The sequence below is a fragment of the Nocardia sp. NPDC024068 genome, assembly GCF_040638875.1.
GTDB lineage: Bacteria > Actinomycetota > Actinomycetes > Mycobacteriales > Mycobacteriaceae > Nocardia.
In genome coordinates this window covers 1-55930 of the sequence record NZ_JBEZYU010000019.1, presented here as the reverse complement: position 1 = coordinate 55930, position 55930 = coordinate 1, and the positions used below count along the sequence as shown (strand labels likewise).

Annotated in this window: 56 protein-coding genes and 1 riboswitch (1 of these 57 cut by a window edge); of the genes, 35 read left to right on the top strand and 21 right to left on the bottom strand. The window is 67.7% G+C overall.

From position 1 onward, the window contains the following. The 10 genes from AB0F41_RS17095 to AB0F41_RS17050 all read left to right on the top strand — a co-directional run. Window positions 1–328 carry the 3' portion of a hypothetical protein gene (locus AB0F41_RS17095; protein WP_357424745.1) on the top strand. 998 nt of this gene lie to the left of the window's left edge, so only the last 328 of its 1326 coding nucleotides appear in the window; its start codon lies beyond the left edge, outside the window; the stop codon is at window positions 326–328. Window positions 329–483: 155 nt separating this feature from the next. Continuing rightward, on the top strand, window positions 484–801 hold the full coding sequence (locus tag AB0F41_RS17090; RefSeq protein WP_357424743.1) for a hypothetical protein: 318 nt from the start codon (window positions 484–486) through the stop codon (window positions 799–801). A 13-nt stretch (window positions 802–814) separates the two neighbouring features. Further along, window positions 815–1279: a hydrogenase maturation protease gene (locus AB0F41_RS17085; RefSeq protein ID WP_357424741.1), complete on the top strand. Its 465-nt coding sequence runs from the start codon at window positions 815–817 to the stop codon at window positions 1277–1279. A 2-nt stretch (window positions 1280–1281) separates the two neighbouring features. After that, window positions 1282–1524: a HypC/HybG/HupF family hydrogenase formation chaperone gene (locus tag AB0F41_RS17080; protein ID WP_357424739.1), complete on the top strand. Its 243-nt coding sequence runs from the start codon at window positions 1282–1284 to the stop codon at window positions 1522–1524. Beyond that, the gene (gene hypF / locus AB0F41_RS17075; protein ID WP_357424737.1) at window positions 1521–3791 is read left to right on the top strand and encodes a carbamoyltransferase HypF; all 2271 of its coding nucleotides are present in this window, start codon (window positions 1521–1523) and stop codon (window positions 3789–3791) included. The genes AB0F41_RS17080 and hypF overlap by 4 nt, the downstream gene beginning before the upstream one ends. Window positions 3792–3809: 18 nt before the next feature. Beyond that, complete coding sequence (locus AB0F41_RS17070; protein WP_357424735.1) at window positions 3810–4157, top strand: HypC/HybG/HupF family hydrogenase formation chaperone; 348 nt, start codon at window positions 3810–3812, stop codon at window positions 4155–4157. Beyond that, the gene (gene hypD, locus AB0F41_RS17065) at window positions 4154–5266 is read left to right on the top strand and encodes a hydrogenase formation protein HypD (protein WP_357424733.1); all 1113 of its coding nucleotides are present in this window, start codon (window positions 4154–4156) and stop codon (window positions 5264–5266) included. The genes AB0F41_RS17070 and hypD overlap by 4 nt, the downstream gene beginning before the upstream one ends. After that, window positions 5259–6341: a hydrogenase expression/formation protein HypE gene (gene hypE / locus AB0F41_RS17060; protein WP_357424731.1), complete on the top strand. Its 1083-nt coding sequence runs from the start codon at window positions 5259–5261 to the stop codon at window positions 6339–6341. The genes hypD and hypE overlap by 8 nt, the downstream gene beginning before the upstream one ends. Window positions 6342–6464: 123 nt before the next feature. Beyond that, on the top strand, window positions 6465–7493 hold the full coding sequence (locus AB0F41_RS17055) for a HoxN/HupN/NixA family nickel/cobalt transporter (RefSeq protein ID WP_357424817.1): 1029 nt from the start codon (window positions 6465–6467) through the stop codon (window positions 7491–7493). Further along, entirely contained in the window at window positions 7490–8251 is a 762-nt protein-coding gene (locus AB0F41_RS17050; protein WP_357424729.1) for a DUF6390 family protein, read from the top strand. Before AB0F41_RS17055 ends, AB0F41_RS17050 begins: the two co-directional genes overlap by 4 nt. Window positions 8252–8288: 37 nt before the next feature. On the opposite strand, the gene AB0F41_RS17045 is transcribed toward AB0F41_RS17050, so the two are convergent. Continuing rightward, a complete protein-coding gene (locus tag AB0F41_RS17045) occupies window positions 8289–8933 on the bottom strand; it encodes a hypothetical protein (protein ID WP_357424727.1) in 645 nt (214 codons plus the stop codon). A gap of 280 nt (window positions 8934–9213) precedes the next feature. Between AB0F41_RS17045 and AB0F41_RS17040 the strand changes: the two genes are divergently transcribed. From AB0F41_RS17040 to AB0F41_RS17010, 7 genes are all read left to right on the top strand, one after another. Further along, a complete protein-coding gene (locus AB0F41_RS17040) occupies window positions 9214–9675 on the top strand; it encodes a hypothetical protein (RefSeq protein ID WP_357424725.1) in 462 nt (153 codons plus the stop codon). A 62-nt stretch (window positions 9676–9737) separates the two neighbouring features. Then, window positions 9738–10382 carry a LysE family translocator gene (locus AB0F41_RS17035; RefSeq protein ID WP_357424723.1) on the top strand — a complete coding sequence of 215 codons (645 nt, stop codon included), beginning with the start codon at window positions 9738–9740 and terminating at the stop codon, window positions 10380–10382. 120 nt (window positions 10383–10502) lie between these two features. Further along, window positions 10503–10598: riboswitch (TPP riboswitch) on the top strand. Further along, on the top strand, window positions 10592–11296 hold the full coding sequence (locus tag AB0F41_RS17030; RefSeq protein WP_357424721.1) for a TenA family protein: 705 nt from the start codon (window positions 10592–10594) through the stop codon (window positions 11294–11296). It overlaps the preceding riboswitch by 7 nt. Then, on the top strand, window positions 11293–12315 hold the full coding sequence (locus AB0F41_RS17025) for an ABC transporter substrate-binding protein (protein WP_357424719.1): 1023 nt from the start codon (window positions 11293–11295) through the stop codon (window positions 12313–12315). Before AB0F41_RS17030 ends, AB0F41_RS17025 begins: the two co-directional genes overlap by 4 nt. 13 nt (window positions 12316–12328) lie before the next feature. Then, window positions 12329–13141, top strand: a complete 813-nt coding sequence (locus AB0F41_RS17020; RefSeq protein WP_357424815.1) for an ABC transporter permease — start codon at window positions 12329–12331, stop codon at window positions 13139–13141. Continuing rightward, entirely contained in the window at window positions 13138–13947 is an 810-nt protein-coding gene (locus AB0F41_RS17015; protein ID WP_357424717.1) for an ABC transporter ATP-binding protein, read from the top strand. The genes AB0F41_RS17020 and AB0F41_RS17015 overlap by 4 nt, the downstream gene beginning before the upstream one ends. Window positions 13948–14064: 117 nt before the next feature. Continuing rightward, window positions 14065–15618 (top strand): AMP-binding protein, encoded by a 1554-nt coding sequence (locus AB0F41_RS17010; RefSeq protein WP_357424715.1) that lies wholly within the window; start codon window positions 14065–14067, stop codon window positions 15616–15618. Between the two features lie 46 nt (window positions 15619–15664). On the opposite strand, the gene AB0F41_RS17005 is transcribed toward AB0F41_RS17010, so the two are convergent. The 5 genes from AB0F41_RS17005 to AB0F41_RS16985 all read right to left on the bottom strand — a co-directional run bounded on the left by AB0F41_RS17005 (window position 15665) and on the right by AB0F41_RS16985 (window position 20718). Continuing rightward, window positions 15665–16564, bottom strand: a complete 900-nt coding sequence (locus AB0F41_RS17005) for a hypothetical protein (RefSeq protein ID WP_357424713.1) — start codon at window positions 16562–16564, stop codon at window positions 15665–15667. Between the two features lie 124 nt (window positions 16565–16688). Next, window positions 16689–17951, bottom strand: coding sequence for an FAD-dependent oxidoreductase (locus AB0F41_RS17000; RefSeq protein ID WP_357424711.1), 1263 nt, complete (start codon window positions 17949–17951; stop codon window positions 16689–16691). A 12-nt stretch (window positions 17952–17963) separates the two neighbouring features. Then, complete coding sequence (locus AB0F41_RS16995) at window positions 17964–18590, bottom strand: maleylpyruvate isomerase family mycothiol-dependent enzyme (RefSeq protein WP_357424709.1); 627 nt, start codon at window positions 18588–18590, stop codon at window positions 17964–17966. A 146-nt stretch (window positions 18591–18736) separates the two neighbouring features. After that, a complete protein-coding gene (locus tag AB0F41_RS16990) occupies window positions 18737–19564 on the bottom strand; it encodes a fumarylacetoacetate hydrolase family protein (RefSeq protein ID WP_357424707.1) in 828 nt (275 codons plus the stop codon). Next, entirely contained in the window at window positions 19561–20718 is a 1158-nt protein-coding gene (locus AB0F41_RS16985) for a cupin domain-containing protein (RefSeq protein ID WP_357424705.1), read from the bottom strand. The genes AB0F41_RS16990 and AB0F41_RS16985 overlap by 4 nt, the downstream gene beginning before the upstream one ends. Window positions 20719–20783: 65 nt before the next feature. Here AB0F41_RS16985 and AB0F41_RS16980 point away from each other — a divergent pair, with 65 nt between their 5' ends. Further along, on the top strand, window positions 20784–21560 hold the full coding sequence (locus tag AB0F41_RS16980) for an IclR family transcriptional regulator (protein ID WP_357424703.1): 777 nt from the start codon (window positions 20784–20786) through the stop codon (window positions 21558–21560). Window positions 21561–21769: 209 nt separating this feature from the next. Here AB0F41_RS16980 and eat read toward each other — a convergent pair whose 3' ends face one another. Then, window positions 21770–23194 (bottom strand): ethanolamine permease, encoded by a 1425-nt coding sequence (gene eat / locus AB0F41_RS16975; RefSeq protein ID WP_357424701.1) that lies wholly within the window; start codon window positions 23192–23194, stop codon window positions 21770–21772. A 286-nt stretch (window positions 23195–23480) separates the two neighbouring features. Between eat and AB0F41_RS16970 the strand changes: the two genes are divergently transcribed. Together AB0F41_RS16970 and AB0F41_RS16965 are read left to right on the top strand one after the other, a co-directional pair. Beyond that, a complete protein-coding gene (locus tag AB0F41_RS16970; RefSeq protein WP_357424699.1) occupies window positions 23481–24137 on the top strand; it encodes a hypothetical protein in 657 nt (218 codons plus the stop codon). Window positions 24138–24410: 273 nt separating this feature from the next. After that, window positions 24411–24590, top strand: coding sequence for a hypothetical protein (locus tag AB0F41_RS16965; RefSeq protein ID WP_357424697.1), 180 nt, complete (start codon window positions 24411–24413; stop codon window positions 24588–24590). A 47-nt stretch (window positions 24591–24637) separates the two neighbouring features. Here AB0F41_RS16965 and AB0F41_RS16960 read toward each other — a convergent pair whose 3' ends face one another. From AB0F41_RS16960 to AB0F41_RS16945, 4 genes are all read right to left on the bottom strand, one after another. Beyond that, complete coding sequence (locus AB0F41_RS16960) at window positions 24638–25333, bottom strand: hypothetical protein (RefSeq protein WP_357424695.1); 696 nt, start codon at window positions 25331–25333, stop codon at window positions 24638–24640. A 276-nt stretch (window positions 25334–25609) separates the two neighbouring features. Next, window positions 25610–25819, bottom strand: coding sequence for a hypothetical protein (locus AB0F41_RS16955; protein WP_357424693.1), 210 nt, complete (start codon window positions 25817–25819; stop codon window positions 25610–25612). Continuing rightward, window positions 25816–26334 carry a DNA-directed RNA polymerase subunit beta gene (locus AB0F41_RS16950; RefSeq protein ID WP_357424691.1) on the bottom strand — a complete coding sequence of 173 codons (519 nt, stop codon included), beginning with the start codon at window positions 26332–26334 and terminating at the stop codon, window positions 25816–25818. Before AB0F41_RS16950 ends, AB0F41_RS16955 begins: the two co-directional genes overlap by 4 nt. Continuing rightward, window positions 26331–26624 (bottom strand): hypothetical protein, encoded by a 294-nt coding sequence (locus AB0F41_RS16945; protein WP_357424690.1) that lies wholly within the window; start codon window positions 26622–26624, stop codon window positions 26331–26333. Before AB0F41_RS16945 ends, AB0F41_RS16950 begins: the two co-directional genes overlap by 4 nt. Before the next feature lie 252 nt (window positions 26625–26876). On the opposite strand from AB0F41_RS16945, the gene AB0F41_RS16940 reads away from it, so the two are divergent. Both AB0F41_RS16940 and AB0F41_RS16935 read left to right on the top strand, forming a co-directional pair. Beyond that, entirely contained in the window at window positions 26877–27770 is an 894-nt protein-coding gene (locus tag AB0F41_RS16940; RefSeq protein ID WP_357424688.1) for a helix-turn-helix transcriptional regulator, read from the top strand. Continuing rightward, window positions 27758–27964 (top strand): DUF397 domain-containing protein, encoded by a 207-nt coding sequence (locus AB0F41_RS16935; protein WP_357424686.1) that lies wholly within the window; start codon window positions 27758–27760, stop codon window positions 27962–27964. The genes AB0F41_RS16940 and AB0F41_RS16935 overlap by 13 nt, the downstream gene beginning before the upstream one ends. 72 nt (window positions 27965–28036) lie before the next feature. Here AB0F41_RS16935 and AB0F41_RS16930 read toward each other — a convergent pair whose 3' ends face one another. Further along, window positions 28037–29047 carry an FtsK/SpoIIIE domain-containing protein gene (locus AB0F41_RS16930; protein WP_357424684.1) on the bottom strand — a complete coding sequence of 337 codons (1011 nt, stop codon included), beginning with the start codon at window positions 29045–29047 and terminating at the stop codon, window positions 28037–28039. Window positions 29048–29210: 163 nt separating this feature from the next. On the opposite strand from AB0F41_RS16930, the gene AB0F41_RS16925 reads away from it, so the two are divergent. Next, window positions 29211–30146 (top strand): phytanoyl-CoA dioxygenase family protein, encoded by a 936-nt coding sequence (locus AB0F41_RS16925; RefSeq protein ID WP_357424682.1) that lies wholly within the window; start codon window positions 29211–29213, stop codon window positions 30144–30146. A 19-nt stretch (window positions 30147–30165) separates the two neighbouring features. Here AB0F41_RS16925 and AB0F41_RS16920 read toward each other — a convergent pair whose 3' ends face one another. From AB0F41_RS16920 to AB0F41_RS16900, 5 genes are all read right to left on the bottom strand, one after another. Next, entirely contained in the window at window positions 30166–31041 is an 876-nt protein-coding gene (locus AB0F41_RS16920) for a class I SAM-dependent methyltransferase (RefSeq protein WP_357424680.1), read from the bottom strand. A 408-nt stretch (window positions 31042–31449) separates the two neighbouring features. Then, the gene (locus AB0F41_RS16915; RefSeq protein ID WP_357424678.1) at window positions 31450–32829 is read right to left on the bottom strand and encodes an alpha/beta hydrolase-fold protein; all 1380 of its coding nucleotides are present in this window, start codon (window positions 32827–32829) and stop codon (window positions 31450–31452) included. Window positions 32830–33031: 202 nt separating this feature from the next. Further along, a complete protein-coding gene (locus AB0F41_RS16910) occupies window positions 33032–34231 on the bottom strand; it encodes a cytochrome P450 (protein WP_357424676.1) in 1200 nt (399 codons plus the stop codon). A gap of 309 nt (window positions 34232–34540) precedes the next feature. Beyond that, the gene (locus AB0F41_RS16905) at window positions 34541–35896 is read right to left on the bottom strand and encodes an LLM class flavin-dependent oxidoreductase (protein ID WP_357424674.1); all 1356 of its coding nucleotides are present in this window, start codon (window positions 35894–35896) and stop codon (window positions 34541–34543) included. Continuing rightward, window positions 35893–37140, bottom strand: coding sequence for an MFS transporter (locus AB0F41_RS16900; protein ID WP_357424813.1), 1248 nt, complete (start codon window positions 37138–37140; stop codon window positions 35893–35895). Before AB0F41_RS16900 ends, AB0F41_RS16905 begins: the two co-directional genes overlap by 4 nt. Window positions 37141–37431: 291 nt before the next feature. On the opposite strand from AB0F41_RS16900, the gene AB0F41_RS16895 reads away from it, so the two are divergent. Both AB0F41_RS16895 and AB0F41_RS16890 read left to right on the top strand, forming a co-directional pair. After that, window positions 37432–38979 carry a serine hydrolase domain-containing protein gene (locus AB0F41_RS16895; RefSeq protein ID WP_357424672.1) on the top strand — a complete coding sequence of 516 codons (1548 nt, stop codon included), beginning with the start codon at window positions 37432–37434 and terminating at the stop codon, window positions 38977–38979. 112 nt (window positions 38980–39091) lie between these two features. Then, on the top strand, window positions 39092–40264 hold the full coding sequence (locus AB0F41_RS16890) for a damage-control phosphatase ARMT1 family protein (RefSeq protein ID WP_357424670.1): 1173 nt from the start codon (window positions 39092–39094) through the stop codon (window positions 40262–40264). Window positions 40265–40288: 24 nt separating this feature from the next. On the opposite strand, the gene AB0F41_RS16885 is transcribed toward AB0F41_RS16890, so the two are convergent. Beyond that, on the bottom strand, window positions 40289–41848 hold the full coding sequence (locus tag AB0F41_RS16885; RefSeq protein ID WP_357424668.1) for a hypothetical protein: 1560 nt from the start codon (window positions 41846–41848) through the stop codon (window positions 40289–40291). A gap of 499 nt (window positions 41849–42347) precedes the next feature. On the opposite strand from AB0F41_RS16885, the gene AB0F41_RS16880 reads away from it, so the two are divergent. Together AB0F41_RS16880 and AB0F41_RS16875 are read left to right on the top strand one after the other, a co-directional pair. Then, on the top strand, window positions 42348–43595 hold the full coding sequence (locus AB0F41_RS16880) for an oxygenase MpaB family protein (protein WP_357424666.1): 1248 nt from the start codon (window positions 42348–42350) through the stop codon (window positions 43593–43595). Between the two features lie 337 nt (window positions 43596–43932). Beyond that, the gene (locus AB0F41_RS16875; protein ID WP_357424664.1) at window positions 43933–44835 is read left to right on the top strand and encodes a cutinase family protein; all 903 of its coding nucleotides are present in this window, start codon (window positions 43933–43935) and stop codon (window positions 44833–44835) included. Between the two features lie 77 nt (window positions 44836–44912). Here AB0F41_RS16875 and AB0F41_RS16870 read toward each other — a convergent pair whose 3' ends face one another. Together AB0F41_RS16870 and AB0F41_RS16865 are read right to left on the bottom strand one after the other, a co-directional pair. Further along, window positions 44913–45962, bottom strand: a complete 1050-nt coding sequence (locus AB0F41_RS16870) for a zinc-binding dehydrogenase (RefSeq protein ID WP_357424662.1) — start codon at window positions 45960–45962, stop codon at window positions 44913–44915. Between the two features lie 39 nt (window positions 45963–46001). Next, on the bottom strand, window positions 46002–46880 hold the full coding sequence (locus AB0F41_RS16865) for a helix-turn-helix transcriptional regulator (protein ID WP_357424660.1): 879 nt from the start codon (window positions 46878–46880) through the stop codon (window positions 46002–46004). Between the two features lie 281 nt (window positions 46881–47161). On the opposite strand from AB0F41_RS16865, the gene AB0F41_RS16860 reads away from it, so the two are divergent. From AB0F41_RS16860 to AB0F41_RS16825, 8 genes are all read left to right on the top strand, one after another. After that, window positions 47162–48229 carry an ABC transporter substrate-binding protein gene (locus AB0F41_RS16860; protein WP_357424658.1) on the top strand — a complete coding sequence of 356 codons (1068 nt, stop codon included), beginning with the start codon at window positions 47162–47164 and terminating at the stop codon, window positions 48227–48229. Further along, window positions 48226–49092: an ABC transporter ATP-binding protein gene (locus AB0F41_RS16855; protein WP_357424656.1), complete on the top strand. Its 867-nt coding sequence runs from the start codon at window positions 48226–48228 to the stop codon at window positions 49090–49092. Before AB0F41_RS16860 ends, AB0F41_RS16855 begins: the two co-directional genes overlap by 4 nt. Continuing rightward, window positions 49082–49984, top strand: a complete 903-nt coding sequence (locus AB0F41_RS16850) for an ABC transporter permease (protein WP_357424654.1) — start codon at window positions 49082–49084, stop codon at window positions 49982–49984. The genes AB0F41_RS16855 and AB0F41_RS16850 overlap by 11 nt, the downstream gene beginning before the upstream one ends. Beyond that, window positions 49977–50678: a YcnI family protein gene (locus AB0F41_RS16845; protein WP_357424653.1), complete on the top strand. Its 702-nt coding sequence runs from the start codon at window positions 49977–49979 to the stop codon at window positions 50676–50678. The genes AB0F41_RS16850 and AB0F41_RS16845 overlap by 8 nt, the downstream gene beginning before the upstream one ends. Window positions 50679–50689: 11 nt before the next feature. After that, window positions 50690–52306, top strand: a complete 1617-nt coding sequence (locus tag AB0F41_RS16840; RefSeq protein ID WP_357424651.1) for a copper resistance protein CopC — start codon at window positions 50690–50692, stop codon at window positions 52304–52306. Further along, complete coding sequence (locus AB0F41_RS16835) at window positions 52300–53208, top strand: MetQ/NlpA family ABC transporter substrate-binding protein (protein WP_357424649.1); 909 nt, start codon at window positions 52300–52302, stop codon at window positions 53206–53208. The genes AB0F41_RS16840 and AB0F41_RS16835 overlap by 7 nt, the downstream gene beginning before the upstream one ends. A gap of 240 nt (window positions 53209–53448) precedes the next feature. After that, the gene (locus AB0F41_RS16830) at window positions 53449–54201 is read left to right on the top strand and encodes an SDR family oxidoreductase (RefSeq protein WP_357424647.1); all 753 of its coding nucleotides are present in this window, start codon (window positions 53449–53451) and stop codon (window positions 54199–54201) included. A 145-nt stretch (window positions 54202–54346) separates the two neighbouring features. After that, entirely contained in the window at window positions 54347–54700 is a 354-nt protein-coding gene (locus AB0F41_RS16825; protein ID WP_357424811.1) for a hypothetical protein, read from the top strand. Between the two features lie 77 nt (window positions 54701–54777). Here the strand turns inward: AB0F41_RS16825 and AB0F41_RS16820 are convergent. Beyond that, on the bottom strand, window positions 54778–55930 hold a 1153-nt coding region (locus AB0F41_RS16820; RefSeq protein WP_357424645.1), incomplete at its 5' end, for an MFS transporter.

The following is a 55930-nucleotide window of genomic DNA, read 5'->3' as shown; positions in this document are numbered from 1 at the left end:
ACCCGAGGTACCGGACGGATTCGACTGGTGGGACCCGGTGGCCGACGGCGCTGTCCGTCCGGATACCGACGCGGTCGCGGTGGCAGGCGTGCTGGTGCACCGGGGCAGCCGGGTCCGGCTGCATCCCGCCCGGCGGGCCGATGCCCAGGATCTGTTCGTCGACGGCGCCGCCGCCCGCGTTGTCTCGGTGCACCAGGACGTCGACGGGGAGTCGCACGTCGGAGTCGTGCTGGACGACGACCCGGCAGCCGAACTGCACGAATGGTTCGGCCGCTATCTCTATTTCGCGCCCGACGAACTGGAGCCGCTCGACGGTCCCGAGAAGTGAAAGGAAGTTCGTGATGGAGACAGTGGGAGTGATCGCGACCGCGGCGGTGGCGGTACTGGCGGCAGCCGGTGTCTACCTCGGCGTGCGGTCGGTACCGGATCTCCGGAGGTACCTGCGGATCCGGCATATGTAGCGGCGGATCGGAAGGAGACATGATGCAGGAACCCAGGGAAGAACCCCAGCAGGCACGCGGCGAGCCGGGCTCCCGCGATACCGGTGCGGATACCGCGGCGGCCGGAGCCACCGATCGCGAATCCGGTGATCTCGGGCACGAGGAGACGACCTCCGCGCACGACGAAGCCGCCGAGCGAGAGGCCGAGTTCACCTCGGAGCCGGCTCCCGGCAGCGAACCGCCCGTGCCGCCCTACGACGAGCGGAAGGCCACGGCGAACGAGCCGGGCGAGACGGCGACCGGGCAGGTCGACGACAAGAAAGTCGGCGGGGCGACAGCGCCGGCCGAAGGAGAGGGGTGAGCCGACGGATACCGTGCTGATCGCCGGGATCGGCAATATCTTCCTCGGCGACGACGGCTTCGGACCCGACGTGGTGCGACGGCTGCCGGCCCACCCGGACCCAGGTGTGCGGGTGGTGGACTACGGCATCCGCGGGATGCATCTGGCCTACGACCTGCTCGACGGCTGGGACGCGCTGGTCCTGGTCGACGCGGTACCCGATCGTGGCACACCCGGGCAGGTGGAGGTGTTGCGCGCCGAGACCGGCGGGGCCACCGCGATGGGGCTCGACGCGCACGCGATGAACCCGGACGCGGTGTTCGCCGGTGTCCGGGCGCTGGGCGGCACGGTACCGCCGACCGTGATCGTCGGATGTCAGGTCGAGTCGGTGGACGAGCGGATCGGCCTGTCCGCTCCGGTCGAGAACGCGGTGGACGCGGCAGTAGAAGCGGTACGCGGTGTGGTCGCCGAACTGCTCCGCCTACCTCAGGAGGTGTGATCATGTGCCTCGGAATCCCCGGCCGGGTGGTCGGGATACCCGACGGATACCACCGGCAGATCGCGCTGGTGGACGTGTCCGGCGAGGAACGCCGGGTGAATATCGGCCTGCTCGAGGACGATCCGGCGCGGCCCGGTGACTGGGTGATCATCCATATGGGATTCGCGGTCGACAAGACCGACGAGGCGGGGGCCGCCGAGGCCATGGCCGGGCTGCGTCTGCTCGGGAGCGGTGAGCAGCCGTGACGGCCGAGCGGGCCCGCCGCCGGTTCGTGGTGCGCGGCGTCGTGCAGGGCGTGGGCTTCCGGCCGTTCGTGTACACCACCGCGGCCGAATCGGCGTTGAGCGGACGGGTGTCCAACGACAGCAGTGGCGTTGTCATCGAGGTCGAGGGCGCACCGGCCGATCTCGACGAATTCGAGCGGCGGCTGCGATGCGCACCGCCGCCGCTGGCCGTGGTCGAATCGGTGGAGCGTGCCGAGATCCCGGTCCGGGGCGGTACCGGATTCGAGATCGCCGGGACCACTCGCGGTGGCGGCCGCACCCTCGCGTCCCCCGATATCGCGCTGTGCGCCGACTGCGAAGCGGAATTGCGCGACCCCGCCGACCGGCGTTATCGCCACCCGTTCGTGAACTGCACCAATTGCGGGCCCCGGTTCACCATCATCGCCGCGTTACCCTACGACCGGGCCCGCACCTCCATGGCCGACTTTCCGATGTGCGACCGCTGTGCCCGCGAATACCACGACCCCACCGACCGCCGTTTCCACGCACAACCCATCGCCTGCTCCGACTGCGGTCCCCGCCTGTTCTACGCGGGGCCGGGCGGTGGCGCACCGCTCGCCGCGGCCCGCGAACTGCTGCGCGCCGGCGGAATCCTGGCGGTGAAGGGCGTCGGCGGCTACCACCTGGCGTGCGATGCGGCCGATGCCGTGGCGGTCGCCGAACTGCGGCGCCGTAAACGCCGCGGCGACAAACCTTTCGCCGTGATGGCGCCGGACCTTGCGGCGGCGCGGGAGATCGCCAGCGTCGACGCAGCGGCCGCCGCGCTGCTCACCGGGCCGCAACGGCCCATCGTGCTGCTGCCGCGGGCGGGTCGTCCGCTGGCCGAAGCGGTCGCACCGCACAACCCCGATCTCGGTGTGCTGCTGGCCTATACCCCGCTGCATACGTTGCTGTTCGGCCTGCCCGGTGATCCGGTGGGCCCGAACGTGCTGGTGATGACCTCGGGCAATCGCAGCGGCGAACCGATCTGTTTCGACGACGCGGATGCCCGGGACCGCCTCGCCGAACTGGCCGACGGATGGCTGTGGCACGACCGCCGCATCCTGGTGCCCTGCGACGATTCGGTGATCCGTCTGGTCGACGGCGTCGAGTCGCCGGTGCGCCGCTCGCGCGGCTACGCGCCGATGCCGCTCGCGCTACCGGCGCCGATCCCGCCGACCCTGGCCGTGGGTGCCGATCTGAAGAACGTCTGCGCCGTCGCCGACGGTCGCTACGCCTGGCTGAGCCAGCACGTCGGAGATATGGACGATCTGGCGACGCTGCGCGCCTTCGGGGCCACGGAACGCCACCTCGAGGAGCTGACCGGGGTGTCACCCACCCAACTGGTCGCGGATACCCACCCCGGTTACCGCTCCACGGAGTGGGCTCGCCGGCACGCGGGGAACCGTCCCGTGCGTACGGTCCAGCACCACCACGCGCATATCGCCGCCGTGATGGGCGAGAACGGGCTGGGCGTCACCGATACCGTGCTGGGGATCGCGTTCGACGGCACCGGCTTCGGGCCCGACGGCGCGATCTGGGGCGGTGAGATCCTCGCCGCCGGTTACAAGGGTTACCGGCGCCTGGCCCATCTGGCGTATGTGCCACTGGCCGGTGGCGATGTCTCGGTGCACCGGCCCTACCGCATGGCGCTGGCGCATCTGTGGGCCGCCGGAATCGACTGGGCGCCGGATATCGCCGCGGTCGCCGCGTGCCCGGAGGCGGAGCGCGCGGTACTCGCGCACCAGTTCACCAGCGGACTGGGATGTGTTCCGACATCCAGCGTCGGCAGATTGTTCGACGCGGTGGCGTCGCTGGCCGGGGTGTGCCACATCGTCGACTACGAGGCGCAGGCCGCCATCGAATTCGAAGCGCTCTCCCGCGGCGCGGACCCCGGTGACACCACGTACCGGTTCGCGCTCGATACCGGCGTGGATCCGGCGCCGATCGATCCCGCTCCGGTGATCGCCGCGGTGGTCGCCGACGCGGCGACCGGGATACCGGCGGCGACGATCGGCGCCCGCTTCCACGCCGCCCTCGCCCGCTCGGTCCTCGAAACCGCGCTGGCCTTCGCGGCGCCGGACCGGATCGTCGCGCTGTCGGGCGGCGTCTTCCAGAACGCACTGTTGCTCTCCACGACCCGGCAACTGCTGCGGGATCACGGATTCACAGTGCTCACCCATCGCAGACTGCCGCCCAACGACGGCGGCCTCGCATTCGGGCAGGTGCTCGCGGCCGCCGCGGGCTGAGCGGAGAGGAGGAACACGATGTGCCTTGCAGTTCCCGGAAAGGTGCTCAGCCTCGAGGAGCGCGACGGCACCCTGATGTCGGTCGTCGACTTCGGCGGCGTGCACAAGGACGTCTGCCTGCAATACATCCCGGACGCGGCGATCGGCGACTACGTCGTCGTCCACGTCGGCTTCGCGATCCAGCGGCTGGACGAGAAGTCCGCGCTCGAGACCCTGGCCGAATTCGAACACCTCGGCGTCCTGAAAGAGGAGTTCGCGGACGGTTTCGCCCTCGCCGCCGCGCAGGCGGGCGAGGAGAACCCGGAGACGCGGCAGCGTGGCCCTGAGGCAGCGACGCGGCCGCGCGACCCCGAGGAGGAGTTATGAAATACCTGGACGAATTCAGCGATCCACAACTGGCCCGGCATCTCCTCGAGAGAATCCGGGCCACCACCGACCGCCGCTGGGCCATCATGGAAGTGTGTGGCGGGCAGACCCATTCGATCATCCGGCACGGGATCGACCAACTGCTGCCGGACCGGATCGAGATGATCCACGGCCCGGGCTGCCCGGTGTGCGTGACACCGCTCGAAGTGATCGACAAGGCGCTCGAGATCGCCGCCCGCCCAGGAGTCATCTTCTGCTCGTTCGGCGATATGCTCCGCGTCCCGGGCAGCAAGAAGGATCTGTTCCACGTCAAGAGCGAGGGCGGGGATGTCCGGGTGGTGTACTCGCCGCTGGACGCCCTGGAGTTGGCCAGAGCCAACCCGGATCGGCAGGTCGTCTTCTTCGGTATCGGTTTCGAGACCACCGCACCCGCCAACGCGATGACCGTCTATCAGGCCGAGCGGCTGGGGATCGAGAACTTCTCGCTCCTGGTCTCGCATGTGCTGGTACCCCCGGCGATCGCCGCGATCATGGAATCGCCGCAGTGCCGGGTGCAGGCCTTCCTGCTGGCCGGGCACGTGTGCACGGTGATGGGCACCCGGGAGTATCCGCCGCTGGCGCAGCGGTACGAGGTGCCGATGGTGGTCACCGGTTTCGAACCGCTGGACATCCTCGAAGGTATCCGCCGCACCGTGGCGCAACTGGAGTCGGGCCGGCACGAGGTCGAGAACGCCTATCCGCGTGCGGTGTCCGACGCGGGCAATCCGGCCGCCAAGGCCATGCTGGACGATGTCTTCGAGGTCACCGACCGGGCCTGGCGCGGTATCGGGATGATCCCCGGCAGCGGCTGGCGGCTGGCGCCCCGCTACCGCGACTTCGACGCCGAATACCGGTTCTCCGTCGGCGATCTGCGTACCGCGGAATCGTCGGTCTGCCGGTCGGGGGAGGTGCTGCAGGGCCTGATCAAACCCAACGAATGCGCGGCTTTCGGTACCCAGTGCACACCACGCAACCCGCTGGGCGCCACGATGGTGTCCTCCGAGGGCGCGTGCGCCGCCTACTACCTCTATCGGCGCCTGGACCAGCCCGCGGAGGTGGCCCATGCGTGAGGACCGGAACATGAGCGGGGCGGCCACCATCGACGCGGACGGGTGGGTCTGCCCGATACCGCTGCGTGATTCACCCACTATCGTGATGGGCCACGGCGGTGGCGGGGCGATGTCGGGCGAACTGATCGAGCATCTGTTCCTGCCGGCCTTCGGTCCCGCGGCCGACGCCGGGATGGGGGATTCGGCGGTGGTGACGGTCGGCGGGACCCGGCTGGCGTTCTCCACCGATTCCTTCGTCGTGAAGCCGCTCGTGTTCCCGGGTGGTTCGATCGGCGAGCTCGCGGTGAACGGAACGGTCAACGATCTGGCGATGGCCGGAGCCCGCCCGCTGGCCCTGTCCACCGCCTTCATTCTCGAAGAGGGCACCGCCCTGTCGGAGATCGCCGCGGTCGCCGAGGCGGTCGGCACGGCGGCGTCGGCGGCCGGCGTGAAGCTGGTGACCGGCGATACGAAGGTGGTCGACGCCGGTCACGGCGACGGTATCTTCGTCAACACCGCGGGTATCGGCGTGGTCGACGAGGGTGTCGATATCCGGCCCCAGCGTGCGCGGCCCGGCGATGTGGTGCTGATCAGCGGCGATATCGGCGTCCACGGGATCGCGGTGATGAGCTGCCGGGAGGGCCTCGAATTCGGGACCACCGTGCTCAGCGATACCGCGCCGCTGAACGGGCTGGTGGCCGCGATGCTGGCGACCGGGGCGGATGTGCACACTCTGCGTGATCCCACCCGCGGCGGAGTGGCCGCCACGGTGAACGAGATCGCTCGCGCCGCCGATATCGGGGTCGCACTGGACGAAACCGTGCTGCCGGTGCCCGCCGCGGTGCGTGATGCCTGCGGGCTTCTCGGGCTCGATCCCCTCTACGTCGCCAACGAGGGCAAACTGATCGCCTTCGTGCCGCCCGGTGACGCGGAGCGAGTGCTGGAGGCGATGCGTGCGCATCCGCTCGGGGCCCGTGCCGCGGTGATCGGCGTCTGCGTGGCGGAACATCCGGGAATGGTTGTCGCGCGGACCGCGCTGGGCGGCACCCGGGTGGTGGATCTTCCCGCAGGGGAGCAGTTACCGCGAATCTGTTGACACGGCGGACCGTCCGGTCCGTCGCCGGGATGGAAAAGAGGTGCCCACGTGGGGGTATCGGCGGCGGCCGTACGGGCCGGATGGTCGGATCTCGAGGCGGCGCAGCGGCGCAGCGTCGCGGGTATGGGCCTGGCCATCCTGGCGCTGCACCTGATCGGATTCGGCGCACTGCTGTTCTTGGTGGTGCCCGGCGGTTATATGGTCGACGGCGCGGTTTTCGGCGTCGGCCTCGGTATCACCGCCTACACCCTCGGCGTCCGGCACGCGTTCGATGCCGACCATATCGCCGCCATCGACAACACGACCCGCAAACTCGTCGCCGAGAACCAGAAACCCATGTCGGTCGGGTTCTGGTTCTCGCTCGGTCATTCCACCATCGTCTTCGCGCTCGTCGCCCTGCTGGCGGCCGGAGTGAAAGCGCTCGCCGCCAACCTCGAGAACGAGAATTCGCGGTTGCAGCAGTGGACCGGTGTGTTCGGCACCAGCGTCTCCGGTACCTTCCTGATTCTCATCGGGTTGCTGAATCTGGTCTCGCTGATCGGGATCTGGCGGGTTTTCCGCGGGATGCGGCAGGGCCGCTACGACGAGGCCGAACTCGAACGCCGCCTGGACGACCGGGGCGCGCTGAACCGGATGTTCGGCCCGCTGATGCGTGCCGTGCGCAAGCCGTGGCAGATGTATCCGGTCGGCCTGCTGTTCGGGCTCGGCTTCGATACCGTCACCGAGGTCGGGTTGCTGGTCATCGCGGGTGGCGCCGCCGCCACCGATCTGCCCTGGTACACGATTCTGGTACTGCCCGTGCTGTTCTCGGCGGGCATGTCGCTGTTCGACGCGCTGGACGGCACCTTCATGAACTACGCCTACGGCTGGGCGTTCGCCCGGCCAGTGCGCAAGATCTACTACAACATCGTGGTCACCGGACTGTCGGTCGCGGTGGCGCTGCTGATCGGCGCCCAGGAGATCATCTCGATCATGACCGAGAAACTGGACCTCACCACCGGCCCGCTGGCCTGGGTCGGTGCTCTCGACCTCGGTGCGATGGGCTTCATCATCGTCGGGCTGTTCGTGCTCACCTGGGCGGTGGCGATCGCGGTGTGGCGTCTGGGCGATGTCGAACGACGCTGGCAGCCCGAAGTTCCGGTGGATCCGTGAACGCGCGGGGCGCGGAGATATTCGCGAGGTTCGCCGCCGAGCCCAACCGGCTCGGTTATTGCGGGCCGGCCGGAACGACCGCGTTACGGGACGGGTCGCCCGCGGAGATCCGTGCCGTCGCACGCACATTCACCGGAGCGTGGCCGTATCTGCGGGTGATGTCACGCATGACCGGTATCGGTGACCCGCTGGATGAGCGCCTGGTGGAGTCGTATTGGCTCGGCGGTGGTATCGGGTCACGGTTGGATCGGGCGGGTTTCGTCGCCGGTTTGCTGGCGGTGATCGGCCCGGCGGCGGGGCATTACTGGAACCATCTGACCGACGGCGCCCTGGCCGACGAGGCGGCGCCGAACCACTGCTTCCATGTATTCGGTATCTACCCGTGGACCCGGCTGCTCGGCCGGGGCGGTGATCAGCCGCTGCGCGTGCTCGACAACTGCCGGATCAGCTGGGGCACGGTCCGGGCGCGTGCGGACGACCATCTCGTGGTCGACAGTCCTCGACTGGAGTTCGACGGCCGCCGGTTACGGCTGGCCGCACCCGAGACGCGGCGGATTCCGGTGGGGATCGACGATTTCCCGGCGCTGTCCGAGGCCGCACCGGGAGAGCGGGTCGCATTGCATTGGGACCGGATATGCGGCCGGTTGACGCCCGTCCGGGCGTACATGCTGGCCGCGACCACCGAATGGCAGTTGCGTGCCACGAACCGCAGGCTCATGCGGTCACCGGCTCCCGCTCCGTTACTTCCGCCCGCGTGAGCGCCGGGCAAATCCGGATTCTTCGCGCAGTATCGGGTCAGCAGGTCACGGCCACGTCGGCGGCCGAATCGAACGATACGTGCACATGGTCGTAGTGGTTCTGGGTAGGGCTTCCGCGGTCCTCCATATAGCTCCAGCCGCTGCCGTCGTTGTAGCGCTGCTGCCAGATCACGTAGGTCACCCCGAAACGTTCTTTGTTGGCCAGCACGAAATCCGCGATCGCGTCGCCGTGCGCGGGGTCGGACGTCATGAAATCCAGCGCCAGGCCGGCGCCGTGCTCACCGTCGTACCGGCCGTTGGCGCCACCGATATCGTCGGCCCCGAATGTCTTGTTGATCAGATTGCCCACCTGCGCCACGTGCGGCTGGGCGCCGGCGAGTTCGGTCGAGCACGCGACCGGGGGCGGTGGTGGGGGCGCGAGCCGTTTCGCGTATCTGGCGGGCTCCCGCGGCCGGTCGGCGGCGGCGACCGCCCGCGCCGCTCCGGGATCCGTCTCCGGGGCCTTCCCGAGGCCGGCCGCCGGAACCTCCGCCGAATCCACGGCCGCCGCGGCGGCCGGTTGAGGCGCCGGCCCGGGACGGGACATCACCGACAGGGCAATCACCGCTGTCGCCGCGAAGGCGCTTCCGGCCAGCGGTACGAACTTCTGTGTTCGGGCCGGTTTGCGATGTTGACCAGGCATAATCGTGACCACTCGTAACGCTCGGAGACAAGATCACCGTTAGATTACGAAAGGGTCGCGGCAAAGTCACGATGGTTGTCGCACTTCGGTCATCTTTTCACCGCGGCCGGGAGCGAGCGTCCGGTGCGCGGCGACACTTCCGCCCGGTCTGCCGCGTTCGTCCCGGCAAACAACTGATCAGGAATCGAGAAGTGCTGGTCGCAGCGCCGCCGATAGCGTCGTCGGCATCGAACTCGCGCGGCAGGTCGCCGAGGACGCGAGCCGGTCCGAGGAGGATGCGATGAACTGGAACAGGCAGGTCCGGCGGACACACCGCGTGCTGGCGGTTGTCTTCACGGCGACCGTGGTTATCACCGTGGCGGCGCTGGCGCTACAGGGGCCGGTGTGGGTGTCCTACCTGCCGTTACCCCCGCTCGCGGTGCTGCTGTTCTCCGGCCTCTACCTGTACGTGCGGCATCTCGCCGCGATCCGGCGAGCCGACGGCGTATCGCGGCGGTCTCCGGCTCGCTCGTCGGCGCCCCGGGTCCGGCAACTGCACCGCTGGGGCGCCCTCGCCTTCACTGCGACGGTGCTCGCGACCTTCGTCGCACTGTCACTCCCGGAACCGGTCGTCTGGGTGTCCTATCTCCCGCTCATCCCGCTCGCCCTGCTCCTCTTCTCCGGGCTGTACCTGTACGCACTCCCGTATCGCATTGCCCGGCGGGACCCCACCGGTTCGATCGATCGGCCCGCCGCCGCCTGAGGCGCCGGGTTTCCGGCCGCGGATCCACGGCCGGAAACTCTTCGCGAGCATAGGATCCGGTGATGGTTCCCACCGCCAATCTGCTCGCCTTCGTCATCGCGGCCACCCTCCTCATCATCGTTCCCGGACCCGGGGTGTTGTTCACCATCGGACGCGCGCTCACGCTGGGGCGGCGGGCGGCGTTGATCTCGGTGCTCGGCCACACCCTGGGAGTGCAGATCGCGTTGCTGTTCGTGGCAGTCGGGCTGGGTGCGGTACTGGCGGCGTCCGCCACGGCCATGGCGATCGTGAAGGTGGCGGGGGCGCTGTATCTGATCCACCTCGGTGTGCAGGCGATCCGGGAGCGGAAGGCGTTACGCGAGGTATTGGGTGCGCCCGCGCCTCCGGCGAGCGGGAGCCGGGTGTTCCGGCAGAGCGTCGTGGTGGGTGTGACGAACCCGAAGGCGATCGTCTTCTTCGCCGCGGTGCTGCCGCATTTCACCGATGCGGCGTCCGGATCGATTCCGCTGCAACTCCTGGTGCTCGGGTGGGTGTTCCTGGTGATCGCGCTGGTGAGCGATAGCGCGTGGGCGTTGCTCGCCGCCGCGGCACGCGACTGGTTCGCGCGCTCGCCCAAGCGGCTGGAAGCCGTCGGCGGCGCCGGCGGGGCGCTGATCGTCGGACTCGGTGCGTCGGTGGCGGTGGAACCGGCCCTCTCCGGCCGCTGAGGAGGTTCGGAAGCCGATCCGAACAGTCGCCGCTGTTCACAGACCCGCCGGGTCCGGGGCGGCCGGGGACCGGTGGGGGAGCGGGCCCACCGGGGCGCGAACCACTGATATGGTCGGAATCGTTCCGACACGGGGTGCTCCACACCAGTGGGGCTGAGATGAGACCCGAGAACCTGTTCAGGTAATGCTGACGAAGGGATGTCCCGGTTTTGCGCGCGCAATCCTCCGAAACCGCCAGATTCACCGACTACCTGTGGGATCGGACGAAGGACCTGCGCGGCGCCATCGACGACCTCGAGTTCCTGCGCCGGCTCGGTGACGGCACGCTGCCGCTCGAGGTGTTCCGCACCTATGTCGAGCAGGACTCGCTGTATCTGGCCGGATACTCGAAGACTCTGTCCCTGCTGGCGGCCAAATCACCCGATCCGGAGACCGCGCAGTTCTGGGCGCAGTCGGCCGGTTCGGCGGTCGCCGTCGAATCGGCCCTGCACCACGACCTCCTCACCGGCGGCCGGATTCCGGCCCGGGAGGGTGAGCCGGAGCATTCGACGGCCTGCCTGGGCTATATCTCCTATCTGATCGCCACCGCCGCCACCGAGTCCTACGCCGTGGGCGCGGCGGCGGCGCTGCCGTGTTTCTGGATCTACGCCGAGGTGGGCCGCGACCTGGCCGCCAAGGCGGCCGAGGTCCTCGCCGCCGACCCCGAGCACCCCTACGCGCAGTGGGTGGCCACCTACGGCGCCGAGGAGTTCCAGGAGTCCGCGGCCGCGGCCCGGTCGCTGGTGGACGCGGCGGCCGCGGCGGCGAGCGCACGGGACCGGGAAGCGATGGAAACGGCGTTCGTCATCGCCACCCGCTACGAACTGATGTTCTGGGACACCGCCCTGCATCCGCAGCCCTGGCCCGCCGGATGAACGGCCGCCTGCGCCGCGCGCTCGCGTGCGCCGTCGCCGCGGTGGCGGTGCTGTCCGCGCTCACCGCCTGTTCCGGCGCCGACCAGGGGCAGACCATCCGATTCGCGCTGGACTGGACGCCGAACACCAACCACACCGGACTGTTCGTCGCACTGCAACGCGGCTACTTCGCCGACGCCGGTCTGGACGTCCAGGTCCTGCCGTACAACAACACCGCCGTCGATACGGTCATCGATGCCGGCAACGCCGAATTCGGTGTGAGCACACATAATTCGTCGACCTTCTCGCGGGCGTCCGGCGCGCACACCCTGTCAGTACTCGCGCCACTGCGCCACTGGGCGACAGGTATCGGGGTGAAGGCCGACCGCGCCGATATCGCGAGTCCGAAAGACCTCGACGGCAAAACCTACGCCGGGTTCGGCGATCCCGGCGAGGTGGAGGCGCTCCAGCAGGTGATCCGCAACGACGGCGGCACCGGCGATTTCACCTCCGTCACCCTCGGTACCTCGGCCTACGAGGCGGTCTACTCCGGCAAGGCCGACTTCACCGTCTCCTATCTCGGCTGGGAGGGTATCGAGGCCGAGCACCACGGCACCCCGATGAAGTACTTCCGGTACACCGATTTCGGCTTCCCCGACGCCTACGCCATCGTGATCGACGGCAACGAGGACTGGCTGGAGGCGAACCCGGATCGCGCCACGAAGTTCGTCCGGGCGCTGCAACGCGGATACCAGTTCGCCGCGGACGATCCGGACGCCGCCGCCCGGGACCTCATCGACGCCAACCCCGGCGCCTTCAACGACGAGAGCCTGGTGTTCGAGAGCCAGCGCATGCTCGCCGGCCAATTCATGAAGGACACCGACGGCCGGGTGGGCGCCCAGACCCGCGAACAGTGGGCGGCGAACTCCGGCTTCCTGTACGAGAAGGGGCTGCTTTCCGGCCCCGACGGCGCACCGCTGACCGAGGAGCCCGACTGGTCGGGGTATTTCACCAATGACTACCTCGCCCCCGCTCGGTGATCCCGTAGGCGATATGCCGCCGGGGGCCGGTCGGGCCACCGGCGCCCACACCTCGCGATCGGCGGGGATCCGCCGGGTGGTGCCGTCGGTGCTGACGGTGGCGGTGCTGGTCGCGTTCTGGCAGTTCTATGTCGAGATCAGCGGAATCCGCCCGCAACTGCTCCCGTCACCGCTGCGGGTCGTGCGGCAGGGCTGGGCACACCGCGACGAGATCGGCACCCACGCCGCCGCCACCCTGCAGGTCACGCTGACCGGTTTCGCGGTATCCCTGAGCCTGGCCTGGTTACTGGCCGTCGTGGTCGATTTCTCGCCGTGGCTGCGCCGCGCCTTCGTCCCATTGTTCGTCGCCTCCCAGACCCTGCCGATCATCGCGATAGCGCCGCTGATGGTGATCTGGTTCGGTTTCGGACTGCTGCCGAAGGTTCTCGTGGTCGCATTGGTCACCTTCTTCCCGATGGCGATCGGGCTGATCGAAGGGTTCGCCGCGGCCGACCGGGACGCCGGTTCCCTGCTGCGCAGTATGGGAGCCTCGCGCGGCCAGGTCTTCCGCTATGTACGGCTGCCGTCGGCGCTGCCGCGGTTCTTCACGGCGTTGCGGATCGGAATCACCTACGCGGTCGTCGGTGCCGTATTCGCCGAGTACGTCGGTGCGACCGAGGGTCTGGGCATCTATATGAGCCTGCAGAAGAATTCGTTCCGCACCGATCTGGTGTTGGCCGCGGTGCTGGTCACGGCCCTGCTCAGCATCGGTCTCTATCTGCTGACCTTCGCGGTCGAACGTCTCGTCGCCCCGTGGGCGCGGGCCGGGAACAGGAGTGCGCGGTGACCGATCCACGCGGTGACCGGATCGTCGTCGACTCCCTCACCAAGTCGTTTCCGCAGCCCGGCCGCCGTCGCCCGGCCCGGCAGGTGCTGGCCGGGGTCTCGTTCACCGCGCAGCCGGGTGAGTTCGTCTCCGTCATCGGCCCGAGCGGCTGCGGTAAGAGCACCGTTTTCGCGATGCTCGCCGGTCTGGATACCCCGGACTCCGGCGGTATTCGTTTCGGCCCCGGTGAGGGCGAGCCGACCGCGCCGCACTGTGCCTATATGCCGCAGAAGGATCTGCTGTTCCCGTGGCGCACGGTCCTCGACAACACCATCCTGGGCCTGCTGGTTCGCGGTGTGCCGAAGGAAGAAGCCCGGCGCCGGGCCCGCGAACTGTTCCCCGTCTTCGGATTGTCCGGCTTCGAGGACGCCCGCCCGTCCCAGCTGTCCGGGGGGATGCGGCAGCGGGCGGCGATGCTGCGCACCGTCGTCCAGGACCGTGAACTGCTGTTGCTGGACGAACCCTTCGGCGCCCTCGATTCGCTGACGCGCACCGAGATGCAGTCCTGGCTGCAAGACGTCTGGCAGCGGTACCGATGGATGGTGCTGATGATCACCCACGATATCCGCGAGGCCGTCTACCTGTCGGATCGGGTTGTCGTGCTGTCGGCGCGACCGGCCACCGTGCGCCGCGAGGTCCGCGTCGATCTCCCGAGGCCGCGGGAACTGTCGATGATCGCGGCTCCCGAGTTCGTCGCACTCGAGCAGGAACTGCTCGACGTGCTCCACGACGAGGCCCGCCAGGCTCTGGGCCCGCGGGACTCGTGAGGCAGTTGTCGCCGCCGCGGAATTCCGGCCCGCCCGCCACCGGTCCGGGGAGACAATCGTCGGACCGGGAAGGTCCGCGGTATCGCCTCCCGGGTACGCACGATCCGTAGGAGGACCATGTTCGTCCCGCTCACTGTCTCCGACTTCCTCGATCGCGCCGAAACCGTCTACGGCGACCGGATCGGGGTGATCGACGAACCCGCCCAGCCGGCACCCTCCCAGGGGTCGCCCACCTACGCCGAGGTCGCCGACCTGGCCCGGAGACAGGCGGCCCGGCTCGACGAACTCGGTATCGGCACCGGTGAACGGGTCGCGATCGTCTCCCACAACTCGAGCCGGCTGCTGACCTCCTTCTACGGTGTGAGCGGATGGGGCCGGGTGCTGGTGCCGATCAATTTCCGGCTGCGCCCGGAAGAGGTGCGCTACATCGTCGAGGATTCCGGCGCCCGCGTCCTGTACGTGGACCCGGAGCTCGCGGACTCGCTCGCCGGCGTCGAGTGTGAGCACACGTTCGTACTCGGTGCCGATACCGACCTCTACGCCGCCCCTGGATCGGTGCCGCGGCCGTGGGAACCGGATGAAGCGGCCACCGCCACCATCAACTACACCTCCGGCACCACCGCCCGCCCGAAGGGCGTCCAGATCACCCATCGCAATATCTGGGTCGATGCCGTCACCTTCGGATTGCACACCACCATCAGCGATCGCGATGTCTACCTGCACACACTGCCCATGTTCCACGCGAACGGCTGGGGGATGCCCTTCGCGATGACCGGTGTCGGCGCCCGGCATATCGTGCTGCGCAAAATCGACGGCGCCGAGATCCTGCGGCGGGTCCGCGACCACGGTGTCACCGTGATGTGCGCGGCGCCGGCGGTCGCGGCCGCGGTCCTCGAGGCGGCGCAGACCTGGGAGGGTGAGATCCCCGGGCGCGACCGGGTGCGGATCATCATGGCCGGTGCGCCGCCGCCGACGAAAACCGTCGCCCGCGTCGAACAGGAACTCGGCTGGGAGTTCATCCAGATCTACGGTCTGACCGAAACCTCCCCGCTGCTGACCGTCAATCGCTCGCGGGCGGAATGGGACGATCTCGACCCGGAGACCAAGGCGGCCCGGCTGACGCGTGCGGGCGCCCCGGCACTCGGCGTCCGATTGCGGGTCGAGGAATCCGAGGAGGGCGCGGGGGAGGTGCTGGCACGGTCCAACGTGGTGATGGAGGGTTACTGGGGCCGTCCCGAGGAAAGCGCGTCGGCGCTGGCCGAGGGGTGGTTCCACACCGGCGACGGGGGCGAGATCGGTGACGACGGCTATCTGACCATCGCCGACCGCAAGAAGGATGTGATCATCACCGGCGGCGAGAACGTCTCCTCGATCGAAGTCGAGGACTGCCTGTTCTCCCATCCCGCCGTGGCCGAGGTCGCGGTGATCGCGGTACCGAGCGAGAAATGGGGCGAGACCATCAAAGCGCTGGTCGTCCTGGGCCCGGACGCCGAAGCGAGCAACGCGACCGAAGCGGAACTGATCGCCTGGTGCAAGCAGCGGCTGGCCGGTTACAAGGCGCCGACCTCGGTCGAGTTCCGCGGGGAACTGGCCCGCACCGCGACCGGCAAACTCCAGAAATTCAAACTGCGGGAACCGTATTGGAGCGGCCGCGGCCGCCAGGTGAACTGATATCCGGCGGGGACCAGCCTGCGTCGTCGTTACGAGAAGCCCGCCGTCACGAGAAGTACGACGCGTAGTCGCCGAAGGCGACCTGGCCGGTCGGGCTTGCCTCGATGGCGTCGGCGACCGGTGGGGGAATGGGGGCCCAGGAGGCGGGCATGGCGGCCGCCAGGGCCGGATTCAGGACGTAGATCAGGGCGAAGTTCACTATCCACAGCGGCGGCGCCATCGACATCCCGACCTCGGAACTCACCCCGCCCTTCGTGTTGGTCACCAGTTGCGCCGAACCCGAGATCTGTTGCGCCGCGAAGCCGAAGGCGGCCTGCACCGTGTATGCCGAGCGGTAGAGTGCCGCCAGGGTGTGCACGGCGCCGTTGTTCCGCAACCAGGTGCCGATATAGCCGCCGGGCGCGATCAACGTGTTCACCTGTCGCGTCGGCGCGTCCGCGTTGGCGGGGCTTTCCAGCAGTCCGTCCGGATTCACATACAGCCCGTAACTCGCCAGCACCGACGGCGTGCTCTGACCGTTCACCTGGGAATACACGGGCCGTCCGACCGTATTGGTGAGGATTTCGACGCAGGCGCCGATCACCTCGGCCGCTCCGCGGTCGCCGCCGGTTCCACCGCCCGTGCTCAGATCGCGATACTGCTGTTCGGTCAGGGCGTCGCCGCTGCCGAGACCGATCCGGCCGGCGATCGTCTCGGCCAGGTCCTGACCCAGCGGCTGGTTGAGCTGCTCCGGACCCGTGATCCGGGCCGGCGCCACGGACTCGTAACCGGGCGCTCCGGAGAACGGGATCGCGAACCCGGTATCGGCCACCGGGTCGCTGTGCGCCGCCGGGGTGACCGTCGAGAAGAGCAGGCACGCACCGATCAGTGCCAGTATCGAGACGGCTCCGCGGCGGGCGGCCGGTCCGTGCCGATGCCCCGGGCTCGCTGACCCCGTACTGCGCATATGTCGACCTCTCGGAACACCGTCGGATGAGGTAACACAAGCTTTCAGGTAGTCAAGGCCGTGGTCGCCGCCGTGTCAAGGCCCGCCCGGCCGCCGCGAGCCGCCCGCGGGGAATATCCCCGGCTCAGGTCCCGGTTTCCGAACCGGCACCGACCCGGTCGGCGGAGGCGAGCGGGATCGGCTCGAACATGGGGGGTTCTTCCCCGGGAAACAGCGCCGTCGGTCCGTAGACCCAGTCCGTGAACGAGTAGTCACCGACCGCACGGTCCCGCAGCAGTACATTGCGCTGCTCCCGCCGGATCCCGTCGAGATGCCACAGCTCACCCCACACGCGCGCCGTCAGCACCACCCGCCGGCAGTGTTCCGGTCGCACCGCCTCGTACGCCGTGAGCGCCCCCGCCCAGTCGACCGCCCCGTCGTCGCCACGCATTCGCCGGACGTGTTCCGCGAGCACCCATCCGTCCTCGATCGCCATGATCGCGCCCTGCGCCATGTACTGCAGGGGTGGGTGGGCGGCATCGCCGAGCAACGCGATCCGCCCGTCCACCCAGGTGTCGATCGGATCGCGGTCGTACATCCGCCACCATTTGTCCCGCCACATATGCGGTACCCGATCCCGGACGAAATCGCAGGTCGCGGCGAATGCGGTATCGAGTTCGTCCGGTGTGCCCCACTCGTCGAGCCCGGCGACCGCCTTCGGCGATTCGAATACCGCGACCTGGTTGAGCAGATCACCGCCACGCAGACCGTAGTGCACGAAATGGCACCGCGGTCCGACGTAGACGACCACCTCGGAGAGGTCCACCGGACGATCCACTTCCGCGATCGGGACGGTGCCGCGGTAGGCGACATAGGCCGACGACACCGGCCGGTCGTCGACGAAGAGCTTGCGCGCGACCGAATGCAGCCCGTCGGCGGCGATCACGACACTCGCCTCGTGGACGCTACCGGTCTCCGTTGTCGCACTTGCCCCCTCGCTGCGCTGGGCGTACGAGACGACCTTCTGCTCGGTGCGCAGTTCGACTCCCGCGTCCCGGCACGCTTCCAGCAACAGTGCATGCAGATCGCTGCGATGGATCACCAGATACGGGAATCCGTACTCGCGCTCCAGATCACGCAGATCGAGCGAGGTCAGTTCGCTGCCGTCGACCGCGTCCCGCATCACCATCCGATCGGGTACGACTCCCCGCGCCTTCACCTCGTCGAGCAGACCGTAGTCGTCGAGGATGCGTGTGCAGTTGGGCGCGAGCTGAATACCCGCCCCGACCTCACCGAATTGTTTCGCCTGTTCCAGCACCCGCACCCGCAGGCCCAGCCGGGTCAGTGCGAAAGCGGTACTCAGCCCGCCGATCCCGCCGCCGACGATGACGACATCCGGATTACTCACGATGAGCCTCCTCTACAGCCAGGGGCCGAGGTCGGCGACATCGGCGAGAGTGTGGGGACGACCGGAGAGGTACGCGGCGACCTCGGGCAGCGGGCCGCCGGGAACCTCGTCGAGTCCGCGTTTGGCCCGGATGTCGGCGATCAGGGCGGTGAGGAATTCGGCGGGGAGGTCCGCGAAGGTGGTGCCCGTGCCCAGATCGACGGCATGGACACACACCTCGCGTGCCCGCAGCCACGGGATCTCCGTGGCCGGGACGGCCCGCCCCTGTGCCGTGACGATCTCGGTCTGCCAGTCGTCTGCGGTCAGGGCGTCCATGGCGCCGGACAGCGTGTGCACCGCCCGGTTCAGCCAGGTCTGCAGTTCGGTCGCGGAAAGCTTCGCGCCCGCTTCGATATCGGCATTGCGCTGCTCGGCCGAGGAGTACATCGGTGTGCGCTCACCCGTCCGCGCCCAGTGCACGAGATTGCCCAGCGCCTCCGCGTTCGCCGCGACATGCGCCACCAGGTGTTTCCGTGTCCAGCCCGGCAGGATGCTCGGCTGCGTCATCGCCGGCTCGTCGAGCAGGGCGGCCTGGGTGACGAACAGCCCCGTCCCGTGCTCGACCCACATCAGCGAATCCGCATGCGTCCGTGCGCTCATGCTCTGTTGATCGGGCACGAGCGGGGGCCCTGCGTGGTGACGCTTCGCTACCTCCTCCGGGCCTGACCCGCTCATGCTCTGTCGATCGGGCATGGGCGGGGGCCCTGCGTGGTGACGCTTCGCTGCCTCCTCCGGGCCTGACCCGCTCATGCCTTGACGATCCTGTTCGTGCAGGCACCGAGCCCCGCGATCCGCGTCTCGACTGTTTCACCGCCCACCAGATAGACCTTCGGGTCGCGCGCGTGACCGACCCCCGCGGGGGTTCCGGTGGCGATCATGTCACCCGGGTTCAGCCGGATCACCGTCGACACGTACTGCACCAGATGTACCGGGTCGAACAGCAGCGTCCCGGTGTCGTCGTGCTGCATGACCTTCCCGTCGACCACGGTCTCCACCTCGAGTGCCGGCCGCACTCCGCCGACCTCGTCCGGGGTCACGACATAAGGTCCGACCGGGGTGGAGGAGTCCCAGATCTTGCCCTGCGTCCATTCGATGGTCCGGAACTGCCAGTCCCGCATCGACACATCATTCATCACGGTGAATCCCGCGATCGCGTCGGCGGCTTCCGCTTCGGTGGCCCGGCGCACGGATCTCCCGATCACGACCACCAGCTCGACTTCCCAGTCCAGGGCATCGGTCTCGGCCGGTTTCACGATCGGATCGTTCGGCCCGATCAGACTGTCCGCGAACTTCGGGAACAACGTCGGGTAGCTCGGTAGCTCCCGGCCCATCTCCTTGATGTGGTTGGTGTAGTTGTGCCCGACGCAGATCACCTTCGACGGATTCGGCACCACGGGAGCGAAATCCGCGCCCGCCACCGGCCAGGTCCGCCCGCCGGCCGCGGCCGCGATCGCCGCCCAATCGTTCTGCGCGAACAGCGCCCCGAGATCTTCGTAGCCGAGGTCGACCAGGGTGTCACCGTCGAGCCGCGCCGCGCGGGTGCCGCCGTCGACGCGGAGGGTGGCGAGTTTCATCGGAGAGTCTCCTGACGGTCGAGCCGGAGCGCCTCGAAAATGGGCGCGTCCGAGAAACGGAACAGATCGAGGGCACCGGAATCGGAATCGGTGGCACCGGCTTCCGAGACGGCGGAGAAGGGCTGCCACGACGGGACCACGAACAGGTCACCGCGGGTGACCGACCAGGTCTTGTCGCCGACCGTCACCGTGCCGGAACCGTCGAACACCTGGAACACCGAGGATCCGGTCTCGCGCACCGGTGCGGTTTCCGTGCCACGGGCGATCCGGTGGAACTCCGCGCGGATGGTCGGCAGCACATCGGTGCCGTTGTGCGGGTTCGAGAACCGCACCGCCGCGTGCCCCGGCTCCACCGTGCCGCCGTACCCCTCTTTCTCCAGCAGCAGCTGATCGCGTAGCGCGGCATCGGTGTGCTCCCATTTGTAGGCGAGCAGCGGCGAACCGGGCGCGACCTCACCCACCGACAAGGGGCGCAGCCCCGGATGGCCCCATAAACGCTCCGACCGCGAACGATCCGGTGTCACCCGTTCGGCCGCGCTGATCTCGGTACGGCCGAACTGGAAGAACTGCGATTCCATCGTGTATTGGAACGGGATGTCCAGCCCGTCGATCCAGGCCATCGGCGCCGACGTCGCGTTGTGGTGGGCGTGCCGGTTCCAGCCGGCCTGCGGCAGGAAATCCCCGCGCCGCATCGGCACCGCGTCACCGTCGGCCGACTCCCCGGTACCGCCGACCACGGTCCACACCCCCGAACCCTCCACCACGAACCGGAAGGCGTGCTGGGTGTGCCGGTGCTCCGGGGCGTCCTCGCCCGGCATCAGGTACTGGATCGCCGCCCAGAGAGTGGGGGTGGCGAACGGCCGCCCATCCAGCGCCGGATTCGCCAGCGCGATGGCCCGCCGCTCCCCACCGCGGCCGACCGGCACGATATCGCCCGCCCGCGCCGCCAGCCGCAGCAGATTCTCCCACCGCCACAGATGCGGCACCGCCCGCGAGCGCGGATGCGCCGGCATCAGATCACCGATCTCGGTCCACAGCGGCACCAGCAGCTCCTGCTCGAAGCCCCGGTACAGCTCCTCGAGGGCAGGGGTGACATCCGGCTGGTCCGGCGCCGCGACCGCCCGCAGGCGGACAGGGGTGTCAGTCGTGCTCATATCGCCTACAGTTGCGCCTGCCGATCCAGCAGAACATCAAATTCTGGAGAGCAGAACGGACAGCAATGGGCAGCACCGCACCGAAAACTCCACCGGCCTACGTCGTGACCAGCGCGGACCACGCGCTGCGGACGGCGGTGATGCTGCAGCTGGAGGGTGGGCTGACGGTCAGTCAGGTCGCGGAGCGGCTGGGGGTCGCACGGTCGACCGCGCATCGGTTGCTGCAGACGCTGGTCTACCGGGACTTCGCGGTACAGGACGAGCAGCGGATGTACTACCCGGGGCCGGTGCTCGAGCTGGCCGCCCATTCGCAGTCGCGCACCTCGCGGCTGCGGGCGGCCGCGCTGCCACATCTGCAGCGGGTGGTCGATCTGGTGGGGGAGTCGGCGAACTTGACGATCCGGACCGGGGATACCACTCGGTTCATCGCCAGTGTGGAGTGCCGGCAGGCGCTGCGGGTGGGGTCGCGGGAGGGGATGGTGTTCCCGGCGCATCGCACGACCGCCGGTCTGGTGCTGCTCGCCGACCTCGACCCGGCCGAAGTGGATGAGCTCTACGACGAGGCGAGGTACACCGAGCGCCCCGATGAACGCCCGGACCTCCCGAGCTTGCGGGCCCGCCTCGCACGCGTCCGACGGGCGGGGTTCGCGCTCAACAACGGGCTGTCCGAGCGCGGAGTGGTGGCGATCGGGGTCCCGGTCCGGGATCCGGACGGTGCGGCGCTGGCGGGCCTGTCGGTCTCGATGCCCTCCATCCGCTACGACCGGAACCAGTTGCCCACCGTCGTCGCCACCCTGCACCGCGCGGCCGGCGCGATCGAAGCGGACCGCGGTGACCGATGAGACGGCCGGTGCCTCCTCGGCGCCGTACCGATCGCCGGCTCGAGGCGGCCGGGCCGGTCGGCGGCGCCGCGTCCCCTACCACGCGATGACGCGTGCTTTCAGCAGACTGATGGTGGCCGGCGAGAACCCCAGCCCGGACGACAGGTAGTGGTCGTCGATTTCGGTCCCGGATGAAGCGGCGGTCCGACTCGCCATGCGGAACGCAAGGATCAGCGGAGTTCATCCTCAGCGGCGGCCAGTGCGGCGAACTCCTCGTCGGGGGAGCCGGCGACGAGTCGCGTCCGGCTGTAGAGGGCGAAATAGAGCATGAACAGCACGAACACGACGAGGCAGCCGAAGGCCGCGGTGGAGTCCACGAGGAAGGTCGCGATCACCGACAGGACAGCGATCACGAGTGCGAAACCGGCGGTGACCAGGCCGCCGGGTGTCCGGTAGGGCCTCTGCATCCCGGGCTCCCGGATCCGGAGCACGATATGACTGATCATCATGAGCACGTAACTCAGTGCCGCGCCGAACACGGCCATGTTGAGTGGGGTCGCGCCGTTGCCGAAGATCGACAGCACGAATCCGATGACACCGGGCACGATCAACGCGAGCGCGGGAACCTTGCGCGCGTTGGTGATCGAGAGCCCCCGCGGCAGGTAGCCCGCGCGCGACAACGCGAACAGCTGCCGTGAGTAGGCGAAGATGATGGAGAAGAAGCTGGCGACCAGCCCCGCCAGCCCGATGTAGTTCACGACCGTCGCCGCGGTGCCCGAGCCCAGCGCTTCGACGAGCGGGTTGCCGGATTCCTGCATCGCCGCCGCCCCACCGGCCCCCGGCACCAGAACCAGCACAACCGCCCCCGTCACGACGAGGACCGTCATGGCCGCGATGATGCCTCGCGGCACATTTCGCGCGGGGTCCCGTGCTTCCTCCGCGGCGAGCGGGACCCCTTCCACGGCGAGGAAGAACCAGATCGCGAAGGGCAGCGCCGACCAGATCCCCAGGTAGCCGAACGGGAGGAACTCGCTCGCGCCCATGGCCTCCGCGTCGGGGGCGATATCGGTCAGGTTCGACCAGGAGAAGCTGCCGATGCTCGCGACCGCGAAGATCACCAGACCGATCAGGGCGATCGCCGTGATGACGAACATCGCTTTCAGCGCTTCACCGACGCCCGCGAGATGGATGCCCACGAAAAGCGCGTAGACGGCGAGATAGACCCACCATCCGTCGACGATGCCGAACAATCCGAGGGATTCGACATATGCACCGATGAACGTGGCGATCGCGGCCGGTGCGATCGAGTACTCGATCAGCACCGCTGTTCCGGTCGCGAACCCGCCCCACGGGCCCAGGGCCCGGCGAGCGAACGTGTAGCCGCCACCCGCCGTCGGCAGGGCAGCCGACATCTCGGCCATGCTCAACACCATCGCCCCGTACATGGCCGCGATCACGACCGTGGCGACGGCCAGCCCGCCGAACCCGCCTTCCGCCAGACCGAAGTTCCATCCGGAGTAGTCGCCGCTGATCACGTAGCTGACGCCGAGCCCGGCCAGCAACACCCAGCCCGCCGTTCCGGTCCGCAGCGTCCGCTTGCCGAGATATTCGTTGTCGATCCCGGCTCCGGGCTCGTCGGGTTTGGTGACACTCATTGCATTACTCCCCTGAACGATGCTGCCCGTCCGGAAGCCATCTCCGTTGGGTCCACGCACGACATCTGGACAGCGTGAGAGTAATGATCCGATATTTCACAGCCCTTGCGGGCATGTTTCGGGGTCGAGTAGCGGGGTCGGCACCAGTTCGGGTGGAGAATGTCCGAACGGACCGGGGACGCAGACGAGGGCTTCATGCCCTCTGTGCGCAAGCCCTCAGCCCACGTGGAGACCCCACCCTCAGGCCACAATCGACAGCAGCCGAGTCGGTCGATACTGTGATTCAGTGGCTGATTACGGGGGGCCTGCAGGTCCGCAGGATGTTTCGGTTGTTCCCGACGAAGTTCGCAGTGTCGGCAGATATGTCTACGGCATTGCGGATGCGCTGCGGCGGGCGTTGGAGTCGGCCGGCTCCGAAGTGGATTCGCTGACCGACGGTTCATGGGTCGGTGATGACGCTGCCGAGTTCGCGGTGGGATGGGCGGATGTGCGTGATGGCGGTGTTCAGAATTATGCTGGGAGACAATCCTGGTGCGACGATCGAACCGGTGGGATGATGGACTCGAGTGACTTTATCGCGCGACTGCGTAGTTTCGGTTCCCTTGAATGGTACCGCCATGCCGGCGGCGGCGTCGACGGTGAGCATTTCAGGCCGCCACTGGTAGTGTGGCGTTTTGCTGAGCCCTGGCCTGTGCGGGTCTCGGAGGCGCTTGAGCGGATTGTGGCAGACGAGCAGCGTGAGGTCGATTGGTTATTCGACACGGCGCGCCGCAACTGGGTCCTGGTTCCCTCGTTTGTCATGGAGGAGAAGGCCCGCCATGGCTTCGCTACCGAAGCGCACGCAGCAGATCTGATCTCCCGGGAAAACCCAGAATACAGTCGACGGTCGGTGCGCGATTTCGATAGGATCATTGTCGCGCTGGATTCTGTACCCGGGATCTGAAATCTGCCATTCCGGCAATGAATTGCCCTTTTATCATGAGGTCGGTCCGCGCGGTGGTGAAGCGTTCGGTGATTTCAACGAACCAGATGGCTGGAATCTTGAATATGGTGTCCCTGTACCGGGTGGTGAAATGCCATCTGTTTCCTTCGGTCGGGTGGAATCGGCCCCGACGGCCCCTGTGTCCTTGGCTTCGGGTGTAGCGTGAGGCAACCAATCGATCACGGCGGTGAGGTCTGGCGTGCAGCGACGTCGGCCTCGGACATTCTATTCATCGTGCAAGTTATTCTGCTGTTGACTCGCCCCGACCGTGACGGGCGGCCACCGTTCGTAGAGTGCAAGGTCGGCGATTACCAGATCGTCACCGAGTTCAAGGTCACCAACGCCGACGGTTCAACCTTCGAGAACACGCAGAAAACCAAGAAGGTCACCATCAGCAAATGCCCCGACGACTGAGGCTGCCGAAATAGTCACAGGGCCAAGCCCCGCACCGGCGACCGGATTCAGTTGAGCCTGTCGCTGTCAGAGGTGACCGGATCCTGACCGGAGGCAGGCAGCGACTCCAGATCCGCGCAGTTCAGCACGGCATCGATGCAGGCGCGAGAACCTCCGAGGTAGGCACTGGTGAAGTCGAAATGCGTCGAGACGAACCACGCTCGGTCAACCGGCCACCACAGATGCGCAGGCACACCCCGCAAAGTCCGCGAAGCCGCCGTCACCGGCCCCTTCGCCAGGTAGTAACGGAATCCGTCGATTTCGAGGCTCGTCCCGGCCACACGGATCCCGTCGAAGGCGCTGTTGCCTTCCCAGAACGCGAACCAGCACGCATCGGATGTCGAGGTATGGCCGGCCAGCACGCGCGCGAGCGCGTCGAGCTGGCTCGGCCAATCCGGCACCGGCGCGGCGGTCGCCACCCCAGTCCGCCCCGGCGCCGGCAGCCGCTCCAGCAAGCCCATCAGCTGGACGGTCGGATGGATACTTGCCCCGCTCGCTACTGCCAAGTCCGACCACCGCAGCCAGCGCACCCGGCCATGTTCAGCGACCGATTCGACGGGGTGCAACAACCGCGCGTAGGCGTCGAACACCAGGGGAACCAGCGACTCGACCCGGGCCTGATCATGGGTGACGACACTATCGCGCACCCATTGCCCCACCTCGAGATCGTGCTGCAGATCCGAATCCCGCCACAGGTCCTCCATGGCCCCAGTGTGCACCATCCACGGACCCTGCGAGCCCACTCGACCGCGGCCGGGCGAAGGGAACAAACGGTCACGCTGGGCGCCACTCCGAACGACCTCCCAGGGCGAGCCAAGGCGGCGGCGCGAACGGGCCCGTCCGCACCTACCAGGTCGTGGTCCGGAAAACGTTGTGCCCACAAATCGAGTCTGCCCGAGACTGTATGTCGACATGCTCGCGTCGCAAATCTCTGGACTGGCATCGAGAACCTTCTCTGCCCTCAGAGACCTTCACTGAGATCATCGGTGGAGGTAGAGGCGTTCGTTGGGAAGGCGGGGGAGGCCGGTGGGATGGCCGGGGAGGATAGTGGCGGCGTCGGGGTGATGGTGGGTGCGCCATTCGTGGAGGAAGTGGTGGGCGGCGGTGTGGCAGGCGGCGTAGTCGAGGCGCAGGTCGTGGAGGTGGATGCTGAGATGGAGGTCGGGTTCGTGGGGGCGGGGCGAGGTCATGGGCGGGGGCCGGTGGTAGGAGTGCGCAGCCAGCCGGTGCGGGCGGTGCAGGCACGAAGGGAGTCGAGGACGGTGTGGCCGGAGGGGCGGAAGGGGTTGTGGGGTAGATGGATCCAGCGGCGGAAGTGGACGCCGCGGTCGGTGGGGGAGGGGAGGGCGAGGGTGGCGCCGGGGCGGGTGATGGTGATGTCGAGGCGGAACATTTCGGTGAACAGGGCGGTGTCGTCGGGGAGGTCGGGGCGGATGAGGAAGGTCCAGCGGCCGGAGCGGGGGTGGGCGAGAACGGGTCCGGTGGCGGGGCCGGCGTCGTGGCGGTGGCAGTGCTGGAGGTCGGTGTGGACGGCGTGACCGAGTGCCGAGGGCATGACGAGGGCGGCGATATGGTCGGCGCGGACGGTGATGCGGCCGAGTTCGGGTGGATCGATGCGGGCGGGGAGGTCGCAGACGCGGCGGTAGAAGGCGCAGCGGGTATGCGGGGTGTCGCCGAACGGGACGGGTGGTGTCGGGGCGGTCATGGGCGGATTCCCGTCGTGTACTCGGCGGCGGTGGTGTAGCGGGGGCAGTGGTGGCCGGCGTGGGCGGCCATCAGCTGGTGGGCGTGGGAGTGCCCGCGGACGGGGGTTCGGGAGAGGCAGTCGTCGGTGTGGTGTTCGCCGGGCAGGGTGCGCAGTCCGTCGGCGAGGCGGCGCAGGATGACCGGATCGTCAGTAACAAAGGGCGTTTCGGTGTGCCAGAGGCGCGGGGTGGCGACGATGGCAGGGTTGGACGGTTCGCGTGTGGGCAGGGGTGGGAGCTCGGAACGCATGGTGTGGTACCTCCGGTGCTCTTGTAGTGGGGACAGAGGTGTGTGGCCGAGCGGGGTGTGGCGCGCATATGTAGGACCAGTTCGGTAGTAGCGCTGATGAATTGCTCGGCTGGGCTCAGTTGACCACCGAAACCACCCACTGGGGAACGTTCCTGGACGAGGATTTCCGAAGCGAGGGTGAAAGTTCCATGACGAAGACAGAATTGGTTCCAGTACGAACCGCATCGTCCGTCAATCCACTGGAGCGCACCGATGACCGAGAGCTCGACCGCCCCGAACTCGACCCTCCCACGTCGCATCCTGGCTCGCTTACTGCGGGAGAAGCGCGAGGAAGCCGGTATCTCTGCGGAAGCCGCGCGCCGGGCGATCGGCGTATCGAAACAGACCTTCTGGCGTATGGAGACCGGACAGCCGACACGGATCAATCCGCTGTTCATCAGCCATTTGGCCGGGATGTATCGGCTGAACGACGAGGATGCGGCCATCCTGCTGGGGCTGACAGAGGAGTCGCAGGCCAAGGGATGGTGGCATGCTTTCGGCGACGCCATTCCCAAACACTTCGATCTGTACATGGGCCTGGAGGATGCAGCGCGGAGCTTCAACTCCTACCACACGATGCTGCTGCCCGGACTGCTGCAAAAAGTCGACTACCGACGCGAGGTGATCTGGGCGGAGTTCCCCGGGATGGCAACGAGCGAAGTGGAGTTGCGCCTCGAGTTGCACACGCGCCGACTCGACCGGCTGCACAGTAGGGAGCATCCGCTGGAGCTGAATGTGATGGTGGATGAGTCCGTGCTCCGGCGCAGAATCGGATCGCCGGAGATCATGTCCACGCAGTTGGAGCATCTCCTCGCCGCGGACAGGATGCCGAATGTGGCGGTTCGGGTGGTTCCACTGGCCGCGCGCAGACACAAGGGAGCTGTGACCGGGAACTTTGTGATTCTCGAGTTTCCCCGCCATCCGACGGCGAAGCTCACGGACCCACCGGTCGTGTATGTCCAGGGCTTCACCGGTGCCCTGTATCTGGACAAGCAGGCCGAGTACGAGCAATACCGCGATGCGTATGCTGACATCCGGCGTGTCGCGCTGGATGAGACCGGAAGTCACGAGCTCATCCAGGAGGTTGCAGAGGAGTGGGTTCGGTGACGGTCGGTTTATCGGGGGCACAGTGGTTCAAGAGCAGTTATAGCTCGGGGAGCCAAGAGTGCGTCGAAGTGGCGCACTTGGAGCGACACCTGGTCGGCGTCCGTGATTCCAAGGATCCCGCCGGAGCGATGCTTGCGTTCTCCCTGGATGAATGGGATGCGTTCACCCGCGCAGTGCATGGCGGAGCCTTTTAGCCTTCGCCGGAGCGTCTATAACCGTGTGCCGGCGGACCGCGCCGACGGGCTGGGTCTGATCGCTACGGGCGATCAGATAAGAAGCGCCGGCGACCCGTCCCAATGCATCTGGGCAACAAGTACTTCGAGTAGTGGGATTCCGGTGTTGCCGCCGGGTCCGGTCACCGGGGACAAGCGCACCGGCTCGAATTGCACCGATTCGGATCCGGTGTGGAGATAGCACTGCTCAGCAGTGGCGGGGTGTAGTCCGGCACCGGCCGGCACCGACTGCGGTACATCTGCGGGGAGGGTCCCCAGGACTATGTGGTAGGCCAGGTAGGACGGGAGTTCAGGTGTCACTGCTTCGGCGGGCTGCTGCGCTGCCAGTACCAGGTGGGCCCCGATAGCTCTCCCGATACGGCCGTAGGTCACCAACAGCATGCGGAACTCCGGCTGCTGTGCGACGAGTTCGGCGATCCCGTCGATTACCACTATCAGGGTGGGCACAGGGGCCAGATCGAATCCTGCGGTTCGTGCTCGTTCGTAATGCTCGAGATCGCCGAAATTTCCCATGATCTCGAATACTTCCAGCCGACGATTGCACTCCGCGGCCAGACGATCCCGGATGCGGGCGGCCAGACCGAGGTCGTGCGCGACGCCGGAAACAAGCCCAGCGGTGTGCGGCAGATCGGCCAAGCCGTCGAATGTCCCACGGCCGTGGAAGTCGACGAAGAAGAAATTGACCGCCGCCGGCGAGTTCCGGAGCGCCAGGCCGAGCACGATGGTCCTGAGTACCTCGGCTCGGCGTGTATCTGCCGCGCCGGTCACGAGTCCGTGTCCGAAGCCCCAGCCAGAGTTTCTTTTCGCGACCGCCGGTATTGTCAATTCGGCCGGAGTGCCGGCCTGAGTGACTCCGATCGGAACCTTCTCTGTTCCGGAGGGCCGCTGCTGCCACAGTTCCCAGGTATCGATACGTGTCGGATTGTCGAGGCCGTAGAGAGATGTGAGATCGACCGGCTCCCTTGCCTCATGCCGAATCGTCGAGTCTTCCACGGCTGGCCCCTCTCGATCGGACGCCACGATCACCGTTGCGTCGGCTGGCATCATATGGCTGCTGATCGCGGGACGCCGTGCTGGGCCCCGCGGGCACCGCATGGTCGACCGTCCCGGTATCGAGCCCGAAACGTGCTGGGCCGACGGCTTGTGGAAAGCGCTGAGCCGGAACAGAATTGGATGATCCGTGGCCCGATCCGTTCGAGGAGCCGTCATGAACTCTGCACGATCGCCGCGCCGGGTGGATGTCATCCACACGCTCGACGACCTGCGGGTCGATCTGGCGGGTCGTCATCGGGCGACGGGCAGCGCCTCGGAGGTCGATCCGGCTGTGGTGGCCGCCGACCTGGCCGACCTCGAACGGGACGGCTACGTCGTCTGGGAGAACCTGCTCACCGAGGAAGCATGCGAGCGCCTTCGCACGGCGATCGCGCCCTTGCTCGACCGCACCGGCCGGAACACGTTCGAGGGTCAGCGGACCCGGCGGGCCTACAACCTGCTCGAGAAGACGCGCGGATGCGACGGGCTCGTCGAGCATCCTCGGGTGCTCGCCCTGCTCGATCGACTGTTCCTGCCGAACTATCTGCTCTCGCAGCTCCAGGCGATCGATATCCATCCGGGTGAGGACGCGCAGATGCTGCACCACGACGACGGCTTCTATCCGCTGCCGCGTCCCCGGCCGCCGCTGAGTGCGGCCACGATGTGGGCGATCGATCCGTTCACCGATGTCAACGGTGGCACGGTCGTACTGCCCGGCAGTCATCTCTGGGGTTCCGAACGCGGTCCCGCCGGCACCGATACCCGGGTGGCGGTGCGGATGCCCGCGGGGTCGTGTGCGTTCTATCTCGGCACCCTGTGGCACGGCGGTGGTGCGAATCGATCCACCCGTTCGCGACTGGGGGTGACCGTGCAGTACTGCGAACCCTGGCTGCGGCCGCAGGAGGCGTACACCTTGGCCACCAGCCGGGAAACCGTGCGGACGGTATCGGAGAACATCCGCCGGATGCTGGGCTACAGCATCCATCCGCCGTTCATGGGCGCCGTCGACGGTATGCATCCCAAACGGCTGCTCGACCGGATCGAATCGGCCACCCCGATGCCTGCTCGGCAGGTGGATCCGGAGGACGGGGTGGCCGACCGGCCGGTGTGACGTGGCTACCCGGGCGGCATCACCGCGTCACTTTCCGCAGCGCGATCCGGTACAGCACCAGGTGCTCCTCGTCGAACTGCCGGATCGATGCCTCCAGGTAGCGTTCGTAGGCCTCGGTGACACCCGTTCCGGCCAGCTTCTCCGCCGCGGGCCGCCGCGCCCGTAGCCGGTGCAACCATTCCGCGCAGGTGGTCGAGTAGTCGTGCCGGTCGTTGATCACCGAACGGATCTCGAACAACTTCTCCGAAGCATGGGCCAGTTCCGCGAGCCGCGGTGGATCCGATTCGGGAAAGATCTCGTCGGCCAGGAACTGCACATCGGTGATCGAGTTCTGGTCGAGCGGGCGGTTGCCCTTACCGATCGTCTGGACCACGAGCCGGCCGCCGGGGTTCAGGATGCGGTGGCAGTAGGAGAAGAATGCCCGGTACGTCGCGGTTCGCTCCCGGCGCGACAGTCCGAACCGGACGAAATGTTCCAGCGCCCCGACGCAGAAGACGACGTCGTAGCCCAGATCGGGCCGGTGCTCGTTCCAGTGTTCCAGGCGGACGTCCGTGCGATCCGGTGGGTCGGCCGAGATATGGCTGTACTGGTCCCGGCTGAGGGTGAGTCCGGTGATCAGCGTGTGCTCGGTTCTGTCGGCGACCGCCCGCAGCAAACTTCCCCAGCCGCAGCCGATATCGAGAACCCGGGCGGCCCCGGGGAGTTGGGCCTGCTCGATGAGGTAGTCGAGCTTTCGCTGCTGAGCTCGCTGGAGATCATCGCCGTCCGCCCACATCGCACACGAGTAGGTGAGTCCGGGATCCAGCCACAGCCGGTAGAACTCGGTGCCGATGTCGTAGTGATATTCGACCGCCTCCGCCGAGGCGCCCCGGCGTTCACCGATATCCGATGTCATCTCAGTTCTCCGAACTCTATTGGGGGACGGACGGGTTGCCGGCGCCTGGTTCGCTCGATCGGGAAGCCGGGCGGTCGTCCGAACTCGGTGAGCGCGACCGGTACGTGCGCACCCGGACACTCGCCGGCCCGTCCGGGTGGGAACGGCTTTCGGGGCGGCGGCAGGGGTCGTGGGTAGTTCGTGCGGAACCCGCGGGGCGACCTTGCGCCCACGCGCGGTGGGACTCTCCAGAACAGGTAGGGCACCGCAAGCGCGGTGACGGAGGTGGCGAAATAGCCGCAACAGCAACGGGTCGCGCATCCATCGCGCGGGGTGAGGAGCGGGGGGTCGGCGCGCTGCATCCAGTCTACAACCGGAAACGGGACCGGTCTATACCGTAACGCATCAATTATGTTGTGGCACTGTGTATTACAAGGCAGCTGCGGGCCGCAGCCGCGCGAGGATGCCGTCCAGGTCCAGGGTGAACATTTCGGGCCGGAAGACATGCCCGCCGGTCGCCTCATATGATTCGTGTGGGATCCCGGCATCGCCGAGGCGTGCCCGGAACTCCCGCTGGCCGGCGAGCACCTGGGTCTCGTTGACGCTGTCGAACCAGTCGACCGGACTCGGGCTGGTACCCGCGACCAGGAAGATCCGCTTGTTCCGGTAGCTGCTGATACGTTCGACGGGGTTGTCGGCGCTGACCCTGGTCTGGTTCCAGAACGGCGCGCCGTAGATCGTGCCGCCGCCCAGTTCCACGGCCGCCGAGGACAGGTTCGCCCAGTGGACGACGAGGCCGAAATCGCGACGCAGACTGGCCGGGCCGGAGTGGCTGCTGACCGAGGCGAAATGGCCGTGGTACTTGGCCGTGTACTTCAGCGCGCCGAAGCCTCCCATCGAGAACCCGGAGACCGCGCGGCCCTCGTACTCGGCGTAGGTCCGGAAGTTCGCCTCGATCCAGGGGAGCAGCTGGGCGATGTGGAAGGTCTCCCAGTTGCGTGGGCCGACGAACGAGGTGACCGGATTGGAGTACCAGCCCGCGCGCCCGCCGTCGGGCATCACCACGATGATCGGCTTTCCGGCGGTCAGGTCTCGGATGCCCAGGAAGTCGAACGCGCGGAAATCCTCGCCACCGCCGTGGAACAGGTAGAGGACGGGATAGGTGAGTCCGCTGGTGAGGTAGTCGGCGGGCAGTAGGACGTTGACTCCGGGGTTCCAGCCGATCGCCTGGGTCTGGAAGCGGTAGTACCACATGCGAGGGTCGTCCTCGTTGCGGTCCACGATCGTCAGTCCGAAGCCGTCGCTGCGCCCGGCGAATACGGCCAGTGTGTTCCCGGGGCCGATATCGTCGGGATCGGAGATGCCGTTGGCGGTGGCGAGCAGCGGGGAGAACGAGGCGTCGCCGTAGAAGTGTAGTGCCAACTCCGCGGCCGTGTCCCCGGCGCGCACCTTGTATGTCGTGAGTTCGGGGATGATCAACTGCTGTCGCTCGTCGGCGGTGTCCGAGCCGGTGATCCCGCTGGCCCCGGCGATCAGGTGAGACAGTCCGGCGTCGCCGTAGAAGCGTATTGCCAGCTCCGTCAACGTATCCCCGCCGCGCCTCTCGTACCTGGTGAAATCGGGGATGATCAACTGCTGCCCCACGGAGACGAGGTGAGGTTCGGTGATCCCGTCGGCGGGATCTACGGCGTCGAGGCCGGTGATCCCGCTGGCGGTGGCGATCAGTCGAAATAGCTCCGCGTCGCCGTAGAAACGCAACGCCAAGGCCGGCAGCGTTTCCCCCGCGGCAACCGTATGTGTTCTGACCATCGGACCCACCTCTTCAATAGCAGATAGCTCTAGTTTCCATTGCTGGGAAGGTGTTGTCCAGGGGTTCGGAGGCATTGAGTTGTGGGTGGAAATCATTGCGGCAGTGGTAGAGCGAGTGAAGATCGTTTGTTCGGGCGGCGACAGGCAGTGAGAGAGGGCCGTCATTGTGATGTGATCGGTCTCACAGGGCGTTCAATTGCGCCTACTGTCCGGGGTCGTCGACCCCGACGATCATGCCGCGCAGGGTGTAGCCGCCGATCGCGTCGTTGAAACCGACCCGGGGCGGGGAGTGCATGCGGACCCCGGGCAGGGCGAGCAATTTGCCGAGGAAGATATCGGTCTCCACGATTGCGATCGTGGCCCCGGGGCATTTGTGTGCACCGTCGCCGAAAGAGAGCGCCGGGGCGGTGGCGTCGGTGCGGGACCGGGCGGGACAGACCATCAGCGGGTCATCCCCGACTGCGGCCTGGTCGATATTGGTTGCCGCGATATGGATTTCGATGAGTTCCCCGGGCCCGACCGTCACCGATTCGCCGTCTCCGCCGGGTAGTTCGACGGGCGCGGTGGTGCGGCGCAGGAGGTTCGCGACGACAGGTTCGAGCCGGAGGATCTCGTGCAGGATGGCGAAACGCTCCGGTTCCGCGGCGACGCGGTAGCGGTCGCACAGGGCTCGGTCGGTGAACAGATGCCACGCGGCGAGCGTGATGAACTCGCGGGTGGTGACCATACCCGCGGCGGCGAAGGTAATACATTCACCGAGGATCTCGACCGAGGAACAACCTTCGTCGAGTAGATGCGAGATCAGATCGTCGCGGCGCCGGGCGCGGCGGGCGCGTACCGCCGGGCGCACATCGCTGAGGAAAACGCTCGTCCAGTTCCGCGCCTGCCGCAACACCCAGTAGAGGCCGTTCACGGTGGTGAATCCCGGTGAGCCGAACTCGTCGGGGAAGAATCTCTCCAATCGCCGGGTCAGGCCCGGCCGGCTCTCGGTCAGGCCGATTACGGTGCAGGCCACATCGATGGCGAGGCCGAAGCCGAGATCCGCGAGGTCCGCACTGCGGCTGTCGCGAAGGACGGCCAGCTGCCGGTCGGCCAGGCTGTCGATGAAGCCCCGATAGGATTCGTCGACCCGGCGGGGCGTGAAGAATCGTGCGGTCTGGCGCCGGTGCTCGCGATGCTCCGGGCCATCCCGGTACAGCACCGGACGCCGGATGCTTGCGGGGAGATTATCGAGCGTCTCCACGCCCAGTCCGGCCTGCACGGTGTCGGGACTGCGCAATGTGGCGCGGGCGGCGGCGTAGTCGTTGACGAGCCAGGTTCCATCGGCGTTTCGGCCGACCGGACAACCGGCCGACTCCGGTCCCCGGTCGATCTTGCGTGCGTCGGTGCTGTCGGTCGGCATGGTCCCGGTCCTGTTCGTCGGCGCGATCTCGGGCGGCTCGGCTGCCTCCGGAAGTTCCGGGCGCGATGGCGGGCCGCGGCCGTCGGCGCATCCGCCGCCTTCTCCAACTATGGTGCGCGAGAGCGGCTTCGATGTCACCTGTGCGGCTCGGAAACTCCGCCGATGCAGCGGACTCTCGAGGCCGCGGCGCGGCAGCGGACCCCCGAGGCCGCGGCGCGGCAAGGCCGAGGTGAATACGCTTCGCCGCCGCCGAGCGGCGCGCGCACCGCCGAGCAGTCGCCCGCGACGCGCTACTCGCGGTCGAACCGGTCAGCGCCGGTACGCGGCGCCCGGGTGGTCGGCGGCCAGCAGCGGGCCGGCGCCTCCGAGTTTTTCCCGCAAGGTCGCTCGCCCGGTGTCTTCCGGAACCCGCCCCCGCCGCCGCAGTTCCGGTACCACGAGCCTCGAGAAATCGGCGAAGGTGCCCGGTGTGGTCACGTAGGCGATATTGAATCCGTCGATATCGGCCTCGTCGACCCATCGTTCCAGTTCATCGGCGACCTCACCGGGCGACCCCACGACAACAGGCCCCCGCCCACCGATCCCGAGCGAGGTGGCGAGGTCCCGCGGCGTCCAGGTGCGTGTCGGGTCCGAGGTGAAGGAGGTCAGCGCCGACCGGTTCGCTTCCGTTTCCACATGTTGCAACGGCTCGTCGGGGTCGGCCCGGGACAGATCCACTCCCGTCCACCCGCCGAACAACGCGAGCGCCCCCTCCACACTCACGAACTCCTCGTAGGACCGCAGCTCGGCCAGCGCCTGCTCCCGGGTTTCGGCCACGATCGGGGTCAGCATGGTGAACACCTTGATCGACCGGGGATCGCGGCCGAGTTCGGCGGCGGCCTCGCGCAGCGCCCGCACCGGGCGCCGCACCACCTCGGGGTTCGGGCCCGAAACGAATACCGCTTCGGCGTGCGCGGCGGCGAACCGGACCCCGCGGGGGGAGGCACCGGCCTGGAACAGCGTCGGGGTGCGCTGCGGCGACGGTTCGCACAGGAAGGGCCCCGGCACCGTGAAGTAGCGGCCCTTGTGCTCGATATCGTGAACCTTCGCCGGGTCGGTGAAAACGCCGCGCTGCGGGTCTCGTTGCACCGCATCGCTTTCCCACGACGATTCCCACAGTTTGTAGCAGACCTCGAGGTATTCCTCGGCGATCTCGTACCGCTCGTCGTGCGGGATCTGGTCGTCCAGGCCCAGATTCTTCGCGGCACTGGCCAGATACGACGTGACGATATTCCACGCGACCCGGCCGCCGGTGAGGTGATCGAGCGTGGTGAGCCGGCGGGCCAGCGCGTACGGCTGTTCGTAGGTGAGCGAGATCGTGACCCCGAACCCCAGCCGTTCGGTGACCGCGGCCATTGCGGAGACCGCCAGCGTCGGATCGTTCACCGGGAACTGCGCGGCATCGGTGACCGCGGCGTCGCGGGATCCGCCGTAGACGTCGTAGGCGCCGAGCACATCGGCCAGGAACAGCGCGTCGAAGCCGCCGTCCTCGAGCAGCCGGGCCAGGTCGGTCCAGTAGTCGAGCCGGTTGTAGCGGTGTCCCTGATCGGCGGGGTGCTTCCACAGCCCCGGCGACTGATGACCGACGCAGGCCATATCGAAGGCATTCAGATAGATACGTTTCATCGGACCTCGTCGAGATCGTCGCGATAGGTTTCGCGGGTCGCTACGGCCGCGGCCGCCGTCAGTGCGGACAGCACGATGAAGTAGCCGACGATCAGCCACGGCCGTCCGCCACCGGCCACCAGCAGGGCGGCCGCGATGAGCGGGGCGAATCCGCCGGAGAGCACCGCGCCGATGTGGTAGCCGAGTGAACTTCCGCTGTAGCGGACGCGGGTGTCGAACAGTTCCGCGAACCAGGCGGCCTGCGGTCCGTACATGGCGTCGTGCAGGACGTTGACGCCGAACACGATGGCCAGCACGATCGCGATTTCCGACCCGCTGTCGACTGCCAGGAAGAACAGTGCGAGGGCGAGGGGCCCGCCCACGGCGCCGAACAGATACAGCGGCCGGCGCCCGACCCGGTCCGACAGCCGTGACCACAGCGGGGTGCTGAGCAGCCCGAGTGCCGAGGCGATCAGCACCGCCACCAGCCCCACCGGGCTGTCCTTGTCGAATTCGTCCTGGATGTAGGTGAGCGAATAGGTGGTCAGCAGGACGAACAGGCCGATCTGGGAGAGCCGCAGACCGGTGGTCAGCGCGACGTTGCGTGGTTGGGTCCGCAACACCTCGACAACCGGGAGGCGCGCGACCGCGCCGTCTTCGCGCAGCCTGTCGAAGATCCGCGCATCGGTCAGCCGCAACCTGATCACCAATCCGATCACCACCAGCAGCACGCTGAGCAGGAACGGGATCCGCCACGCGCCGTCCAGGAAAGCCTGTTCGCCGGCCACGGCGCGGACCAGATAGAAGACGGCGGTCGCCAACAGCATCCCGGCCGGTGATCCGAGCTGGGTGAAACTGCCGTACCACCCGCGCTGCCCGCGCGGGGCATGTTCGACCGACAACAGCGCCGCACCACCCCATTCCGCGCCGACCGCCAGGCCCTGCAACACCCGCAGCGTCGCCAAGAGCGCGGGAGCCACCACTCCGACCTGCGCGTAGGTGGGTAGCACGCCGATCGCCGCGGTGGCGGTTCCCATCAGCAGCAGCGCACCCACCAGCACGGTTTTGCGGCCGATCCGGTCACCGATATGTCCGGAGATGATCGCGCCCACCGGTCGGGCGCCGAACCCGGCCGCGTAGGTGGCGAAGGTGGCCAGAGTGCCCGCGGTGGACGAGACATTCGGGAAGAACAGCGGCTTGAACACCAGCGCGGCGGCGGTCGCGTAGAGGTAGAAGTCGTACCACTCGATGGTGGTGCCGACCATGCTCCCGAATGCCACGGCCCGCGGTGTGGGCCGGCGGGCGGGGGTCTCGGAGCGGCCGATCGCGATAGTCACCGGCGGGAAACTAGCGGCCGAACCCGGCGCGGAGGAGGTTTGTTCTCGCCATGATCACAACCCGCTGCCGCGTAATCTCGGAATGCCGCGGTTCCCGGAGCGTGAAGAGGGAGGCCGACGGTCCGGCACGGCTCACAACCGGCATCGCGAACCCGATGCCGGGTCTCGAGCCCATACCGGGGTGAACGATCAGCGGGTCTCGAAGGAAGGTGCCGACGGATGCACAGGAAGGGCGGCGAATCGGCGGATGCCGGCATGCGTTCCGGCGTGCTCGGTGTGGTTCTACTCTTGGTGTCGGTGATCGTCGCGGGTTGCGGTGCCGGTGAGAGTGGCCACCGGGACGGGTTTCCGGGTGGCGACGCCGCCGTGATCGACAGCGTTGTCGGAGCACAGATGGAGGCGGGGTTGATCCCCGGTGCGTCGGTGGCGATCGTGGATCCGGAACGGGGGACCTTCATGCGGGCGTACGGTGTCGCCGATACCGCTACCGGGAGACCGGCGACCGTCGACGACCACCACCGGATCGGCAGCGTCACCAAGACTTTCACCGCGACCGCCGTTCTGCGCCTGGCGGACGAGGGGCGGTTGGCGCTGGACGATCCGCTGGAGAAATTCGTGCCGGGGGTACCGAACGGCGGCGCCATCACCATTCGGGATCTGCTCGGAATGCGGGGCGGTGTCTACGACTACTCCGGCGATCCGGAGTTCGCGGTCCAGCAGAGTCCGGTGCGGCCCGCACGGGAATGGCGCAGCGAGGATGTCCTTCGAGTCGTCGCCGACCATCCCGAAGCTGCGAAAACTCCGGGACAGCAGGGTATGTACTCCAACTCCGAGTACTACCTCCTGGGGTTGGTGCTGGAGAAGGTGGCCGGTGAACCGCTGCGGCAGGTACTCGGCGATCTGGCCGGTGACTACGGATTGCGTGCGACCTTCTACCCCGCCGACGGATCGCTCCCGGCGCCCGCGGGCCGTGGGTACGCCTACGCCGGAGATGTACCCGTCGACGTCACCGAGCGCACGCCTCCGGGTGTTTTCGGTGCGGCCGGTTCGATGGTGTCCTCGGTGGCCGACCTGGCGTCGTACGCCTCCGCCCTCGGCCGGGGCGACCTGTTGCAGGAACCGACCTTCCGGGCTCGGACAGAGTTCACCGATATCGCGACCCTCGGGGGTGGCACGGTTCCGTACGGTCTGGGTCTGGCGCAGGACGGCCGCTGGTCGACCCATGACGGAACGGTCCTCGGCTACTCGACCCAGATCGGTTATCTGCCGGATCGCGACGTCAGTGTGGTGGTCGCGGTGAATCAGCAGACGCTGCCGCCGTCGCTGCTGCTGATCGGCGCGGCGAGCATATGGTCGGCCATCGTGGACGATCTCTATCCCGGTACCCGCGGTTCGGCAGAGGTCGCGGCAGCGGCCACGCCGCCGATCCCGGCCGTCGCCGAGATGGATTCACAACTGAAAGAGGTCTTCGATCCGGGTATTCCGGCGGCCGATAAGAGCATCCGGGTCGAGGGTGACGTCCAGGATCCGGAGCTCATCAATCGAATGGCGTCGATTCAGGCCGACTACGCGTTCCGGGTGCAGGTCGACCGTGTCACGTTGATACGCCCGGACTTCCTCACGGCTACGACCAGTACCAGCAGCAGCGTCGGAAACATGCCCATGGTTGTTCCGTTCGTCGCGCGTGACGGTGAGTGGTGGCTGCCGACCGGGTGGGTGTGTCGATCCGCCGGACCCCGGGCCGCCGAGTCGCCGGCCTGCCGCTGAGGCCCGCGGCCCCCGAGGCGGTGTGCCGCACCGGCTGCCGATCGCCGCGAACCAGTCGGTATGCCACGATTGCTCGCGCCGACGACCCCGCCGATTCGCGAACGGAGTATCCGTGGACCTCAGTACACCCGACGCCGCGACCATCACGTCGGAACCGGAATCGTTTCCGTGGACAGTGCTGACCCGCCGTCATCCGGCGATTCTCGACCAGGTGGGCGATGCGCATCCGTACCCTCCGGAGATCCGGCGGCGGCTCGACGAACTGCGGGCAGAGATCACCGGACCCGTGCGGCCGCTGCCGGACGGACGCACGGGGAAATCCGACTGGGACCGCTGGGGGCGGCAGATGTACGGGCGGCGGTGGCTCGACGTCCCGTTCCTGTGGGCCGAGAGTTACTTCTACCACCTGCTGCTGGACGCGGTCGGATACTTCGATCCCGGCCCCTGGCGGGGCATCGACCCCTTCACCCGCAAACACACCGAACTAAGCGATCCCGCGCTCGATACCGAACTCTCCTCGGCCTCCGAGCCGGCGGCCGGGGCGCTTCCGGAACACACCGCGGCGCTCGTGCACGCGGCGTTGTGGGGGAACCGGGCCGATCTGGGTTTCCGGCTGTCCGGTTCTGCCGTGGCCGCGGCGCCGGGCAGCGTCCTCGACGATCAGACCGACGCGGTGGTCGACCACCTCAACGGCCATTCGGCCGGAACGGTCGGACTGATCGCGGACAACGCCGGTCGGGAGCTGATCCCCGACCTGCTCCTCATCGACCACCTGCTGCGCCTGCATCCGGATCTGACCGTCGATCTGCATCTGAAACCGCGGCCGTACTACGTCTCCGATGCCACCACCGCCGATCTTCTGGACACCCTCGAACGTCTCGCGGGGATTCCCGGGCCCGCGAGAACCGCGGCCGCTCGTCTCGGCGGCGCGCTGCGGGCCGGGCACCTGCGGGTGCACGCCCACGAGTTCTACTGCGCACCGATGTCGTTCCATCACCTGCCCGATGATCTGGCCGCCGAGCTCGCGCGGATGGATACGGTGATACTCAAGGGCGATCTCAATTACCGGCGGCTCGTGGGCGACCGTCACTGGCCGGCCACGACGTCGTTCACCGCACTGACCGAGTACTTCCCCACCCGGGTGATCGCGCTGCGAACCCTCAAATCCGATGTCGCCGTGGGTATCGACGAGACCGTCCTCGCCGGTCTCGAGGACACCGAACCGGGGTGGCGCACGAGTGGATCCCATGGGGTTGTGCAGATGCGGGATCCGCTCGGCGGTTAGGCCGCGCGCGGTCGCAGGGCACGGCTATGGCGCCGGCAGGGAGGCGATCAAACGCTCCAGCGCCTGCCGGTCGGTCCGGTAGCGCTGCGCCGCGCGGCGTTCCGCGGCGGCGCTGTCCGCACGCGCCTTGTCGACTGCTGCCCGGACCTGGGCCAGCGCCCTGTCGCGGCGGGCCGCGTCGCTCCGGGCGGCGGCGTGGTCGGCCCGGTACTTCGACAGGAGCACGAGGGCGCCGATCGCAGCCAGGGCCGCGGTGAACCACTGACCGAAAACGAGCAGGGCGACGGCCAGGCACCCGAGGCCCACGCCGGCGGCGCCGAGAGTTTTCGAAACAGGGACGGCGCTGTAGTCCGTCGCGATCCGGCGCTCGACCACGGCGAGCTTTTCGGCGTCGTGACCCCCGCTCGTCACCTTGATTTTCACGGGGCCGTCCACGGTGATGACAACCGGTTCGGGGGCGGTGAGCGCCGCGTCGAGACGCGCGCGCAGCAGGACGCCACCGGCGCGCAGGGCGAGGCGGCGCAGCGGAAGCGGAGCATTCGGGTCGAATATGTCCTCGCGGACCAGCGCCACCACGGTGCCCGCGGGCCTGCTCCAGCTCGGTGCCGAGCGCCGCGGTATATCCGCGCCCACAGGCAGGTTTTCCATGGCCTGCACCAGCTCCCGTTCGTCGGGGCCGGGCTCCTCGACGAGCTCCTGGACGTAGGCGTGCCAGACCTGCTCGTGCGGTGGCAGCGTTTCGGTGCCGCCGGATTCGGCCGTGAGGTGGGCGCCGAGAGCGGCGAAGATCTCGGCTTTGGTCTGTGTGGTGTCGCTGTCGGACCCGAATGTCGCTATCGCCCGGTCCCAGGCGCGGATCTCCGCCTCGGTGGCGGTGGAGGCATCGAACAGAGTGGTCACACGCTCGGACAGCTGCTCGGCCGCGGCGGAGCCGAACGAACCACCGGCGGCGTGCTTCCAGAGAGTGCGCCAGCCTTCGGTCACCTGACCTGCTTCGATCACTCCGAGGTCGGCCGGTCCGGACAGGAGCCGAGGTAGCGTCGCCTCGATCAACGCTGGCCGGTCGAAGCACAGTGCCACCGTGAGTGTGAACAGATCGGTGCGCACCGCGTCGCGTTCGCGGGCGGATTCCAGTGCGTGCGGCGGGGCCTCGAACGTCGTCGCGGCCGGCGGTCGCGGGGGAGTGCCGGCCTGGTGGTGCGGAGGCAGGGTCCCCAGGACTCCCTGCGCGGCCGGGGGGAGCCAGTACCCGGGGATATCCTCGAGTCCTGCCAGGGTCGCCGGACGGCCGTGGGCGAGGGCGCGGAACGCTTTGCGGATCTCCTGACGCGCCCGGTATTCCTCGAATTCGAGGAGCCGGAAACGCAATTCGGTCCATTCGAGCACCGCGCCGACCAGGCCGGTGACCGATGTGAGCCGGGATCCCACCTGCTCGAGGTCGCGCCTGGTCTCGTCGTACGCGGTGGACAGCCGGGTCGTCTGATCGCGGCGACTCGCGCGCTCGGCGGTGAGCTCTTCGTCGAGATCGTTGATGGCGTTCGCATGGTCGGGCTCGTAGGTCCACCAGGTGCTGACACGGGACATTCGACACTCCGGTGGTGGTTCGGGCAGGGGCGGCAGGACCATTCTGCCGAATCGGTCGAGTACTCGCTTCCCGAATGAAATTCGGAGCGCGACGAGACTGTCGCGCCGATTCGTCGGAGTACGGCACTGATGAATCCTGCCTCGCTCTGCCGGCCGGGCCGTCCATCGTATCTGTGGACGTTCGGCGGATATCGGCCGAACCGGGGTGCGCCTATATGTAACCAGTGATTCTTTTGGGTGAGGGCTGACGAGGTCGTCTGGTGTGTGTGATGTCAACAACATAATCGCCGCTGTAAACCCGCATTGATCCGAAGGGCGGCGCGCGATCGACCCTTTCGTGCACGTTTGTGAAGAGATTGGGTCCCACCTGTCGCATCCGGACACCAAACCATAGACAACTGTCTGGTACAGCTGATAAGTTAATCACAGTTCTTCGACCTCTGGAGGACGCCGAGAGCCACCGCGCCGGCGGTGATCGAACTCAACGAGGAGTGGCGAGATGGATGGACTGAGCAGGCGGGATGCGTTGAGGGCCGGTGGGGTGGCCGGTGCGGCAGGGGCGTTGGTGTTGGCGGGGGCGTCGGCCGGCCGGGCACAGCCGTGGTCGTGGTCGCCGCAGGGGTCGGTGGCGGGTAGCGGGTCCGGCACCGATCCGATGGGGGTGTGGGATCCCGAGGCCGATCAGCTGGTGGCATCGATCCTGGACCGGGGTGAGGCCGGACGCGTGAACGATCTGCTGCGCACCTGGACTCGCAACGGTCAGCCGTTGCCGGCCGGATTGCCGCAGGATCTGCGCGATTTCATGGAGTACGCCCGGCAGATGCCGTCCTGGGCCGATCAGGGCAAGCTCGCGACCGCCGTCGACTTCAACAAGAAGCGCGGACTCTACCTCGGTGTCCTCTACGGCCTGGCGAGCGGAATGATGAGCACGGTCATTCCGAAGGAAGCGCGGTCGGTCTACTACTCCAAGGGCGGCCAGGATCTGAAGGACCGGATCTCCAAGACCGCGAAACTCGGTTACGACATCGGCAACGGCAACGCCTACGGACCGGGCGGCGAGATGGTCGTGACCTGTGTGAAGACGCGCCTGGTGCACGCGGCAGTGCGGCATCTGCTGCCGCAGTCGCCGCACTGGGTGGGGTCCGCCGACGAGGACATCCCGATCAGCCAGAACGACATCATGGTGACCTGGCACAGTCTGCCCACCACCGTGATGCGGCATCTCACCGCGTGGAAGGTGCCGATCCCGGCGCACGAGTCGGATGCGTTCCTGCACTCCTGGCAGGTCGCCGCGCATATGCTCGGTGTCCGCGACGAATACATTCCCAATTCTTGGGATCAGGCGAATTCGCAGGCCGCCCAGGTGCTGGATCCGATCCTGATGCCGACGCCGGAGGGTGTGAAGCTGGCCGATCGCCTGCTGCGGCTGGGAACCAACATCGACCTCGCGATCTTGAGCAAGGGTGTCCTGGGCGCCTTCACCCGGTTCCTGCTCGGCGACCATATCGCCGACGGTCTGGCGATCCCGCGGGAACCGGTCTGGGATCCGCTGCTGCGGGTGAGCTGGGGCCCGTTCATCGCGGTGCGCGAAGGCATGCTGACCGTCGTGCCGCCGGCGCAGGAGGCGTACTGGCTCTTCGACGAGTTCCTGCGTCAGTTCGCCCTCTGGTACCTGGCCGAGCTCCGGATGCCGATCAGTATCGAACTGCCCATGGCGAACCGGGATATGAGCCAACCTCCGCGCTGACCCGCAGCGGCCGTACCGGGAGCCCGCGCTCGGGTTCCCGGGTTTCGGGTCCTGCCCTTGCCGGCGTCGGCGTGCCGGGTCCAGGTGCCGCGCTCGGCGCCTGTGCGCAAGCACGGTCCGACATGGCGGCCCGACCGGATCGGCACGCGGCCGGTCCGGACCACGAATCGACTCGGGCCGCGAATCTCACAGTGTGCCGGGCGTCCGCGAAAACCCTCGTCGGCGCCGGCGTGCGATACCGCGCGCCCGATCGCTGCCCGGGCACGGAATCCGAGGCGAATCACTTGAATGACCCCCGGCGCCGCATGTCTCGGCCGCCGGATGAGCCGGAGTATCCATGTTCACACGATGGAAAATCATAGCCGCCTGCCTGCTGGCCGTGGTGTCCGCGGCTGCGGGGGTCCGGGGCGGTGAGGTCGCGGCGCAGCCGCAGAACTGCCCGGACCTGTACGTCGTGGCCGTGCCCGGGACCTGGGAGACATCGCACTCCGATCCCGGAAAAGGCATGCTCGCCCTGATCGCCGACCGCCTGCCGGGGAACGTGCGGACAGATTATGTGCAATACGCCGCGACCGCTTTCCCCTGGGAGGGTGAAGTCTACGGGCGCTCGAAACGAGAAGCGCTCGACGCGGCGCGCGGGTTGGTAGCCGGTGTCGCGCACACCTGCGCGGCAACGCGGATCGCGGTCCTCGGCTACAGCCAGGGCGCGGACGCGGCCGGGGATCTGGCGGCGGAAATCGGCACCGGGCTGGGCGTGGTGGCCGCGCACCGGGTCGTCCTGGTCGGGTTGATCGCCGATCCGCGCCGCTCGCCCACCGATACCCTCATCGGCCCGCCCGTGCCCGGAGCGGGAGCCGCCGGGCCGCGGCTCGGGGGGTTCGGGCTGCTGACCCCGCGCACCTACACCTTCTGCGCGACCGGCGATCTCTACTGCACGATGCCCGACAGTGATATCGCCGGTTTCACGGTGCAACTGTCCAACCCGGATCCGGCGGCGATCGGCTCCTATCACCAGCAGATGGCCGATATCTTCGGTGACGCGCTGGAAGCGGGCGGCCTGGGAGTGCTGACCGAGGAACTCACGCCGTCGGCCTATCAGCAACGCCGGCAGCAGATCGGCGACTTCCTGAAATCCGGTGCGCATCAGAGCTACCCGAACTATCCCATCGATTCCGTCGGCAACACGCCGTTGTCCTGGCTGCGGCAGCGGCTGCTCGAGGTGATCCACGGTCCCGGGTGAGCACCCGGGACCTCGGCCGGTCTGCCGCTGCCGGTGCGGGCGGAGCCGCCCTCGCCAGGCCGACCTCACGTCAACGCTCAGCCGTGGGTCGGGGTGATCCGGGGCGATCTGCGGGAAGCCGGTTCCCGCGACGCCGCAATATTCGCGGCGAACTGATCGGTCACCTCGAGAACCAGCTTTCCCGTGGTGGTTCCCGATTCGATCCGGCGGTGCGCCTCGGCTGCCCGGTCCAGCGGCAGGGTGGCGATCTGAACACCGAGATCACCAGCGGTAACGGCGGCGACGGCACGGCGCAGCGCGGCCCCGGTTTCGGCGGGATGGGCGGCGGCGAAGGCGGCCAGGTTGAAACCGGACACCGTCTTGTTGGTGAACCACAGCTCGTTGGCCGACAGCCCCACGTCGGCGCCGCCGGAGGCATTGCCCATCACCACCATCCGGCCCATCGGTGCCAGCCGGTCCAGGCTCGCGCGGCGGGTGGCGCCACCGACCATATCCACCACGATGTCGAATTCACCCGCATCGGCGAGCTGCTCCCGCAGGATCACCTCGTCGTAACCGAACTTCCCGGCGGTGGCGATCTTCGCCGGACTGCCGACCGTGCCGACCACCCGGCCCGCGCCCAGCAACCGGGCCACCCGGCCGAATTGGCTACCCACGCCACCCGCGGCCGCGTGCACCAGCACGCTTTCGCCCGGTTCGATCCGAGCGACCCGGTCCAGCACCAGGAACGCGGTCGTACTGTTCGACGGCACAGCCGCGGCCACCGCAGGGTGCAGCCGGGACTCGTCGAACGGTACGACCAGTTCCGCGGCGGTGACCACCACCTCGGCGTATCCGCCGCTGTCCACGATGGTCAGGGCGGCCACCGGATCGCCCACCGAGAGACCCTCGACCCCCGCACCCAGGGCGCGGATCCGGCCGGCGACCTCGATGCCCGGGACGAAGGGCAGCGCTATCTCGACCACACCCTGCCGGTACAGGATCTCCGCGAAGTTCGCACCCGCGTAGGCCACATCGATGGCGACCTGCCCCGGCCCGGGTTGCGGGCGGGCGATGGTCTGGGTCCGCAACACCTCGGCGGCTCCGAATTCGGGGATGACCACTGCTTTCATCTGATCGTTGCTCATGACAACGATCCTGCGGCCGGACCCGGCAGGTAGGCAGTGTCAGTTCATGGTGGGTGTGACACCACCAGGCCGGGCGTGCATCAGCTCGTCGAGCCGGGTGCCGGTTCCGGTGTCGGCCACCGGGTTGTGCAGGACCAGATGGTGTCCGGGAAACTCGGGGAGCGGGAAGAGGGTGGCCTCGAAGATCATGGTCCCGGCCACGGGATGTTCGACGGCCTTGATCGCGGTGGTGTGCTCGGCCGCGTCGTGGCGGGCCCACAATTCGGCGAATTCCGGACTGACCAGCGTCAGATCTCGGGCGAGCCGATCGAATTCGGGGTCCTCGGGATAGCGCGCCGCATCCGCCCGGAATCCGGCGGCGACCTCGGGGGCGATCCGATCCCACTGTTGGTGCAGTACCCGGAAACGCGCGTTGGTGAAGAAGGAGACCAGGCAGTTGTGGTCGGTATCGCCGTATCCGAACACCACGCGCGCCGCATCGTTCACGGCGGTGAAATTCCAGTGCCGATCCCGTATATAGGCCGGACGCGGCGCCCAGGTCGCCAGTAACCGCTGCAGCGGGGGCGAGGCCGGGACCGAGGGGGCGGCCTGCCGTTGCGGCGGATTGAGCCCGGCCAGGCGGTACAGATGCGCTCGCTCTGTCTCGTCCAGCAGTAATGCCCGTGCCACCGCGTCCAATACCTCGTCGGAGACCTTGATATCGCGACCCTGTTCCAGCCAGGTGTACCAGGACACACCCACCCCGGCCAGTACCGCGACCTCTTCTCGCCGCAACCCCGGTGTGCGACGCCGGCCCGCTTCCGGCAACCCCACGGCCGCCGGGGTCAGCTTCTCGCGCCGGCTGCGCAGGAACTCGCGCAGCTCCGCCCTCCGGCGATCGCGGGTGGTCTCACGCTGTTGCCGGTCACCAGTGCTCACGGTTCTACGATAGAGTGCGCCGGATCGGTGGCGGCGACGCTGTCCCAGACGAGCATCACCTTGTCGGCGACCCGCTGCGCGGGTGTCGCGGGCCGGGCTCGACGAACCCGCCCGACCGGAGCCGCCGATTTCGCCGACGTGAGATCCCGGCCGACGTGGTTTCTCCCGAATGTCCTTGCGATCACCGTGAACCGAAGCGGTGACCGTTTCTTCCCCGGCTGATTCACTGCGCTGAAGCCTGATCTGTCACTGCGCGCGAGCGCGTCTAGCTAGGAACGACGATGAAAAAGACATGGGCACGGGGGCTGACAGCTCTGGCCGGCGTGGCGCTCGTACTCGGAACCGCCGCGTGTGGTGGTTCGGCGGAGTTGGCGGGCCCGCCCGGTGACGTCTCCGATCCGAAGAATCCCGTCTACTTCAAGTACGCCGACAATCCGAGTTTCGATCTCGTCTACCTGGCCGACAAGCTCGGATACTTCGACAACGCGGGCATCAAGCCGAAGTATGTGGGCGCGGTGGACGGTAATCAGCTCATTCCGCTCACCGACACCGGCGACCTCGACTTCGCCACCCGGATGGCCTCGCTCACCATTTCGGCGATCAACGGCGGCGCCGACCTGAAGATCATCGCGGCATCGAACCAGACCCTGCCGGACGCGCCGCATATGAACTACTTCGTGCGCAAGGACTCCGGGATCACCGCGACCTCGCTCGATAAGCTCGAGGGAAAGACAATCGCGATGAACGGGTTCGGCGCCTGCGCGGAGTATGTGACCAAACAGTATCTGGCCGGTAAGGGCGTCGACGTGGACAAGGTCAACTGGGTGCCGACCCCGGACTCCCAGTCGGAACAGGCGGTGGAGACCGGGGCCGCCGATCTCTCCATCATTCATGCCCCCTTCTCGGGACACGCCCTCAACAACCCCGCTCTGGTCAGTCTCTTCAGCGATTTCGACCTCGACGGTGGTGCGAGCGGGAGCCAGCCGTACACCGGCAACGGGGAGTTCATCCGGCGGTTCCCGGCGCAGACGGAGGAATTGGTCGGAATCCTCGGTAGGACCCAGAGCTGGGTGAACCGGAATCCGGACCAGGCGCGGCAGTACATCGCCGACCGTATCGGGCAGGACGTGCAGGACATCACCCGATACGCCTACGTCAACAACGCGATCATCGACCGCAAACAGATCCAGTACTGGATCGACACGCTCGAGAAGTTCGGCCAGCTACCGGAGGACTCCCTGACCGCTGACGATGTCGCGACGAACCGGTACAACCCCTACACCGAGAGCGACGCGCTGTTGGACACCCAGGCGGAGAACCAGGTCGACCTGACCGTGGGCGAGAAATGACGGTGTCCGAGACCCGGATCACCGACGCTCCCGGTCCACCTCCTGAACACCCTCCGACCGATGAGATCGTGGCCCGCGGGGTGGGCAAGACCTTCCCGGCCCGCAAGGTCGGCAGGGTCAAGACCGGCGAACTCACCGTATTGCGAGATTTCGAGCTGGCCGTTCCCGAAGGGGAGTTCCTCGCCCTGCTCGGGCCGAGCGGTTGCGGGAAGTCGACCTTCCTCAATATCCTCGCCGGGCTGGAGACTCTCTCGGACGGTGAGGTCCTCGTCGGCGGTGAGCCGCTCACCGGAGTGAACAGGGATATCGGTGTGGTGTTCCAGGGCTACGCCCTCTATCCCTGGCGCTCGGTGCTGACCAATGTCGAAGCCGGCCTGGAGATTCGCGGCGTATCGAAACCCGAGCGTCGGCGCATCGCCACGGAACTCTTGGAGAAGGTCGGGCTGGGCGAGTTCCTGCACAGCTACCCGCACCAGCTCTCCGGCGGTATGCGGCAGCGAGTCGCGATCGTCCGCGCGTTGGCCTACGACCCGAGTGTGCTGGTGATGGACGAACCGTTCGCCGCGCTCGACGCCAACACCCGGGAACTGCTCCAATTGGAGTTGTTGCGGATCTGGGGCCTGAGCCACGATGAAGGCGCCCGGCGCAAGACGGTTCTGTTCGTCACCCATTCGATCGATGAGGCGGTCTTCCTCGCCGATCGGGTCGCGATCATGACCGCGCGTCCGGGTCGTGTGAAAGCGCTCGTCGATATCGATCTGCCCCGTCCGCGTACGGAAGAGATCCGCAACTCACCGGAGTTCGTCGGTATCCGCCGGACCGTGGCCGAGATCCTGCGTGACGAGGTGCGTGATGTCGCCTGACGCCCGCGTCGCGGCCGCCTCGCACGTCGTGGGCGAGCCCGCCCGTACCGACGTCGCTCGCCGGGACGAGGTGCGTACCTCGGCCGAATCCGCACGTGTGCCCCGAGCGTGGTCCCGGTTTCGCCGGACTCCGGGGCTGGTCGTCAATTCCGCCCTCGGGTGGGCGGGGTTCATTCTGATCTGGTACGCACTCATCTGGGCAGGTCTCGTCCGGGAGCATTATCTGCCGCCGCCGCACGAAGTCGTGCGGGCCTTGGTGGAGGGACTCCTTCCCGACGGCAATATCCAGAAGCATGTCTGGCCCAGCATCCGGCGTTCCCTGGTCGGATTCGGTCTCGGAATCGTGGTCGGAGTGCCACTCGGTGTGGCGATCGGCTGGTTCAAACCGTTCGAACGCGTCATAGACTCGGTGCTGCAGTTCTTCCGGCAGCTGTCGGCACTGGCGCTGTTTCCGGTTTTCCTGCTGTTCTTCGGTCTGGGCGAACCCTCGAAATACGCGATCGTGACCTGGGCGGTGGTCTGGCCCATCCTGCTGACCACCATCTCCGCGGTGAAGGACGTGGAGAAGCTGCAGATCGACGCGGCGAAGAGTATGGGCGCCGGCCAGTGGTTCATCTTCGCGAAAGTGGTACTACCGGCTTCGATCCCACGGATATTCCCGGGGATCCGGCTGGGTGGTGCCTACGCGATCACGGTGCTGGTCGCCGCCGAAATGGTGGGCGCCCCGGCCGGACTCGGGATCTTCACCCTCACCATGCAGCAGACGTTCCGGATCCCGCAGATGTACGCGGGCATTGTGCTGCTCGGACTTCTGGGACTCATCATGAACTACTTGCTGGTGCTGGTGGAGCGGCGGCTGACGGGCTGGCAGGAGGGCATCACCAATGGGTGAGATCCACGCATCCGGGGCGCGCGCAGGTCTGCTGCGGCCGGTCGGTGCCGGTGCGCTACTGATCCTCGCGCTGCTGGTGCCGGCCCAGCAGGCAGCGGCCCATGTCCGGGCAGATCCGGGTAGTGTGCCCACCCGAGGCGGCTGGGGCACCGCGACATTCCACGTCCCGACCGAATCCCGGACCGCCTCCACCACCCGCCTCGAGTTCACCTTCACCGGCGCGACGGAGTTCACCTCGCTGCGCACCCAACCCGTTCCGGGCTGGACAGCGCAGATCGCGCGTGCTGAGAGCGGCACGGTGCAACGGGTCGTCTGGAAAGCCGACGACCCGGCGCAGGCGCTGGGGCCGGACGAGTTCGGAGCGTTCACGATCTCCGCCGGTCCTTGGCCGGAGGCGGAGTCCGTATCTATCCCGGTGGCACAGCACTATTCCGACGGTGCGATCGTCGAGTGGAACGAGCGCGCCCTGGACGAGCACGCCGAACTCGCTCATCCGGCACCCGTGGTGCACCTCGGCGCCGCCGACGGCGCGGACGAGCACGGCAGCGCGGTAGCGGACACCGAGCACGCGGCGCACGCCGAGGGCGACGACGGAACAGTCACGGCCACAGGAATTTCGGTGGCATCGCTGCTGATCGCCATCGCTGCGCTGGGATACGCCGCGGTGGTGCACCGGCGCCTGCGTTCGAACTGACTCGAAGTACCGTGACCATTCCGACCTGCCTCCGCCGCGGGCTCAGGAGCGCCGTCGCCGGGCTCGCGGGTGTCCTGGCAGTCGTGGTCCTGCAGTTGCCGGTCGCGGCGCCGGCCGCGGCCCACGCCAACCTGGTGGCCACGGTTCCGGCGCAGGCGGCGATACTCGACACCCCGCCGGATTCGATCGCCTTCACGCTGGACCAGCCGGTGCAGTTCGTGGCGGGGAGCATCCACCTGATCGACGCGGCAAACAGTCGGGTGCCGCTCGGGAGCCCGGAGGTGTCCGGCGATCGCACACATATCCGAGTTCCCGTGCGGGACGCCCTGAGCGACGGAACCTATCTGGCGACCGTCCGCGCTGTTTCGGCGGACACCCACGTGGTGGCGTATTCCATCCGGTTCGTGGTCGGCGATGCCGATCCCGGGGGCCTCGCTGTCGACACGGTCGCGTATGGCCAGGCGGGTGGTCGCTGGACGGCGGTGATCCAGGCGGCGCGGGTGCTGGGTTACCTGGGTGCGGTGCTGTCGTTCGGTCTGCTGAGCGCGCTGGGGTTCAGCGGCCGCGGGAATATCGTCGACACTGCCGGTGTCACCCGGCGATTCACCGTGACGGCCGTGTTCGGGTCTGTGCTCATCGCTGCCGGTGCTCTGGTGAATCTGGCTGCGCAGGGGCCGTATTCACAGGGCTCCGGCGACTGGTCGGCGTTATTGCGCCTCGACGGGATCGGCGACACGCTGTCTTCACCTCTCGGTGTGCGGCTGCTGATCCGGCTCGTCACGGTTGTTCTGCTCGGCGTCTGGTTGTTGTGGCGGTCCGTGCCGTGGCGCTCTGCGGTGGTGCCTCTGCTGGCGGGGGCCCTCATCGGCTACACCTTCGCCGCCGGCGGACATGCCGCGGCCGGATCCGACGCGGCATTCGCGATCGTCTCCACCACCTCGCATGTCCTGGCGATGGCGATCTGGGTGGGCGGAGTCGCCGCCCTGCTGCTCGGCGGACGGCGGCCGGTGCTCCGGAAGCGTTGGACGACGGTGGCGGCAGTGTGTCTCGCGGTAGTACTCACCACCGGGGTGTACCAGGCGGTGCGCCGGATATATCCGCTGGAATCGTTGTGGCACACCAGGTATGGGCTTCTCCTTCTCGCCAAGGTCGCGGCTGTTGCGGTCCTCGTGGCGGCGGCGTTCTGGGCCACGCGGTGGTTGCGGGGCCGGTGGGGCGGGCGATGGGCGATCCGGGTCGAATTACCGGCCGGAGTGGCGGTGCTCGTGCTGACCACTGCCCTGGCATCCTCGGTACCGGCCCGCGACGACTACGGCCCCGCTCTGGCGGTGACCGCGCAGCTCGACCGGGGCGGCCTGGATGTTCGCCTGAACACCACCCGCCGGGGGCCGGTCGCCATCAGTCTGGAGCCCGACGGGGTCGCACGCGAGCGCCTCAGCGGTCTCAGCGCAACGCTGTCCTCCGAGACGGCCGGAATCGCCCGTCTGCCGGTACAGCTCGTGGCACACGACGGCAGGTGGACCAGTGAGAACGTGATCATCCCGGTCCCGGCCGAATGGACCCTGTCGATCGTCGTCGACGACGGAACGAGTCCCGTGGTCACGGCAGTGAGGTACATGGTGTGGTGAGGCGTGCAGGTCTGCTCCTGATCGTATTCGCGCTGCTGGGTGGGCCGGCCTGTGCCCCGGAGGTGCAGGTGGACACATCCGGACACGGGAGAGAAGACGAACTTACCGTCCTCGTGGGTGACGGACCGCACCGGCAGATCCTGGAGTACGCGGCCCGGCGAACAGGGAAGCGGCTGATCGTCGAGAACGCGGGGGCGGATGCCAACAGGCGGGTGGCCGACGGTACGGCCGATGCGGCGTACTTCCAGCATATTCCGGCGTTCGAAGGTCGGACGGCGCAGGAGGGGATCGCCGGTCTCGCCGTCCTCGCGCGCGTGCACGTGGTGCCCTACGGGCTGTATTCGCGGACGCATACCTCCCTCGATCGGATCCCGCACTTCGGTTCCGTGCTGGTCCCCGCGGGACAGGCGCCGCTGGCACGCAGTCTCTATCTCCTGCAGCATGCCGACCTGCTGACCTTGAACAGGGAATTCGGCGGTACCTCGTTCGAGGACCTCACCGTCACGGAAGCGAACGTGGTGGATTCACAACGGCATCTGACCATCACCCAAACCGACCCGGAACAGTTCCCGGAAGTGATCGGTGCGGTGGATGCCGTCATCATGAACCCGGCCACCGCGCAGCAGAACGGGTTCGACCCGGCGAACCCGCTGCTGCGTGAACCGGCCCCCGGCAACCCGTACACCAATGTGCTGATCGGCTCGGCCGAGCACGCGGACGACCCGCGACTGGTGCTGCTCGCCCGGGAACTCGAGAGCCCGGAGCTCGCCGGCTATATCGATGCCGCGTTCGGCGGCTCGGTCATTGCGGCCAACCCACCCCGGATCGATCCCACCGTGCCCACGTCGCCCACCACCCGCCCCGGCGAACCGGCCGGTCCGACACCGCTCCCACGGCCGTGACCAACTTGTCGCGACCCGTTTCAGCCGTTCGTCACCGGGCGGGATGGTGCCGGAGGTCGCCGCGGAACACGCTGTGTCGATACGCACGGTAGATCAGCGGGATCCGTGCTGCCACTAAAGCGCAGGGGATCGGAGTTCGACGAAGCTAACATGGTTCTCTGTTATAAGAATGCAGTTCTGGCTTTGTCGGCTTGGAGGTAGCTCGCAGTGGCTGAGGAAGAACGCGCACCGGGACCACGGATGGCAGTGCGGGCAGGGACCACCGCAGTCGTCACCGGTGGGGCCCGAGGCTTCGGTAAGGCCTTCGGCGCCGCACTTGCCGAAGAGGGTGCCGCTGTTGTCCTCATCGATATCGACGCCGATGCGGTGGAGCGGGCGGCGGCCGACCTGCGCCGGTCGGGTCTGGTCGCGATCGGTTTTGCCGGCGACGTCACCGATGAAACCGCACTCGCGGCGATCATGGCCGAAGCGGCCGAAATCCACGGTGGGATCGACGTGCTGATCAACAACGCCGGTCTGCACAGCGACGAATACAGTCGACCCATACTCGATATGGGACTGGCCAAGACCCGGCGGCTTCTCGATGTCAACGTTGTCGGAGTCATCGCCTGCACTCTTGCGGCCCACCCGTATATGACCGGACGCAGCGGTGCGAGCGTAGTCAACATCGCTTCTGCCGCAGCGCATCTCGGTGGTACCGCCTACGGCACATCGAAACTGGCCGTCATCGGGCTGACCATCACATTCGCCCGTGAACTCGGCATCAGCGGCATCCGCGTGAACGCCATCTCGCCCGGCATGATCGCCACCGACACCATCCGCGCCGAACTGCCCGACGCGGTGCAGGAGCGCGTAAAGGCAATGCAACTCATCGACATCAGCGGTTCCGAAGTCGATGTCGTCGAGGCGATGCTGTATCTGACATCGGAGCGTGCACGGTTCGTCACCGGAGAAACGCTGCGCGTGACCGGGGGGATGGCCGCGGGCGTCTGAGCCGGCTCGGCTGCGCGAAGGGCGCGCCCGGCTCCCCACCGTCGATGCCCGAGGTCATGGAATCCATTGAGGCCGTGCGGCGACGCACCCCACGAATTACGACTCTATGTAGTAGTTCGTGCGAGATTCGAGTAGCGTCCTGCCCATGGATTTCGTCTACAACGTCGTGGTCGTCACCCACCTGCTCGGCATGGCCGCCGTGGTCGGTGGCTGGGCCGCCGGGCGGCCTGGGGTCAACGAGGTGATGGTCTGGGGTGCGCGTGCGCAGATCATCAGTGGAGTGGTTCTGGTGGGGATGGCCGAATCGCTGTCCTCGCTCGACAAGGACCTGAACATGGTCAAGATCGGGATCAAGCTGGTGATCTCGGTGCTGGTGGCCGCGTTCGCGGAAATGGCCAGGGCCGATGCCAAACGCGGTAAGGATCCGGTGGCGTGGATGTCGGACGCCGCCGGCGGGCTGGCGATCGTGAATGTGCTGATCGCGGCGCTCTGGGTGTAGCGCAACGGATTCTGCCGGAGACGTGCGACGCCCGCCGCCGGCCGGTGTGGCCGAGGGCGGGCGTCGTCGTGCGGGGGTCAGGTCCGGGTCGGGCTCGCTCCCAGTTTTGTATCGGCATCGAGTTCGGCCAGATCGTCCGGGATCCGGGTCTCGGCGAGTGCCGTGGATCCCTTGCCCGACAGGACCGTACCGTCGGTCCGTTCGTCCACGGAATCGGTCTGGGCGTCGGACTCTATATCGATGGTGCGCCGCAGGGGGCGGTTGGGCAGCAGAATCGCGGCGATCAGGGCGACCACGGTCGCGGCGGCGGCGATGAGGAAGATCCGCCCGGTCGCGTCGCCGTAGGAGAAGCGCACGATCTGGGCGATCGGGGCCGGCAGTGCATTCAGGTCGAGATTGCCACCACCCGAGGACGAACCGGCCGGAACTCCCAGCGCCGTGAGCCGCTCGGTGGACAGTTCACCCACGCGGGTGGCCAGCACCGAGCCGAGGACCGAAACACCGATGGCGCCACCGAAGGTGCGGAAGAAGGCGACGCTGCTGGAGGCGGCGCCGATGTTCTGCACGCTGACGGTGTTCTGGACGGCCAGCACCAGGTTCTGCATCATCATGCCGACACCGAGCCCGGTCACGGCGATGAAACCACCGATCAGCCACATATTGGTGGCGTGGTCGACCGTGGACAGCAGGCCGAACCCGACCACCAGCAGTGCCGCGCCGGTGACCACGAAGCGCTTCCATTTACCGAACCGGGTGATCAGGGCACCCGACACCACGGAGGCGACCAGCATGCCCGCGACCATGGGCGCCGACAGCAGGCCGGCGGCGGTGGGGGAGTAGCCGCGCGCGGTCTGGAAGTACTGGCCGAGGAAGGTGGTGGCACCGAACATGCCGACACCGACGGCGATGGAGGCGATGATGGCGAGTGCGGTGGTGCGTTCGGTGACGATCTTCAGCGGGATGATCGGTGATTTGGCCCGCGATTCCACATACACGGTGGCGGCCAGCAGGAGCAGGCCCAGGCCGACGTATTCGGCGGTTTCCCTGGAGACCCAGTCGTAGTAGCCGGCCTTACCGGCGAACGACACCCAGATGAGCAGGACCGAGACACCCGCGGTGAGCAGGCCGGCGCCGAGCCAGTCGATCGAGACGTCGCTCTTGCGCTCGGTCGGCAGTTTCAGTGTGCGCTGCAGCAGGAACAGCGCGATCACGGCGAGCGGGACGCAGATG

What these genes read in the sequence shown, in the direction of transcription:
- AB0F41_RS17090 (WP_357424743.1), top strand. Translation starts at nt 484, where the DNA reads ATGCAGGAACCCAGGGAAGAACCCCAGCAGGCACGCGGCGAGCCGGGC.
- AB0F41_RS17080 (WP_357424739.1), top strand. Translation starts at nt 1,282, where the DNA reads ATGTGCCTCGGAATCCCCGGCCGGGTGGTCGGGATACCCGACGGATAC.
- AB0F41_RS17070 (WP_357424735.1), top strand. Translation starts at nt 3,810, where the DNA reads ATGTGCCTTGCAGTTCCCGGAAAGGTGCTCAGCCTCGAGGAGCGCGAC.
- hypD (WP_357424733.1), top strand. Translation starts at nt 4,154, where the DNA reads ATGAAATACCTGGACGAATTCAGCGATCCACAACTGGCCCGGCATCTC.
- hypE (WP_357424731.1), top strand. Translation starts at nt 5,259, where the DNA reads ATGCGTGAGGACCGGAACATGAGCGGGGCGGCCACCATCGACGCGGAC.
- AB0F41_RS17055 (WP_357424817.1), top strand. Translation starts at nt 6,465, where the DNA reads ATGGGCCTGGCCATCCTGGCGCTGCACCTGATCGGATTCGGCGCACTG.
- AB0F41_RS17045 (WP_357424727.1), bottom strand. Translation starts at nt 8,933, where the DNA reads ATGCCTGGTCAACATCGCAAACCGGCCCGAACACAGAAGTTCGTACCG.
- AB0F41_RS17040 (WP_357424725.1), top strand. Translation starts at nt 9,214, where the DNA reads ATGAACTGGAACAGGCAGGTCCGGCGGACACACCGCGTGCTGGCGGTT.
- AB0F41_RS17035 (WP_357424723.1), top strand. Translation starts at nt 9,738, where the DNA reads ATGGTTCCCACCGCCAATCTGCTCGCCTTCGTCATCGCGGCCACCCTC.
- AB0F41_RS17025 (WP_357424719.1), top strand. Translation starts at nt 11,293, where the DNA reads ATGAACGGCCGCCTGCGCCGCGCGCTCGCGTGCGCCGTCGCCGCGGTG.
- AB0F41_RS17020 (WP_357424815.1), top strand. Translation starts at nt 12,329, where the DNA reads ATGCCGCCGGGGGCCGGTCGGGCCACCGGCGCCCACACCTCGCGATCG.
- AB0F41_RS17010 (WP_357424715.1), top strand. Translation starts at nt 14,065, where the DNA reads ATGTTCGTCCCGCTCACTGTCTCCGACTTCCTCGATCGCGCCGAAACC.
- AB0F41_RS17005 (WP_357424713.1), bottom strand. Translation starts at nt 16,564, where the DNA reads ATGCGCAGTACGGGGTCAGCGAGCCCGGGGCATCGGCACGGACCGGCC.
- AB0F41_RS16995 (WP_357424709.1), bottom strand. Translation starts at nt 18,590, where the DNA reads ATGAGCGCACGGACGCATGCGGATTCGCTGATGTGGGTCGAGCACGGG.
- AB0F41_RS16990 (WP_357424707.1), bottom strand. Translation starts at nt 19,564, where the DNA reads ATGAAACTCGCCACCCTCCGCGTCGACGGCGGCACCCGCGCGGCGCGG.
- AB0F41_RS16985 (WP_357424705.1), bottom strand. Translation starts at nt 20,718, where the DNA reads ATGAGCACGACTGACACCCCTGTCCGCCTGCGGGCGGTCGCGGCGCCG.
- AB0F41_RS16980 (WP_357424703.1), top strand. Translation starts at nt 20,784, where the DNA reads ATGGGCAGCACCGCACCGAAAACTCCACCGGCCTACGTCGTGACCAGC.
- eat (WP_357424701.1), bottom strand. Translation starts at nt 23,194, where the DNA reads ATGAGTGTCACCAAACCCGACGAGCCCGGAGCCGGGATCGACAACGAA.
- AB0F41_RS16960 (WP_357424695.1), bottom strand. Translation starts at nt 25,333, where the DNA reads ATGGAGGACCTGTGGCGGGATTCGGATCTGCAGCACGATCTCGAGGTG.
- AB0F41_RS16955 (WP_357424693.1), bottom strand. Translation starts at nt 25,819, where the DNA reads ATGACCTCGCCCCGCCCCCACGAACCCGACCTCCATCTCAGCATCCAC.
- AB0F41_RS16950 (WP_357424691.1), bottom strand. Translation starts at nt 26,334, where the DNA reads ATGACCGCCCCGACACCACCCGTCCCGTTCGGCGACACCCCGCATACC.
- AB0F41_RS16945 (WP_357424690.1), bottom strand. Translation starts at nt 26,624, where the DNA reads ATGCGTTCCGAGCTCCCACCCCTGCCCACACGCGAACCGTCCAACCCT.
- AB0F41_RS16940 (WP_357424688.1), top strand. Translation starts at nt 26,877, where the DNA reads ATGACCGAGAGCTCGACCGCCCCGAACTCGACCCTCCCACGTCGCATC.
- AB0F41_RS16930 (WP_357424684.1), bottom strand. Translation starts at nt 29,047, where the DNA reads ATGCCAGCCGACGCAACGGTGATCGTGGCGTCCGATCGAGAGGGGCCA.
- AB0F41_RS16925 (WP_357424682.1), top strand. Translation starts at nt 29,211, where the DNA reads ATGAACTCTGCACGATCGCCGCGCCGGGTGGATGTCATCCACACGCTC.
- AB0F41_RS16920 (WP_357424680.1), bottom strand. Translation starts at nt 31,041, where the DNA reads ATGACATCGGATATCGGTGAACGCCGGGGCGCCTCGGCGGAGGCGGTC.
- AB0F41_RS16915 (WP_357424678.1), bottom strand. Translation starts at nt 32,829, where the DNA reads ATGGTCAGAACACATACGGTTGCCGCGGGGGAAACGCTGCCGGCCTTG.
- AB0F41_RS16910 (WP_357424676.1), bottom strand. Translation starts at nt 34,231, where the DNA reads ATGCCGACCGACAGCACCGACGCACGCAAGATCGACCGGGGACCGGAG.
- AB0F41_RS16905 (WP_357424674.1), bottom strand. Translation starts at nt 35,896, where the DNA reads ATGAAACGTATCTATCTGAATGCCTTCGATATGGCCTGCGTCGGTCAT.
- AB0F41_RS16900 (WP_357424813.1), bottom strand. Translation starts at nt 37,140, where the DNA reads ATGGTCGGCACCACCATCGAGTGGTACGACTTCTACCTCTACGCGACC.
- AB0F41_RS16895 (WP_357424672.1), top strand. Translation starts at nt 37,432, where the DNA reads ATGCACAGGAAGGGCGGCGAATCGGCGGATGCCGGCATGCGTTCCGGC.
- AB0F41_RS16885 (WP_357424668.1), bottom strand. Translation starts at nt 41,848, where the DNA reads ATGTCCCGTGTCAGCACCTGGTGGACCTACGAGCCCGACCATGCGAAC.
- AB0F41_RS16880 (WP_357424666.1), top strand. Translation starts at nt 42,348, where the DNA reads ATGGATGGACTGAGCAGGCGGGATGCGTTGAGGGCCGGTGGGGTGGCC.
- AB0F41_RS16875 (WP_357424664.1), top strand. Translation starts at nt 43,933, where the DNA reads ATGTTCACACGATGGAAAATCATAGCCGCCTGCCTGCTGGCCGTGGTG.
- AB0F41_RS16870 (WP_357424662.1), bottom strand. Translation starts at nt 45,962, where the DNA reads ATGAGCAACGATCAGATGAAAGCAGTGGTCATCCCCGAATTCGGAGCC.
- AB0F41_RS16860 (WP_357424658.1), top strand. Translation starts at nt 47,162, where the DNA reads ATGAAAAAGACATGGGCACGGGGGCTGACAGCTCTGGCCGGCGTGGCG.
- AB0F41_RS16855 (WP_357424656.1), top strand. Translation starts at nt 48,226, where the DNA reads ATGACGGTGTCCGAGACCCGGATCACCGACGCTCCCGGTCCACCTCCT.
- AB0F41_RS16850 (WP_357424654.1), top strand. Translation starts at nt 49,082, where the DNA reads ATGTCGCCTGACGCCCGCGTCGCGGCCGCCTCGCACGTCGTGGGCGAG.
- AB0F41_RS16845 (WP_357424653.1), top strand. Translation starts at nt 49,977, where the DNA reads ATGGGTGAGATCCACGCATCCGGGGCGCGCGCAGGTCTGCTGCGGCCG.
- AB0F41_RS16830 (WP_357424647.1), top strand. Translation starts at nt 53,449, where the DNA reads ATGGCAGTGCGGGCAGGGACCACCGCAGTCGTCACCGGTGGGGCCCGA.
- AB0F41_RS16825 (WP_357424811.1), top strand. Translation starts at nt 54,347, where the DNA reads ATGGATTTCGTCTACAACGTCGTGGTCGTCACCCACCTGCTCGGCATG.